Origin of the sequence: Psychrobacter sp. 4Dc, from assembly GCF_002836715.1 — a bacterium.
Classification (GTDB): Bacteria; Pseudomonadota; Gammaproteobacteria; order Pseudomonadales; family Moraxellaceae; genus Psychrobacter.
Genome location: NZ_PJAT01000084.1, coordinates 1 through 54464, shown reverse-complemented (window position 1 = coordinate 54464; position 54464 = coordinate 1). Strand labels below are relative to the sequence as shown.

48 protein-coding genes, 2 tRNA genes and 1 pseudogene are annotated in these 54464 nt (G+C 43.7%); 27 read left to right on the top strand and 24 right to left on the bottom strand.

The genetic code is table 11. The features are described from left to right. Positions 1-27 precede the first annotated feature (27 nt). The 3 genes from CXF61_RS05275 to CXF61_RS05265 all read right to left on the bottom strand — a co-directional run bounded on the left by CXF61_RS05275 (position 28) and on the right by CXF61_RS05265 (position 4205). Complete coding sequence (locus CXF61_RS05275) at positions 28-981, bottom strand: DMT family transporter (protein WP_227522988.1); 954 nt, start codon at positions 979-981, stop codon at positions 28-30. Positions 982-1204: 223 nt separating this feature from the next. Beyond that, positions 1205-2668, bottom strand: a complete 1464-nt coding sequence (locus CXF61_RS05270; RefSeq protein WP_165597430.1) for a sodium:solute symporter family protein — start codon at positions 2666-2668, stop codon at positions 1205-1207. 280 nt (positions 2669-2948) lie between these two features. Beyond that, complete coding sequence (locus CXF61_RS05265; RefSeq protein ID WP_193834191.1) at positions 2949-4205, bottom strand: M24 family metallopeptidase; 1257 nt, start codon at positions 4203-4205, stop codon at positions 2949-2951. A gap of 227 nt (positions 4206-4432) precedes the next feature. On the opposite strand from CXF61_RS05265, the gene CXF61_RS05260 reads away from it, so the two are divergent. After that, on the top strand, positions 4433-5413 hold the full coding sequence (locus tag CXF61_RS05260) for a GlxA family transcriptional regulator (RefSeq protein WP_101206352.1): 981 nt from the start codon (positions 4433-4435) through the stop codon (positions 5411-5413). 227 nt (positions 5414-5640) lie between these two features. Here the strand turns inward: CXF61_RS05260 and CXF61_RS05255 are convergent, their stop codons facing one another. The 3 genes from CXF61_RS05255 to CXF61_RS14155 form a co-directional block, all read right to left on the bottom strand. After that, positions 5641-6063, bottom strand: a complete 423-nt coding sequence (locus CXF61_RS05255; protein WP_227522987.1) for a DUF4172 domain-containing protein — start codon at positions 6061-6063, stop codon at positions 5641-5643. Positions 6064-6107: 44 nt separating this feature from the next. Then, positions 6108-7195 (bottom strand): IS3 family transposase gene (locus CXF61_RS05250; protein ID WP_193834189.1). Its coding sequence is split into 2 segments (ribosomal slippage): positions 6108-6943 and positions 6943-7195, totalling 1089 coding nucleotides; the frame shifts between segments, so codons are not numbered across the junction. Positions 7196-7247: 52 nt separating this feature from the next. Then, the gene (locus CXF61_RS14155) at positions 7248-7643 is read right to left on the bottom strand and encodes a pirin-like C-terminal cupin domain-containing protein (RefSeq protein WP_165597429.1); all 396 of its coding nucleotides are present in this window, start codon (positions 7641-7643) and stop codon (positions 7248-7250) included. Between CXF61_RS14155 and truC the strand changes: the two genes are divergently transcribed. Then, a complete protein-coding gene (gene truC, locus CXF61_RS05240) occupies positions 7533-8306 on the top strand; it encodes a tRNA pseudouridine(65) synthase TruC (protein WP_240990983.1) in 774 nt (257 codons plus the stop codon). The genes CXF61_RS14155 and truC overlap by 111 nt on opposite strands. Before the next feature lie 304 nt (positions 8307-8610). On the opposite strand, the gene CXF61_RS05235 is transcribed toward truC, so the two are convergent. Then, the gene (locus CXF61_RS05235; protein WP_101206349.1) at positions 8611-9483 is read right to left on the bottom strand and encodes an alpha/beta fold hydrolase; all 873 of its coding nucleotides are present in this window, start codon (positions 9481-9483) and stop codon (positions 8611-8613) included. Positions 9484-9490: 7 nt separating this feature from the next. Then, positions 9491-10282 carry a class II aldolase/adducin family protein gene (locus tag CXF61_RS05230; protein WP_227526610.1) on the bottom strand — a complete coding sequence of 264 codons (792 nt, stop codon included), beginning with the start codon at positions 10280-10282 and terminating at the stop codon, positions 9491-9493. An 85-nt stretch (positions 10283-10367) separates the two neighbouring features. Between CXF61_RS05230 and CXF61_RS05225 the strand changes: the two genes are divergently transcribed. The 12 genes and pseudogenes from CXF61_RS05225 to CXF61_RS05175 all read left to right on the top strand — a co-directional run bounded on the left by CXF61_RS05225 (position 10368) and on the right by CXF61_RS05175 (position 21602). Beyond that, positions 10368-10907, top strand: a complete 540-nt coding sequence (locus tag CXF61_RS05225) for a Crp/Fnr family transcriptional regulator (protein ID WP_193834188.1) — start codon at positions 10368-10370, stop codon at positions 10905-10907. A gap of 12 nt (positions 10908-10919) precedes the next feature. Next, positions 10920-11057 (top strand): annotated as a pseudogene (locus CXF61_RS05220) (helix-turn-helix domain-containing protein); the annotation flags it as partial. Between the two features lie 141 nt (positions 11058-11198). Further along, entirely contained in the window at positions 11199-12896 is a 1698-nt protein-coding gene (locus CXF61_RS05215; protein WP_165597426.1) for a phosphoethanolamine transferase, read from the top strand. Between the two features lie 75 nt (positions 12897-12971). Continuing rightward, positions 12972-13667: a response regulator transcription factor gene (locus tag CXF61_RS05210; RefSeq protein WP_165597425.1), complete on the top strand. Its 696-nt coding sequence runs from the start codon at positions 12972-12974 to the stop codon at positions 13665-13667. A gap of 127 nt (positions 13668-13794) precedes the next feature. Then, positions 13795-15141, top strand: a complete 1347-nt coding sequence (locus CXF61_RS05205) for a sensor histidine kinase (RefSeq protein WP_165597424.1) — start codon at positions 13795-13797, stop codon at positions 15139-15141. A 222-nt stretch (positions 15142-15363) separates the two neighbouring features. Continuing rightward, positions 15364-15828: a diacylglycerol kinase gene (locus CXF61_RS05200; RefSeq protein ID WP_413775327.1), complete on the top strand. Its 465-nt coding sequence runs from the start codon at positions 15364-15366 to the stop codon at positions 15826-15828. 118 nt (positions 15829-15946) lie between these two features. Beyond that, on the top strand, positions 15947-16771 hold the full coding sequence (locus tag CXF61_RS05195) for a PAP2 family lipid A phosphatase (RefSeq protein ID WP_165597422.1): 825 nt from the start codon (positions 15947-15949) through the stop codon (positions 16769-16771). Between the two features lie 259 nt (positions 16772-17030). Continuing rightward, a complete protein-coding gene (locus tag CXF61_RS14150) occupies positions 17031-17237 on the top strand; it encodes a hypothetical protein (protein WP_227522985.1) in 207 nt (68 codons plus the stop codon). 15 nt (positions 17238-17252) lie between these two features. Continuing rightward, on the top strand, positions 17253-17645 hold the full coding sequence (locus CXF61_RS14145; protein ID WP_319830346.1) for a YceI family protein: 393 nt from the start codon (positions 17253-17255) through the stop codon (positions 17643-17645). A gap of 102 nt (positions 17646-17747) precedes the next feature. Further along, positions 17748-19019, top strand: coding sequence for a cytochrome c (locus CXF61_RS05185; RefSeq protein WP_227526609.1), 1272 nt, complete (start codon positions 17748-17750; stop codon positions 19017-19019). Positions 19020-19223: 204 nt separating this feature from the next. Next, positions 19224-20825 (top strand): NAD(P)/FAD-dependent oxidoreductase, encoded by a 1602-nt coding sequence (locus CXF61_RS05180; RefSeq protein ID WP_165597421.1) that lies wholly within the window; start codon positions 19224-19226, stop codon positions 20823-20825. A gap of 87 nt (positions 20826-20912) precedes the next feature. Then, a complete protein-coding gene (locus tag CXF61_RS05175) occupies positions 20913-21602 on the top strand; it encodes a c-type cytochrome (RefSeq protein WP_165597420.1) in 690 nt (229 codons plus the stop codon). A 21-nt stretch (positions 21603-21623) separates the two neighbouring features. On the opposite strand, the gene CXF61_RS05170 is transcribed toward CXF61_RS05175, so the two are convergent. The 13 genes from CXF61_RS05170 to CXF61_RS05105 form a co-directional block, all read right to left on the bottom strand. Further along, a complete protein-coding gene (locus CXF61_RS05170) occupies positions 21624-22043 on the bottom strand; it encodes a PaaI family thioesterase (RefSeq protein WP_102093709.1) in 420 nt (139 codons plus the stop codon). A 142-nt stretch (positions 22044-22185) separates the two neighbouring features. Beyond that, the gene (locus CXF61_RS05165) at positions 22186-22728 is read right to left on the bottom strand and encodes a DUF3124 domain-containing protein (protein WP_165597419.1); all 543 of its coding nucleotides are present in this window, start codon (positions 22726-22728) and stop codon (positions 22186-22188) included. Between the two features lie 44 nt (positions 22729-22772). Beyond that, entirely contained in the window at positions 22773-23474 is a 702-nt protein-coding gene (locus CXF61_RS05160) for a potassium channel family protein (RefSeq protein WP_057761091.1), read from the bottom strand. Positions 23475-23541: 67 nt separating this feature from the next. Continuing rightward, positions 23542-25302, bottom strand: a complete 1761-nt coding sequence (locus CXF61_RS05155) for a TrkH family potassium uptake protein (RefSeq protein ID WP_165597418.1) — start codon at positions 25300-25302, stop codon at positions 23542-23544. A gap of 213 nt (positions 25303-25515) precedes the next feature. Beyond that, entirely contained in the window at positions 25516-26454 is a 939-nt protein-coding gene (locus tag CXF61_RS05150; protein WP_165597417.1) for a DMT family transporter, read from the bottom strand. Between the two features lie 78 nt (positions 26455-26532). After that, positions 26533-27687, bottom strand: a complete 1155-nt coding sequence (locus CXF61_RS05145; RefSeq protein ID WP_165597416.1) for a flavin monoamine oxidase family protein — start codon at positions 27685-27687, stop codon at positions 26533-26535. Between the two features lie 131 nt (positions 27688-27818). Continuing rightward, positions 27819-28241, bottom strand: a complete 423-nt coding sequence (locus CXF61_RS05140; RefSeq protein ID WP_165597415.1) for a tetratricopeptide repeat protein — start codon at positions 28239-28241, stop codon at positions 27819-27821. A 272-nt stretch (positions 28242-28513) separates the two neighbouring features. Beyond that, complete coding sequence (locus CXF61_RS05135) at positions 28514-29002, bottom strand: M48 metallopeptidase family protein (RefSeq protein WP_165597414.1); 489 nt, start codon at positions 29000-29002, stop codon at positions 28514-28516. A gap of 221 nt (positions 29003-29223) precedes the next feature. Then, positions 29224-31269 (bottom strand): choline BCCT transporter BetT, encoded by a 2046-nt coding sequence (gene betT / locus CXF61_RS05130; protein WP_165597413.1) that lies wholly within the window; start codon positions 31267-31269, stop codon positions 29224-29226. 292 nt (positions 31270-31561) lie between these two features. Further along, positions 31562-33262, bottom strand: coding sequence for a choline dehydrogenase (gene betA / locus CXF61_RS05125; protein ID WP_165597412.1), 1701 nt, complete (start codon positions 33260-33262; stop codon positions 31562-31564). A 118-nt stretch (positions 33263-33380) separates the two neighbouring features. Beyond that, the gene (gene betB, locus CXF61_RS05120) at positions 33381-34949 is read right to left on the bottom strand and encodes a betaine-aldehyde dehydrogenase (RefSeq protein WP_227526608.1); all 1569 of its coding nucleotides are present in this window, start codon (positions 34947-34949) and stop codon (positions 33381-33383) included. Between the two features lie 142 nt (positions 34950-35091). Next, entirely contained in the window at positions 35092-35658 is a 567-nt protein-coding gene (locus CXF61_RS05110; protein WP_227526607.1) for a TetR/AcrR family transcriptional regulator, read from the bottom strand. A 1-nt stretch (position 35659) separates the two neighbouring features. Beyond that, positions 35660-36004, bottom strand: a complete 345-nt coding sequence (locus CXF61_RS05105; protein WP_165597409.1) for a DMT family transporter — start codon at positions 36002-36004, stop codon at positions 35660-35662. Between the two features lie 506 nt (positions 36005-36510). Here CXF61_RS05105 and CXF61_RS05100 point away from each other — a divergent pair. The 3 genes from CXF61_RS05100 to CXF61_RS05090 all read left to right on the top strand — a co-directional run bounded on the left by CXF61_RS05100 (position 36511) and on the right by CXF61_RS05090 (position 38162). Further along, positions 36511-36586: transfer RNA gene (locus CXF61_RS05100), tRNA-Asn, on the top strand. A gap of 190 nt (positions 36587-36776) precedes the next feature. Next, a complete protein-coding gene (locus tag CXF61_RS05095; RefSeq protein WP_057761113.1) occupies positions 36777-37106 on the top strand; it encodes a hypothetical protein in 330 nt (109 codons plus the stop codon). Between the two features lie 324 nt (positions 37107-37430). Continuing rightward, positions 37431-38162: a hypothetical protein gene (locus CXF61_RS05090; protein WP_165597408.1), complete on the top strand. Its 732-nt coding sequence runs from the start codon at positions 37431-37433 to the stop codon at positions 38160-38162. A gap of 111 nt (positions 38163-38273) precedes the next feature. Here the strand turns inward: CXF61_RS05090 and CXF61_RS05085 are convergent. The 3 genes from CXF61_RS05085 to CXF61_RS05075 form a co-directional block, all read right to left on the bottom strand. Next, positions 38274-38364, bottom strand: a tRNA-Ser gene (locus CXF61_RS05085). 92 nt (positions 38365-38456) lie between these two features. Continuing rightward, a complete protein-coding gene (locus CXF61_RS05080; RefSeq protein WP_165597433.1) occupies positions 38457-39605 on the bottom strand; it encodes a type I glyceraldehyde-3-phosphate dehydrogenase in 1149 nt (382 codons plus the stop codon). Between the two features lie 159 nt (positions 39606-39764). Beyond that, positions 39765-41702, bottom strand: coding sequence for an AAA family ATPase (locus CXF61_RS05075; protein WP_165597407.1), 1938 nt, complete (start codon positions 41700-41702; stop codon positions 39765-39767). 507 nt (positions 41703-42209) lie between these two features. On the opposite strand from CXF61_RS05075, the gene CXF61_RS05070 reads away from it, so the two are divergent. The 10 genes from CXF61_RS05070 to CXF61_RS05025 all read left to right on the top strand — a co-directional run. Continuing rightward, positions 42210-43736 carry an acetaldehyde dehydrogenase ExaC gene (locus CXF61_RS05070; RefSeq protein ID WP_165597406.1) on the top strand — a complete coding sequence of 509 codons (1527 nt, stop codon included), beginning with the start codon at positions 42210-42212 and terminating at the stop codon, positions 43734-43736. A 237-nt stretch (positions 43737-43973) separates the two neighbouring features. After that, complete coding sequence (gene adhP, locus CXF61_RS05065; protein ID WP_193834187.1) at positions 43974-45002, top strand: alcohol dehydrogenase AdhP; 1029 nt, start codon at positions 43974-43976, stop codon at positions 45000-45002. 200 nt (positions 45003-45202) lie between these two features. After that, the gene (locus CXF61_RS05060) at positions 45203-45529 is read left to right on the top strand and encodes a DUF779 domain-containing protein (protein ID WP_165597405.1); all 327 of its coding nucleotides are present in this window, start codon (positions 45203-45205) and stop codon (positions 45527-45529) included. A gap of 190 nt (positions 45530-45719) precedes the next feature. Then, positions 45720-47348, top strand: coding sequence for a GMC family oxidoreductase (locus tag CXF61_RS05055; RefSeq protein WP_165597404.1), 1629 nt, complete (start codon positions 45720-45722; stop codon positions 47346-47348). 459 nt (positions 47349-47807) lie between these two features. Next, a complete protein-coding gene (locus tag CXF61_RS05050) occupies positions 47808-49448 on the top strand; it encodes an ABC transporter substrate-binding protein (RefSeq protein WP_165597403.1) in 1641 nt (546 codons plus the stop codon). Positions 49449-49643: 195 nt separating this feature from the next. Further along, the gene (locus tag CXF61_RS05045) at positions 49644-50660 is read left to right on the top strand and encodes an ABC transporter permease (protein WP_057761126.1); all 1017 of its coding nucleotides are present in this window, start codon (positions 49644-49646) and stop codon (positions 50658-50660) included. A 133-nt stretch (positions 50661-50793) separates the two neighbouring features. Further along, positions 50794-51708 carry an ABC transporter permease gene (locus tag CXF61_RS05040; protein WP_165597402.1) on the top strand — a complete coding sequence of 305 codons (915 nt, stop codon included), beginning with the start codon at positions 50794-50796 and terminating at the stop codon, positions 51706-51708. 1 nt (position 51709) lies between these two features. Further along, complete coding sequence (locus CXF61_RS05035) at positions 51710-52777, top strand: ABC transporter ATP-binding protein (RefSeq protein ID WP_264755666.1); 1068 nt, start codon at positions 51710-51712, stop codon at positions 52775-52777. After that, positions 52774-53745 carry a peptide ABC transporter ATP-binding protein gene (locus CXF61_RS05030; RefSeq protein WP_165597401.1) on the top strand — a complete coding sequence of 324 codons (972 nt, stop codon included), beginning with the start codon at positions 52774-52776 and terminating at the stop codon, positions 53743-53745. Before CXF61_RS05035 ends, CXF61_RS05030 begins: the two co-directional genes overlap by 4 nt. A 230-nt stretch (positions 53746-53975) precedes the next feature. Further along, positions 53976-54464, top strand: a 489-nt coding sequence (locus tag CXF61_RS05025; RefSeq protein WP_165597400.1) for an AAA family ATPase, incomplete at its 3' end; no start/stop codon positions are given.

Sequence of the window (54464 nt, the reverse complement as noted above, 5' to 3'; positions counted from 1 at the left end):
ATAAATAATAATGTCTATAAAACTAAATTACGATAATTTTTGTCTTCTAAACCATCTCGGCAGTTGTACATTGGTCGAATTTGTTAGCCCATTTAATAGAGCAACGAGCAAAATCAAAAAAACACCTATATATTGAACACCTGATAACATTTGATGCAGGAGCAACACTGCCAAAAATATTGCGGTCAAAGGTTCAAAGATAGTAAATACTGACGCGCGTGTGGCTGGTAGTTTTTCTAATGCTTTCATATATAATGCAAAAGGTGCAATCGTACCCACCAAAGATAAGCCCAGTACATATATCCAGCTAATAACGGGAAGCTGTATCAGCTTATAATAAGTTGTATACGTGGTAGGAATGAACAATAATACAATGCCACTGAACAAAATTGACGTAAAAAAGACAAGCGGTGCAGAGTGTTTATGATGCATGGCGCGTTTACCAAGCACACCATACAAAGAGTAACAAACGCCAGAGAGCAGCCCAACGGCAATACCCAACTTCCCTTCAGTAGTGCCACCCATCGTAGTCATACCAACGCCAATCACTGCTACAACTGCTAATAATGCAGCTTTATAAGTAATTCGCTCATCTAATAATAGGTGCGAGAATATCAAGCTAAAGACCGGCGCCGTATAGAGTAATGCGACTGCCGTGCCTGCACCCACATGAAGCACTGCAAATAAGTAGCAAACCGTCATACCCAGTACGCCAATTAGGGATTGTAGACCAAGCCCAAACCATTGACCGAGTGTTAGCCTACTTAATGGTTTCCAGATCTTAGGCAACATCGCTATAGCAATAATAGCTGCCGTTATGATACGCAATATCGTAATTTGCCAACTACTAAAACCTAATTGACTAAGATAAGTCGAAAATATACCAAGTGTGCCCCAACATATGGCCGCCATGACAATTTGTATGGTGCCAATCCATGGCTTGACATCAACCGCTATAGGTCTGATTTTCAATACTTCCACGACTAGTCACCTCTATTATTGAACATAAAATGTTCGTAATATCATTGAGTAAATATAAAACTGGTACAAAATAACTGAGTGTTAATCAGCATTAGCTTATCTATACAACTCATACTTGCCAGCCTTACTGAATACGTCAACCGCTGAATTTATGACTATCAGTCAATAAACTCAGCGGTTAACTTAGGCTCTGTTAAGTATTAATAAATATAAGTATCTATATCTAAGCGCTGACAGCTTCTTCTGATATGACTTTGACTCTATTAGGAACCAACACACTAACGACCAAGTAAGTGATGGCTGATGCAGCTGATCCGATAAGAGGTCCCTCTACCCAGCCGACAATACCTGATGTTAAGAGATAACTACTGCAAACAGCACCGACGATAATAGAGGCAATAGCAGCCATCGTTGAGCCTTTATAAAAGATAGTCACCAAAAGTACACCAGATAGAGCTGCCATTAAAGTACCGCTAGAGAATATGCCTAGATAGCTAAGCATCGCTTCAGGTAAGAAGAAAGTAGAAATGAAGGCGATAGCAGCCACAATAGCGACCCACAATCTATTCAGTTTCAATAGCTCAGCCTCAGTGCGAGGTTTATTGTCAAATACTGCCAAACGCAAATCATGTGAGGCAGCAGTTGATAAGGTATGCAAGATAGAGTTTGCCGTAGATTTCATAGCAAAAAGAATAAACAAAGTGATCACACTACCCACCACACTTGGAATAGCATTGGCTAAATACCAAGGCATTGCTTCATCGGGATTGATCAGACCTGGGTTTTTGATACGAACATATAAGCCAACGATAGGCACCAAGCTCAAAATACACCCTAGAATGGCCGTATAAAAGCCTGTTTTGGCAATACTGATATTAGATTTCATCGCCAAAAAACGTACTGACATATAGGGCAATGCAGTACTAAAGATAAGCGCATAGACAAATACTAGAAAAACAGAAGCTTTGGCATTACCATATGGGTTAGAATTTTCTGGATTGACAAGGTTTGGATCTATCGCATTCAGCTGCGTTATCATATCTGCTAACGGAATGTCAGTGAACACCTGAACCACTATATAAATGGCAGCAGTGGCCATCCCAATCACCATAAAAGTATCGGTCCAAGCAACGGCGAGCAATCCGCCTGCCATGGTATAAATAGTAATAATTACCAATAAAAGCGCAGAAGCCAGAAGAGGTGAAATACCGAGCCAGCTACTACCTAACATACCAAGCGCTCTAATCTGAGCCGTCAAAAATACGGTCAAAAATATAATCATGCCCAAAGACGTGACAATACGCAAAGTGCGAGCAGATATTGAATTTCGATCATTACAGTGCAAGTTAACGATAAATTCAGGAATGGTACTACTACCCATCTTCATGGCTCTATTACGCAAATAGACCGCAAAGAATAGTACGGCGACGACCATGGCTGGTGCAAAAAAGAAATTACCTAAAAGCTCAATCGTCCCGTATTGGTATGCGGCACCAGGTGAACCCATAAAGCCCCAACCACTAAACCCAGTCGCCACGACAGTACCTGCCATAACAAAAGGCCCTAATGAGCGACCGGCTACTAAAAAACCACTTTCCTCATCTGCTGACATGACTTTTGAAGCTTTACTAGCCAATACAATGAGAAGCGCAATTGCTGCTAACAATATCATCCAATTAATAAACATGTCGATTCCTCGTATCGTTTACTACATTACTTGTTATGACGCTCTACGAAGAAATAACTCACTGCCAGTAATAGCGTCAGTACATTAATGGTCAAAAACCAAAATAACGTCCAGCTGTTAAGAAACAGGTCCATAATGTTATTTCCTTAATAAGTAAAATGTGAAAATAATTGCATCGTGCGAGGCGCATCATCATCTATGTTGGCGGGCTTAAAATAAGAAAATTATTCATGGTAGCCCACTCAATATAGACAGTATTTATTGATGACACTCCCCTACATTAACGACCGATAATATTATGCTCCGGGCCGTACTTAAAGCCTGTGATATTATCAGCGCCCGTCTCATTGATGACTAAGATGTCATGCTCTCGATAACCGCCAGCACCCGGCATGCCCTCTGGAATCATAATCATCGGCTCCATAGAGATGACCATACCGGGCTCAAGCACTGTTTCAATATCTTCACGTAGCTCAAGTCCTGCCTCGCGTCCATAATAATGGCTAAGCACACCAAAAGAATGGCCATAACCAAAGCTGCGTTTTTCTAATAAGTCATATTTTGCATAAATTTTATTCAGCTCATGTGCGATATCGCAGCAGCGCACGCCAGGTTTGATAAGCTCAAGACCTGCTTCATGCACTTCACAATTTATCTGCCAGTAGCGTAGTGAATCTGCATCACATTTATCCAAGAACAATGTGCGTTCAAGCGCGGTGTAGTAGCCTGCTATCATAGAAAAACAGTTAAGACTCAATATATCACCCGATTGGACACGACGATTGGTCACTGGATTATGGGCACCATCCGTATTAATACCTGACTGAAACCATGTCCATGTATCCATAAGTTCCACTTGACCAAACTGCTCACCAATAGCTTTAACCATCGCTTGTGTAGATGCCAAAGCAACTTCGTATTCGGGCACTCCGTCATAGACAGCTTGTACCAATGCCGCCCCACCAATATCGCAAACCTGGGCACCTTTTTTTATTAGCGCTATTTCTTCAGAGGACTTAACCATTCTCATGGTCATACATGGTAGGCTAATATCTACAAACTCTACATTAGGTAATATAGCTTTAAGCTTAGCAAAGCGATCCATCGGTAAATGATCAAACTCAATACCAACGCGGCCGTGATTAGGAATTTGTTGAGCAATGGCTTTGAAATAGTTATCACGCTGCCAATCAGTGTAAACAATATTATTATCGCCCACAGTACGCCGCCAAGGCTGTCCACCATCGATATTGGCAGAGATTGACACGACTTCTTTTGAAGTAACGACTAGTCCATAAGGTCGCCCAAAAGAGCAATATATAAAGTCAGAGTAGTAATTGATGTTATGTATCGAGGTGAAAAGCGCCGCCACAATGCCATGATTATCTAAATACTCACGAAGTTTCTCATGACGATTTGCATATTCTTGATGACTAAAAGTCGGTTGCACTTTCTGGCCGTTTTTAATTTCGATTAGACTTGGGAGATGCAGATTATCTAATGAGCCATCTAAAGAGGTTAGGTTTAATGAATTCATCCATTTTCGAGAAAAATCTGTAGAAGATAACGTGCTAGTAAGGTCTTTTAGTGCTGACATGGAACGTCTCCAAGGTAGGTAATAATTAACTGAGAACACGTTCGATAATAGAGGTAAAATTAATAAGGTATTTTTTCATAAGCGACATTTTATGTTTATAATCGGACATATAGACAAACAACTTAACATTAGCCAGAACTTTAGGTATGTTCTGAAGGCGACAAAAAATGACTCAGATAACGGAAAAGATGATAGACAAGCCTAGGCGTATTGGGTTTCTACTGATTAATGGCTTTACCATGCTCGCGTTCAGCAATATCATTGAGCCACTTCGAATGGCGAATTATGTGAGCGAGCAACTCTTATACTCGTGGGTGGTGGCAGGGTTCGATGACAATAAAACCAGTAGTAGTAACGGTATTAAGTTAAGTCATACTGCACCACTCGACTACTTATTAACCTGCGACTTGGTATTTGTATGCGGAGGACACCAAACAGATTACTTGGAATCTAGTAAGCTCATTACCTTAATTCAGCGATTGGCAGTACGGGATATTGCACTTGGCGGTTTGTGTACAGGAGCGCTAGCATTGGCTGCTGCGGGCTTACTTGAGCAGCAAGCAGCCTCATTGCATTGGGAGAACATCAGCGTAGCCCAAGAAAGCTATCCAGGTGTTATTTTTAATGACCAAATATTTACAATAGCACCGCAGCTATATTCTTGTTCAGGTGGAGCTTGCGCATTGGATATGACTTTACATATCATCAATAAGCATCATGGTCATCATATCGTTTCCAAGATACAAGACATGTTTATTATCACCTCTATACGTGAGCCTACTTACGTACAGCATATGCCCAAGCCAAAAATACTGAGCAGTAGCTATACCAATGTAATAGATGCTATTGCATTGATGAAAACCAATCTTGAAGAGCCTTTAAGCGTTAAGGATATTGCCCATCATCTTGGATTATCAAGTAGACAATTACAGCGCATATTTAATAAAAATTTTAGTTGTTCACCGCAACAGTATTACGTGCGATTGCGCCTTGAACACGCCAAATATATTCTTAAACATACTACGCTGCCTATTAGCCAAATCGTACTAGCAAGCGGCTTTATCGATAACAGTGCATTCTCTAGCACCTTCAAAAAAAACTATGGCATGACGCCAAGCCATTACAGACAAGAGAATCAGCTGGTATAGCCTATTTAATCTTGACGCAGCAACTATAAGAATGGTCTCTCCAAAATTAAAAAAAGCCATAAAAGTCATTACTTTTATGGCTTTACTGCTCTGTTGTATATTTTGAAGCTTAAACCTAGCTTTGAGTTAAATAAGCGCTTTTAATTCAGTCAGCTTGCTTAACACTGTATCAGGTTCATATTTCACCAGCTGCTGCTCATTTTGTGCACCAGATAGCACACCTAAAACTAGCCCACATAAAGCCCACTATATCCATCTGGAAATAATGCTCGATGCCATCCGAGTAGATCATCTAATAATAACGGCTGTTGATAATGATAGGTAGCACTTAGCATCATCTCTACCACTGCATCGATCTCACGAGTATTGGTTGGCATACTGGCATTATTCAGCCCTAAATGCCGCGCAACTGAAGAACGAACCTGCTCATCATTTAGTGTCTCACCTTCTATCTCAGAAGTTTTGATAATCTCTAAGGTCACCGCATCTAATTGTGCCTCAACATTCAGATCGAACCCTAGTGTTAGCAGCTTTCCTAGTAAATGGCCTTGTAATATCCGTACACGACTAACAAGTGGCAATAGCTTTTTGTCCGACCATTGCCATTCAGTCCAGTTTAGATGTTCATGAATATAAGTAACATGCTTCATATGTTCGGTAACCCTCCCAAACCTAAGACACCTAACAAATAGAATTAAGCTGCTTGATTGAGTTTCTGTATGGGCGTAAAACCGCCATTGCCCATGTTTGGGCGCTCATGATTATAATGATATAACCAGTTTTCTGCTTGTGTGCGTACTTGCTCTAAGTTATCAAACAGCTCCTGATTTAACCAATCATATCTCATGGTTCTGTTAAAGCGTTCCACATAGGCATTTTGCTGTGGATTGCCAGGTTCAATATAGCTTAAGTTAATGCTTTGCTGCTCAGCCCAGTCTTTGAGCGCATTGCTGATGTACTCAGGACCGTTATCGCATCTTATTTGTACAGGTTTGCCTCGATATTCAATGAGCTGGTCTAATGTGCGTATGACCCTTTGTGCTGGTAGTGAGAAGTCAATCTCAACGGTGAGCGCTTCACGGTTGTAATCATCAATCACATTAAACAGTCTAAAGCTGCGACCGTCATTTAAGCCGTCGTGCATAAAGTCCATGCTCCAGCTTTGGTTTATCCTATCAGGTACTGCTAATGGTATTGGTTTAGCGCGTTTAATGCGACGCTTAGGCTTGATTCTAAGGTTGAGTTCAAGCTCACAGTAGATGCGATATACCCGCTTGTGGTTGTACGGCAGTCCCATGACATTACGCAGGCTTAAAAAGCATAAACCAAAGCCCCAGTTCTTATTCTCATCAGTCAGTTTGATGAGTAAGTCCGCGATCTGCTGGTTCTCATCCGTGGCCATTGACTTATGGTAATAGCAGGTCACGCTGATGTTAAAGATACGGCAAGCACGACGTATGCTAATACCATGCTCTTCAATGTAATGACAAGCCATTTTCCTGCGCCTTTGGGGCGCTACCACTTTTTTGTCATGGCATCCTGTAGGATATCGGATTTAAGACATTCATCAGCATACATCTTCTTAAGACGTGCATTTTCAATTTCAAGTTCTTTTAAGCGCGCAATCAAAGAGGCATCCATGCCGCCATACTTTGAGCGCCAGTTATAAAAGGTACTTTGGCTGATATTATGCTCACGGCAAAGCTCGGTGATAGGGACACCTTGTTCGGCTTGTTTTAGGATATTAACGATTTGGTTGTCGCTAAAGCGTGTCTTTTTCATAGGATTCTCCTGCTGATATATTTTAGCAGTTAATCTCTATTTCTAAGTGTTCTTATTTAGTGGGGGGATTACCGTTCCACCACATTAGTACTTGGTTATTCAGCGGTTCGCCGCCGATAAACATGATACGTGTGCCCTTTTTAGCAGCCAACTTAATACTTTTGTTATTAGCAATATCGCTATTATGAAAACGGAATAACTGGTCTTGCTGACAAACCTTGCCTTCGGACGCTACCTCTCCTTCTGAAACCAAGATACCGTACTCAAAGTCTGACTCTAAATTTATTATGCCACTACAGGTACAATAAAAAGGATATATAATTGACGCATCTAAAATATGAGCAATAAAAACATGGATATCGAAGGCAATACTGCTGATCAAATAGAAATTATCTATGAAGATGAGTATATAGTAGCGATTAATAAAGAAGCTGGTCTGTTGGTGCATCGCAGTTGGCTGGACAAAGGCGAGACACGCTTTGCCATGCAGCTCACCCGTGATGCGGTAGGCTGTCATGTATTTCCAGTGCATAGGTTAGACAAACCTACATCAGGTGTATTGTTATTTGCCAAGAGCTCAGCCGTTGCACGTAGCCTTACCGAAGCGTTTACTGAACGCAAAGTGACTAAGCAATATTTGGCCGTGGTGCGCGGCTTTATGTCTGAACAAGGTACTGTTGATTATGCGTTGAGCTTTAAGCCTGATGCCATTGCCGATAAATTTGCCAACTTAGATAAACCTGCTCAAGAAGCGGTCACCCACTGGCAGAGTTTGGCACAAATTGAGCTGCCATTTGCAGTATCAAAGAAGCATGCCACTAGCCGCTATAGTCTGGTGCGCTTAACGCCTGAAACTGGGCGCAAACATCAGCTACGTCGGCATATGAGACATGTATTCCATCACATCGTGGGTGATACCAGTCACGGCGATATACGTCATACACGGTTTTTTCGTACTCACTATGATTGCACGCGTATGTTGCTGCATGCACAGACTTTGGCACTCAGCCACCCCGTCACTGGTGAGCCACTAGTACTACAAGCAGGATTAGACGAGCAATGGATGCGTATCTTAGAAGAGTTCTCTTGGACAGATAGTGTTGAGGTTTAAGTCCCTAGTGGGGACTGGAAAAGACAACCTCTTATAATACGCTCCAAAACCTCAAGTTTTTCAAAATATCTTTTTTATCAAATCATCAGTATCTTGTAGCACCACGCATATAGACCACTCAATCATAATTAGCCATTTATTAGTGATCATCTTATCAAAAACCTTTTCCACAGCTATGTGACTACGCTCACGGATGTTAGTCTCATTTAAACTTACACATTTTTCTTGAAAGCTAAAAGATAACAAGAGAATAAAAAACGCAGAGCACCATTTGAAGCCCTGCGTTTGTTAGATTGAACTGTATTTACAGGATACTGTATCTAAATTGCAGATAGGCCGCTGTGATTGCCACTGCATCTTCTACCTGCGGATAATGGCCTAACATAGGCATATTGGTTATATCAGCGTTGGGTATCAGCTGGCGATAACGATCAATCATATGCTGACCTGAGATAGGATCTTTGGCACCTGCGATCAATTTCACTGGTACAGTACTGTTGATAATCGCGCCTACCCATCGCTCGCGGTACTGCTGACGCTGTGGCATATAGTTAATCAGCTTATGCATCACACCCAACCCATCATTGTGATTTAACAGCTGCCATAGCGTGTCTATCACCTCTACTGTGGGCGGCGTGTTTGGGCCAAATATCCGCTGTAGACTGCCTGCAAATTTCTGTTTATTAATCAGTTTTGATACCATAGGACCTAATGGTGATAGCAGTAGTTTCTGCACCAAGATAGGTTTGTGCGTCTCAGGGAATAGACCACCGTTTAAGAAGCATACGCTGGCAATGTGTCGCTCAGCGCTCCCTTCGACTTGTCTGGCTAGCAACTCCTGAGCTACCGTATCACCATAGTCATGCGCTAAGATATGATAATCACTGACGTCCAGTTTTTGCAAAACAACTTGATAAATATCAGCCTGTTCACTGATTAGATAGCGCGCGTTTTTGGGTTTGTCTGATAATCCAAACCCCAGCATATCGAGGGTAATAACATAATAATGCTCGGTTAGCGCATCCCACATGCCCTCCCAGTCCCAACTGGCACTAGGATAACCATGAATCAATAGCAATACGGGCGCACTTTTATCCCCTGCATACCGAGTGAAGATTTGGTGTCCATGAATTGATTCATATTGCCCCTGCCTTTGCCACTCATCAAGAGTTATCATTAGAGACTTACTCCTCAAATGATGGGTCAGTGCGGCGCAATTTTCTTAGTAACGCAGGCCATGCGATATCACCATTTGCACCTCGGGTCACTTGCTCTGATGCAGCTTGGATACCTGCCAAGATTTGTGCTGGTATCGGTGTCAATACACCGCCCCCGCTCTGCGCTTTGATCTGAATCTCACAAGCTCTTTGCATGATATACATGTACAAAAATGCATTGGCAACCGTATCGGCACAGGTGAGCAGACCATGGTTACGCAAAATCATAAAGTGAGCATCACCTAAATCAGCAACCAAGCGTACTTTTTCTTCAGGGTTTAATGCGACACCTTCGTAGTCGTGGTATGCCAAATTGGATAGCGGAAATAATGATTGTTGCGAGATAGGTAGTAGGCCTTTTTCTTGCGCTGAGACGGCCACGCCATCATTTGTGTGCAAATGAATGACGCAATGTGCATCGTCGCGAGCTTCTTGCACAGCACTGTGGATGATAAATCCAGCTGGATTGACTTCAAACTCTGATGGCGCTACTTTTTCGCCTGCTTTATTGACCTTGACCAGACTAGAGGCGGTAATCTCTTCGAATAACATCCCGTACGGATTGATTAAAAACTCATCCTCAGTACCTGGTACGCGCGCAGAGATATGAGTGAATACCAAATCATCCCAGCCATAAGAAGCAATCATTCGATAACAGGCGGCAAGATTTACGCGCATCTGCCACTCTTGTTCGCTCATGTTATGGTGTACACTCGAAGTTGAATCGGTTGATGTCGCGGTTTGCATAGTTGTTTGCATGGTGTATTCCTTTACTGTGTTAGATATCCTGAATGATTACTTTACACCATTTCATAAAACCAAATCTGTCAAAAACATTACACTTATGAATATCAATCATTATTTAAATAACGACCCATGGTTTAGTCAATTGCCAGCCATTGTGCAGCCGCTATTGGCAGGCGATGCGGTGTTAAAGGTATACCAAAAAGGCCAAATGATTCATGCCATCGGTGATAACGATGATGCGGCGCTACACTTTGTCGTGTCGGGTACGATTAGGGTCTGTAATGTGAGCGCTAGTGGCCATGCTATGACACTGGCGCATCTATCTAGTGGTGAGTGGTTTGGTGAGATATCTATCATAGATGACAATCCTCGCACCCATGATGCGTGGACGATTAACAAAGTAACGCTAATCTCTATCCCTAGAAATCTGGTGATTCAAACAGCGCAGTTGCATCCGATTTTATACAAGCACCTCGCACTTATAACCTGCGAGCGAATCCGCCGAGCATTTGAATGGATTGATGATGCTACCTCACTCAATACCTCAGCGCGATTGGCTAGCATGCTAATTGGGCTGATTGACACTTATGGTAAGCAAATAGGAGACGATATCAAAATAGATCTGCGCTTATCGTAAGAAGAGCTTGGCTTTATGCTTGGTACTACCAGACAAACCATCAATAAAATCATCCAATCGTGGCAAAAGCAGTACCTTATCGATATGCACTATGGTTTTATCACCATAAAGGACAAACCCCAATTGATGGCAATGATGAATCCTACCTGACTTAAATGTATAAAATCATCTCAGAAAACACCTCACCATCTAACTTATTCTAGTTAGCATCAATCGCCTTAACATCTTCTTAACAGACCACTTGCTATGGTAAGGAATGACGTTTCCTACCATCTGTTGAGAAGTATCTGTATGTCCATACCTCAAGCCATCAAGACCAATGTGCTCAAAATCAAAGCAAAAACCAGCTACCTTAGCAGGCTCTATGATCGTGAGATAAATCTCAGTTATCTTATTATTATCGTGGCTTTATATTTGGTAGCGACTGCAAATATTGCGTTCTTTGAGCAGGTGCTAAATGTCTATCCATTTAGCACAAACATGGGTTTTATACTCTCCATCACAGGTTTGTTATTTGGACTGATGTGGCTGGTATTACAGCTGCTTTGCTATCGCCCTATTGCCAAACCAGTGTTGATTGCGCTACTGATTACTGCCGCTATCTGCGGTTATTTTACCGATGCTTATGGGACGATATTTGACACCAACATGCTGATTAACAGTCTGGAGACCGATCAAGCAGAGGCGATGGGATTGTTTGCCCCCAGCATGGTCATTCGACTGCTGATATTAGGCGTGTTGCCAGCATTTATCATTAGCAAAATTCGTCTAAAACGCTTTACTTGGCAACGCAGTATTCTACAAAAAACAGCCACGTTGATATTGTCTATCGCATTGATCGCAGCGTGTCTTTTACCCTTTGGTGACCAGTACGCCAGCTTCTTTCGTCAGCATAAACAAGTCCGTTATTATGCTAACCCGATCACGCCTATTTACTCTACGATCAAACTTGGCGAAAACTATATCGATGAGCTACGCCGTCCTGATACTTTCACGCTACATGCGACAGATGCAAAGCGTGTGTCACCTGCTAATAGTGTGAGTGGCAATGCTAAACCAAAACTGATGGTGTTTGTGGTTGGGGAAACGGCTCGCGCTGATCACTTCGGTTTAAATGGCTATACACGCAACACCACACCGCTGCTCTCAAAACAATCAGACCTCTATAGTTTTCAGAATGCTGTCTCTTGCGGCACCTCTACGGCCTACTCCGTACCCTGCATGTTCAGCTATGCAAATCGAGCAGACTACGATATCGATACAGCCAAGTATAATGAAAACGTACTAGATACACTAAGTAAGCAAGGGGTTAATGTTATTTGGCGCGACAATAACTCCAGCTCTAAAGGCGTGGCTGATCGCGTTACTTTTGAAGACTACAAAACAGCTGATACCAATCCGAACTGTGATGTCGAATGCCGAGATATCGGTATGCTTGATGGGTTTGATGCACTGGTAAAGTCAGGCAGCTCACCGAAAGATACGCCTAAAGACACGCTTATTTTGTTACACCAAATGGGTAATCATGGACCCGCCTACTATCAGCGCTATCCGAAAGAATTTGAAGCGTATAACCCTGTCTGCATGACCAATGAGCTGTCCAAATGTGATGCTCAGTCTGTGATAAATGGCTACGATAATGCGATTCGTTATACCGATTATTTTTTGAGTAATGTGATTGATACGCTAAAGCCTTATGAGCAAGATTATGATGTAGTCATGGTATATATGAGCGATCATGGCGAGAGTTTGGGTGAAAATAATATTTACTTGCATGGTCTGCCCTATAAGTTTGCACCAGATACCCAAAAACACGTGCCCGCAGTCATTTGGTCACCAGACAGTAATAACATCGATGCGGACAGTCTCTCTAGTATGAGCAATCAGCCCGTGTCACACGATTTTATTACGCCGACGTTGCTTAGCTTTTTTGGCATCACGACTGACGAAGTCAAAGGCGCGCCAACCTTTTTTAAAGTAAATAACTAAATCTGTTTTTATATTGCTCGGTTCTTTTAGGCCATTACCATCTTTTAGGTAATCACTATTTTTTAGGTTAACATCATGTATAAGATACTCGTTATTGAAGACAACCCCGATATCGTGGCCAATATTTACGCGTTTTTTGAGCCAAAAGGGTTTGAGCTGGACAACGCACATAATGGCTACAGTGGGCTAACGCTCGCCGCAAGCAATCATTATGACGTGATATTGCTCGATGTGATGCTACCAGGTATGGATGGCACGCAGCTGTGCAAAAAACTCAGAGAAGAGTTACATGACAAGACTCCCGTATTAATGCTCACAGCTCGCGATACAATCTTGGATAAAGTCGCTGGTTTTGATAGCGGTGCTGATGATTATTTGGTCAAGCCGTTTTCGTTGGTCGAGTTGGAATGTCGTATCAAAGCGCTCATACGTCGCCATGAGGACGATCATTTTGCCCACAGTATTGCGGTCGGAGCGTTGTCCTTAAACAATAGTGAGCATACTATTATGCGTGAGGGACAATCACTGAAGCTTACCCCCACTGGCTTTAAAATATTGCACATCCTCATGAGTGCAGCGCCTAGAGTCGTCAGTAAAACTGAGATTGAAGAAAAAGTATGGGGACTAGATATACCGAGTAGTGATGCACTGCGCACCCATATGCATAGTGTGCGCGCACAGGTTGATAAGCCATTTGACACACCCATGATAGTCACAGTACCTGGCGTAGGTTACCAAGTTGTTGACCCTAACAAATCAGCAAGCGCGTAGTCGTGATTGCAGCATGAATTAAATAAACCTCATGTGACTTACTAACCGACTTACCATATCGTATTTATCGCTCTATTACATATAGCCCTGTTATATATCGCCTTTTTCTATTAAGTTGTCTCATGCCATGCTCAATATAGACTCGATAGCCAATAAGTTCAGACTGTCTTACTTCATATTCGCGTTATTACTGTGCGCAGCTTTTGTCAGTATTTTCTTGTACGCGGAGAGCCGAATAGAGCAAGATTTGGTCAAGGCTCGCCTATTGCAGCAGCTAGAGCTTAGTCAAGAAAAGTATGGTGACCAGCCTATCTATGTCGCTGAACCAGGTATCAAGATTTATCGCTATGATAAAGCACCTATTAGTTTACAAGCGATAGCCAATGACACGGTGCAAGAGACTTCTGTCACTGTTAATAAAGAATCTGGGGCAGGTCATGCCAACTTGCATCTTTTCGCCTACACCCAAGACGGTCAAACCTATATTTTGACTTACCTAGAAAACACCGAAATGGTGATGGAAAATTACCCAGTCTTGGCGATATTTGAGCACCTAGAAGACATATTTGCAGATACGCTAAAAGTAGCCGTGATTCTAAGCTTACTTATCGCCGCTATCTTTTCCCAATTGTCCTCTAAACAGATCATCAAGCCTTTATTAGATTTGAAACGAGCTGTCGAAACCGATCATAAAAACCTCACAGAATTGACGCACTTACCATCTGAGGTTGGGGTGTTGGCACGTGCTATTGATGAAAAAAACCATAAGCTAGAGCAATATCTCAAGCGCGAGCAACTGTTTACCGGTGACGTCAGTCATGAGCTGCGCACGCCATTGACCATTATCATGGGGGCCTCTGAGGTATTGGCCTCACATTTAGCAGCAGACAGCTACCTGAACGAATTTACCAATCGTATCAGTAATACAGCCCGTGAGACCTCCGAGATTATCACCACCTTGCTTTTACTTTCGCGCGCCCCTGAAAAACTCGATGCACCGCAAACATCCATTAATAGCATTGCCTTAGCCGAAGTGCAGCGATTGACCTATTTGCTGCGCTACAAGACCGTCACGTGCCAGATAATCGCTGAGCAAGAATACAGTGCCTATGTGCGCCCTGAGCTATTAAAAATGGCATTGGGCAATTTGATAAAAAATGCGTTTCAGTACACGGATGATGGCGAAATAACCATCACTATCGATGACGAAAAAATCATGGTGACTGATACTGGTCTTGGTATTCCTGAGGCGATGATGCCGCTGCTCTACGAGCGCTTTGAGCGCTTGACTCATGACTATCAAGACGGGGGTACAGGCACAGTCTTATCACCAGAGCATGATATCAATCACAAGGTTGAAGGCTCAGGTTTGGGGCTGAGTATCGTACAACGCATCATGTCTCATATGGGCTGGCAGCTGACCCATCAAGCCAATCATTCAGGCGGCAGCACTTTTAGTATTTATTATAAGTAGCCCATGCAATAACGCCAAAAAATCTCATCTAAAAAATACGCTCTGCCCTATTTAATGTTCATTACCACGTATCTCAGCCTCTTTATAGTCTCTTAACACTTTCTTAATCTCTCTCGTCTTATACTCAAGCGATATCGACTTTGCCTGACTGTTTGTTTGGTCATGCAAAATCGAGCACGTACCTTGATATTAGTAGACCATTAAGAATTCTATATGAATAAAATTACTCCTATTAATCTTGAAGACAAGCCAGCCAGTCACGGCCCTATCGAGCAGGCAGCGCATCACAGTGCGCTCACACCTGATAGCTTTGCAGAGAGCGCCAAAGGTAAAACGGGCTTTTACCGAATTATAAAAGCTACTGGTTACTCACTCGATGGCTTTAAGGCAGCTTATAAATTTGAGGCGGCTTTTCGACAAGTCGTGTGGCTCAACCTTGTACTGCTAGCTGCTGTCATCGTTATGCCTTTTGCGCTTGGTATAAAAATGATGCTGGTCGTCGCTTCTTTTTTGTCGTTGATTGTCGAGCTGCTAAATACAGGAATTGAAGCCTGTGTTGACCATACTTCAACCGCCAAACACCCGCTCGCAAAAATCGCAAAAGATGTCGGCTCTGCTGCACAGTTTTTGTCTTTATGTTTGTTACTGATCTTATGGGTAATGGCATTGTCTGTTCTATTTTATTAAAGCATGACAAGCACTCGCATATCAGCGCAAGGCATTGCTAGCACTATCTTAAGTAAACAATAAAACGAAAATCGTATTAGGATCTCTCAACATCTCACGTACGTTATTAGGTGTAGTCATGACTTCAAAAAAAAACGCAATGACTTGGGACTGGCTAAAACTACTGTGCGTCACCATCATGGCCACCTTGGTTTTTGAGCATGGCCAATTAGACGTACGTATCAGTGAGCTTTTTTATAACAATGGACACTGGCTACTCGAAAAAGGTGCGCAGCCTTATGCATTTATTTTTTATGATTTGCCCAAAGCATTATTGATTCTATTGGCTGTCTACCTCATAGCGGTTTTAATCATCAAGTACAGACAGTCAAGGCTTAATGCTACTGCCCTAAACTGCAATAAGCTAAATCGCAGTAAGCTCAGTCATAATAAGCTTGATCAATTTATGCTTTCTTTACCTATGCGCGAGATAAGCTACCTACTGATTATATTGGCGATTGTACCTGCTACCATTGCCATGCTCAAAGGTGTCACCCATGTTAGCTGCCCAAATGACTTGGTTATTTTTAATGGGGATTTGCCCTACCTCAATCTTTGGCAAAACATCGTAGCAACAACGCCTGCCAGATGCTTCCCAGCAGCTCACGCCAGCGCAGGGTTTTCTTTATATGGATTGGCTTTTTTACCGACACTAAGAAAATACCGCTATCAAATAGTCATATCAGTAACTATTTTGGGCTGGACAATGGGACTGTATAAGATGCTATTTGGCGATCACTTCTTTAGCCATACATTGGTCTCAATGCTGCTGTCATTAACCATAGCCTGTGCGCTCGCTGCTCTATTTTTCAAACAATCAATTAAAAATAAAGCACACAGCACCAACGATGATAAAGGACATACTGGTCTGAGCTTGTCTAACATTGAGCACTCTAACATTTAAATTCAGCACTTAGGTTCAGTACTTATGCATCAGTACTTAGCTTCAATAATTAGGTATCAATACTTATGCATTAATAGTTGGAATTGACGTTCGAATATAACAGAGCCGTTCGTCAACTCTTTACTAAAATAGCACTACTAAGTATTTGAAAAAACCCTGTATAAATAATTAACAATCACTGGCTTATTGTTAAGCAAACGCACGGATAGCGCTTGTGAATAAGCTCTTCTATATCAATAGCCTGCACAGGAATGTAGCTATGCGCTTGTTGTCTATTAGGCCAAAACCTTCGCATATCTATTCTTTTTTGACCATTCCATTGCTGCTTGTAGGCGCTACAAATAGCAGTCAAGCGGCCAACTACACTATTAATCCTGCCAGCACTCACATCCGATTTGCCATCGAACGCTTTAAAAGCTCGGCCACGACTGGTGGCTTTTATAATATCAAAGGTCATTTGCAATAAGATCCAAACCTAAGTATTGGCGATATCTCATTAATCATACCGATAAACTCTTTAAATACGGGCAACCCTTCTTTTAATAATAGTTTAACGGGGCCTGAATTTTTTGATATGCAGAGGTTTCCTTCAGCGCATTTTGAATCGACAAAATGGCATTTTAATCAAGATAAAAAAAGCCCTCAGGTCACTCGGGTAGATGGACAACTGACACTGCATGGCGAGACCCACCCAATTAGCCTAACCGCAACTAAGTTCGAATGTGACACAAATCCCAGTCTCAAAAAAGAAGTATGCGGCGGCAATTTTACCGCGACGCTTGATCGTACCAAATGGAATATAAACAAATTTGTCTGGTTTGGATTGACCAAAAACCTGAACTTAAATATTAAAGTCGAAGCCGCCAGGCAGTAGCGATTTTAATATTGCAACATTGTTTTTTGATAGTAACCAGTCGCGATTTGCAGAGTGCTCAAAAAGGGAATAGCAATGATTAATCAGCACCATAAGGACATTATGAAGCCACTTTCTGCAGTAATGCCAGCGCGGTCATTTTCTCTAGCCCTGACACTAACATTGGGGCTTAGCGCAACCTCTACGATAGCAATGGCAGATACGGTCAGTCTTCCAATAAACACTTTGCCCAGTCGAATAACCCTACCAAATGTCAGCCCTGCTAATAGTGCGCTTGCCAATCGCGGCGCTTACATAGCACGCAGCGCCGACTGTATGGCTTGCCACCGTGATGACTATAGTGGCGGCGTACCAATTGAGACGCCCATTGGCAATATCTACTCGACCAATATTACACCGTCAACGCGCTATGGCATCGGCAACTATACTGAATCTGACTTCAAAAAGGCTTTGCAAAAAGGTCGTGCACCCAATCATCAGATTTATCCTGCGATGCCTTACCCGTCCTATCATGGCATGACAGATGAGGATATCAGCGCCTTATTTGCGTACTTTCAGACCGTTGCTATCGTAGACAAACCACCTGAAAAAACCACGCGCCTACCTTTTCCATTGAATATCAGAAGCTTAATGCTGGCATGGAATGTCATCAATGTACCCTCTACTGAAAATCGCTCAGGACTGACAAACACTCAGCAGCGCGGTGAATATCTGGTCAATAATTTAGAGCATTGCGGCACTTGTCATACACCGCGCAACTTAACCCAAGGCCTCGATAAAGACCGCTATTTATCCGGCGCACCACTTGGTAAATGGTTTGCACCAAATATCACCCCTGACAACGATACGGGTATCGGCCTTTGGAGCGAAATGGATATCGTAAATTACCTGCGTACAGGAACGCTTGATAAACGTGCTTATGCGGGCGGGCCAATGGCAGAAGCCGTGGCGCACAGTACGCGTTATCTCACTGAAGAAGACCTGATCGCGATGGCTGACTATTTAAAAGTCGTTCCAGCCATTAAGACCGATGACTATCTAATACCTATCAATGTCTCTCGTCTACCGCAACCAGTCAGCGATTCTATTACTTATGACTTACTTGAGCAAAAAGACTATCTGGCGCATGCCAAAACCAATATTGCCAATAGTTCCAACAATAGCGGTCTGAACAGCAATTCGCCAAAAGATTTATATCTCATCCATTGCGCCAGTTGTCATGGGGTCGATGGTTACGCACAGCCCGATGCCCGCTATGCCTCCATCGTTGGTTTGAGTAGTATTCGCCGCGTAAAACCTGATGCACTCATTGGCGTCATTGCATTTGGGGCAAAAGGTGCATTTAACACAGCACCAAAAATGCCCGGCTTTTAAAAAGATTTAAGCCCTACACAAATCGCTAGTATCACTAACTATGTACGAGTCACATTTGGTGGTCTACCAGGCAGCGATGTCAGCGCGGCCGATGTCACGCGTGTGATAAAAGAAAAAAGCTAACCCTAAAACCAACTATAAAAATGCGCTCTAATCTTCGCTTTTTATAATAATGTAAAGACTCAGCACGATAAGGATAGTCCTATGAATGACCTGCTCCAATCTCCTACGCGTCGGCAACTGCTCTCCATGATAGGCAAGACCGCAGGCGCGACCGCGATGTATCAAGCGATGACCACGTTGGGGTTTGCATCCGAGTCGAGCTTTAAAGAAGAGATGAATCTCAAAGGCGCACCGGCTGGTGCCAGTATCGTGATTTTGGGTGCAGGATTGGCCGGGCTGACTGCAGCCTATGAGCTCCGTAAAGCGGGCTACAAAGTGACCGTGCTTGAGTACCAAAATCGTGGCGGCGGACGTAGCTGGACACTCAACAGCGGTGATAAATATACAGATCTGGGCGGTGCTGAGGTCACTTGCGACTTTAAAAAAGGCAAATACTTTCATGGTGGTCCATGGCGATTGCCTATCCATCACTACGCGGTCTTTCATTACTGCAAAAAGTTTGGCGTCGCATTGCAGCCATTTATCCAAACCAATGATCGCGCTTATCTACACCGTACCAATCACTTTAACGGCGCGCCGCAGCGCTTGGGTGAAGTGCAGAGTGATATTCGCGGTTATGTGTCAGAACTGCTGTCCAAAGCCGTCAATAAAGGCAGTCTCGACAGTAGCGTTGATAAAGAGGACAAAGAAAAACTACTCGAAGGGCTAAAAGGTTGGGGTGTTCTGGATAATAACTATCGCTATGTCAAAAGCCATGAGACGGGTAAGCATCGCGGCTATAGTGTGTATCCGGGTGGCGGCTTGATGCCAGATGCCAAACCGTCAACGCCGATATCGATGGATAAGCTACTAGACTCAGGCATGTGGTCAGACATTTATAGCAACTATACCGTGCATGTGCATCAACCAACGATGTTTCAGCCTGTCGGCGGTATGGGGAAAATCGGTGATGCATTCACGCGTGAGTGTCGCGAGATGATTATCTTCAACGCCAAAGTCACCAACATCAATCAAGACGAAACTGGGGTTACCGTTGACTATGTCGATAGCAATAGCCCTGACGGTGCAGCCAAAATAGTGCGCGCAGATTGGTGTATTTGCACTATCCCCTTGTCCATACTGACTCAAATTGACATCAACGTCTCCGCGCCAATGAAACAAGCGATGGCAGCCGTTCCTTATGATAGCTCTTACAAAGTGGGTTTGGAGTTCAAACGGCGGTTTTGGGAAGAGGATGAATGGATCTATGGCGGCATCACCTATACTGATCTGCCGATCACCCAAATCTCCTATCCGTCACAGGATATGTTTAGCTCAGGCTCAGGTGTGCTACTTGGTGCTTATGGATTTGGCGAGACTTCGTACAAATTTAACTCATTGACACCCAAAGAACGTATCAACGCGGCGCTCGCCTATGGCAAACAGATTCATCCACAATATACAAAGGAGTTCCGCGCTGGCACATCCGTCGCATGGCACCGTATCCCTTGGTCACTTGGCTGTTATGGTATCTGGAGCGAGTCCAGCCGTGAGCAGTACTATGAGACACTCTGCGAAATTGACCACCGTATCGTACTGGCAGGTGAGCACTGTTCGCACATTCCTGCGTGGCAAGAGGGCGCGATATTATCCGGTATGGATGCTGCCAAACGCTTACATCAAAAGGCTAAAAAGCTTGGATAGCCAGCTTTTGAGTAATGAGCTTTGAATAACAACTCTGCCGTTCAAGCAAGGATGATAACAATGAGACTAGGCACATTAGGAATAATTATGAACGTAGTGACAGCAAACTCAATCAAATTATCTAGCTCGCTCAGCTCGAGCAAGGCAATAATGATGCTCATGGTCGGCGGATCGATAGTGTTAACAACGTTGTCAGGCTGTAGTCAGAATAGAACACAAAACGCAGCCACCATCGCTAACCCGCAGACAGCACCAATGATATTCGACAACAGTTTTGATAATCAGGCCAGTCGCAATCAGGGCGCATGGGGCGGCGTATATATGTCCAAAGCAGAATTGGCTAAACCTACTACCAATATCGTCGATGTAGGCTCAATACTAAAAATGAACGATGATGCCAGCATGCAGAGATGGCTCACTAAATTTGAAGGCAGCATACAAGGTAAAACGGGGTTCTTTACGATCAATGGCAAAAAGCTCTACGATGACTCTTGTGCAGGTTGTCATATGCAAAAAGGTGAAGGCGCGCAAGGCACAGGCTACTATCCACCACTGGCAAATAATAGCAAGATGCAATCGAAGTACTATATTATTAGTGTCGTTATCAATGGCCTGCGCGGTATGCCATCGTTCCACCGTATGATGAATGACGAGCAAATAGCAGCTGTCACACAATACGTGCATAGCGATCTAAATAATTTCACAGATACAGTGACTACTGCTAATGTCGCGCAGCTACGCCATGAGTTTCCACCAGGATCAGACCCTAGTGAGTGAGTAAAATACACGACAAACTAGCTAACCTTCAATACGCTTAGGCGGCACCGAATACGTGCCAACCACATGAGCCACGATGTCATCAGAGCCTTCTGAATAAAGAGAGACTTCGCCCACTATCAACGTGCGTCCCACTTTCATCAAGGTACATTCGGCGATAATACGAGCACTTGCTGATGGCTTACGTAAAAAGTTGATGGTCAAACTCGTCGTCACCGTTAATGGGACGATACCAATTCTTCCAAGTATCGCCACATAGATGGCTACATCAGCGACAGCCATCATGACAGGTCCCGAAACTGTGCCGCCGGGACGCAGCTCATTTATACCGATCTCGTGCGATAAGGTCGCGCCATTTTCATTGACCGCCTCGACGACGCATTTGGTTTGGGGAAACTCCAATGCCATAAAGGCGCTGATTTCTTCTTTGGTTGCAGACATAACTCTTCCTTGAATTGAACTGTCCATGTTGATTCGTTTAATACATGTATACGATCATCGCTAGATAGCAAAATCGAAACTACTTCCGCCTATGCTACGGTGCTCTTTTAATACTCTGAACTACGTACCGACTATACATATATCAATGTATCACGGGCGTGCCTTCTGTACTAAAGGCAAATCCCTTATTGCTAAAGTTACCGATCATGACCGCTTCTATCACTGGTCTGACTGTCTCATCTACACCTTCGACTTCGATGATAAAGTTGGCACCAGAACCGCCTTTATCCTCTTCTTTTTCGACGATATAGTTAAGCGTCGCCATCGCTGGTAGCTCGATAGGCTTATCTAGATATGATTTGACCAATGCTCCATCTGTATCATAATAATCAATTTTATTGATATACAGTGACTTTTTTAGCGTGGTGTTACGTACACTCAGCGTCGCCGATAGCAGCACTTTGCGAGCGTCTCTATCGGTATAAATATCAGAATAAATCGGTACATAAAAGGTTTGCTTGTAACCAAACTGACTGTAATCCACGTCTGAGGTAATCGCCAACTCTTTAATCGGGTCTTTTTGATGCTCAGACAGAAGAACGTTCGGGTCTTGCGCGGACTGATCACAACCTGACAGTAGTGCCATTATAGCGATCAGTAGGACAGATATACTTCGCTTATTCATAATCATTTCCCTATACCTGCTGGTATCACTGCGATGGCAAGCTGCTATTTGATTTTCACACCCACACTACGTAAGAACTGATTGATATGTTTGTTGGCGCCATAAATCACCAGTACATCGCGCTCTTGCAATACTTGCTCAGGCGTCGCCAAACCTTGAATGCTAGGCTTGCTCTGCGTACGACCAAAACTGTCTTCATAATACTCATAGCGCAACGTACTAAGCAATCGGATATTGAACTTTTGCTCTAACTGTAAGTCGTCGACAGTCTTACCAATCAGCACATTTGGAATCTTAATCTCTACCATACTGAAGTTATCGCTCAATTCAAACGAATCGACAAAATAGCGTAGTGACAGACGCTTAGCCCAGCGATTGGCCGCTTCTTTCTCAGGGTGAATCAAATCATCTACACCGATGGCTTGTAGGACTTTTTCGTGTAGCGGATTGATACTACGGCTGATCAAACGTTTGGCTTTTAACGTCTTAAATAACGCCGTTGCCATGACATTGGCGCCTTGATCTTCGCCAATCGCTACAATGACAATATCGGTATCAACGATTGGTAATCCGCTAACCGTATACTCGTCCGTGGCATCCATACACAGCGTATGCGAAATCACTTCTTTATACGCTTCAACCCGTTGCATACTACTATCAATAGCAATTACTTCATGCCCTTGACTGGTCAATGCCGAGCCTAATGATGCACCGAAATTTCCTAGCCCTACGATGATGTACTTCATAACTTATACAACCTTTTTTAATATTTTTTGCTATTTATTAAGAACAACACAGTCTGTTTGCGACGGATTAGTTAATCGTAATCTCTTCCGTAGGATAGCGATAATTACGTTGACGCATATTTTTAAGCAGTGCGATAAATATCGTCAGCATACTGACGCGGCCAACGAACATAATGACCGAAACCACTATTTTACTAAAATCTGATAAGTCTGCTGTCAGGTTTAAACTTAGGCCCACCGTGCTATAAGCTGAGAAGCACTCAAACACTACTTTAATCAAATCAAGCTCTGGCTGATCATAACTGATGAGTGTCACGCCCGTACCGATGACCAGTAGCGACAGCCACATAATAGAAAATGCGCGGCGAACGGAAATCTCCGCAATCTCTCGTTTGAATATCTCTATCTTGGTCTGACCACGAGCTAGGCTTAATGTATTCAATAGCGCAATCGCAAAGGTACTGGTCTTGATACCCCCACCTGTAGAGTTTGGCGAAGCACCAATCCACATCAAAAATATCGTCAGCATCACCGTTGGAAACGTCAGCTCACCCATATCAATGACATTAAATCCTGCCGTACGCGGGGTAGCCGCCGTAAAAAACCCTGTTACCAGCTTCCCAAGAAAACTGGTATGGTCAGCGAGCACATTATTGTATTCAAAGATCATCACCCCAATCAGACCGACTAGCAATAGTGCGCCTGTGGTAATCAAAGTAATACGGCTATTAATATTAAGTAACCAAGGCTGATAAATATAGCGTTGGTCATGACGATTTATCAGCCGCTGAGCACGATAACGTAAATACCTAAGCACATTGACCACAATAGTAAAACCCATACCACCAAAAATAAATGTCATCGCCAGAATCAGCTGTAGCGAATAATTAAAACGTAGCGAATCATCGTACAAGCCAGCACTAAAGGTAGAGAACCCAGCATTACAAAAAGCAGAAATCGCATGAAAGACTGAAAAAAATAACTGCTCAGACCAATCCATATTGGGTATATCATAAATACTGACATAAATCAGCGCAGCCGCTACCGCCTCGACCGCAAATGTGACGTATAAGATAGACTTGAGTGTCGACACCACATCACCCATACCACGCATGTAAGACATCTCGCTGATGCTGGCTTGTGTCTCATAGCTGACACCACCCTTAAAAAAATAACTAAAATACGTCACAAAGGTCAAAATACCCAAACCGCCAATTTGTATCAGCCCCATAATAATGACTTGGCCAAAAGTCGTAAAATAGGTGGCAGTATCCACTACGATAAGCCCTGTCACACAAACCGCACTGGTCGCGGTAAAAAGCGCATCAACAAAAGACAGCGGCTGCGTCGTCGCATTGGGCATCATCAATAGCAAGGCGCCAACCAGCACCACGACTAAAAAGCTTAGAATAAAAAACTGCGCAGGGTGTAGAAAGGTACGATTGAGATTGAAATTATGATCGGAGAGTTCGCGGACGAAAGTGACAAACACCGCTATCTTTATTGCGACAAAGCCATCAACGGCAGCAGATAAGCCTGAACGTACTAAGTCCGTAAAATGCGCGGTCAATAAAATGATGATGGCAATGCTAGTCAGTGCGTCAAAGACGGCGACCTTATTAAGCGTTAATGGCTTTTTAGTATAGATGTAACGACCAGCGGTCACCATAAAACTAAGGAAGATGATGACCAAATAGAAAATATGAAATATTTGTTGGAGCCACGTCGGTAGTGTAAAACCACTATCCAACAAGGCAATCGCTACCCCGATGACACTAATGAGAATGGTAAAATTGTTCAGTAAGCGATAACGCGCGGCTGCATTCATAGCCTGAGTCCATGACAACGATAACCACGATACTTATACTCCTTTTTTGTCGTCTCTACAAAAAGTGATTTAAGTTAATCGTAACCAATTATTGAGTCATAGTAGCTATTGATAAGCTAGATACTGATAACCAGAGCGAGATAAGAAGTGCTCATTAGGAAGTAACGATTTTAATAACTCTATAGTTTGGCACTATTATCTAATGCGCAATTATTAAACTTCTTCTTTTACTTTTGCTATTTTTACACCGCCCCATGTCACCAATGCCACACCAATCGCAATTAAGGTAGCACCTAAAAATAAACCTTCTGGAGGACTCTCCCCTTGCAAAAAAATAGCGATGGGCACGCCCACAATGGCTCCTACTGCGCCTAGTAAGCTTAGCAACACGGGACCACCTGTCTTTTGCAATAGGAATAACAGTAAAAACTGTCCAGCGAATACGCATGCTTGTATAGCTATCATGCTTAGCGGCAACCAGTTCTCTAAAGATACAGCAATAGAGAAATCTGACATCATACTAAATAAGCCTAGCAGCAGCGCTGCCGCAATCAACATACCTGGAGCGAGTGCACCAGAAGACGCATTATCAGGCCAGCGTAATGTCCGATATATATTACCAATAGCGAGTAGCACTGGACCACAAAGCGCGACTAAAATCCAAAATACACTAGAATCTGGCGCAGAGAATTTATGCACGGCTAATGCTCCTGCCCCGATGAGTGCCGCGATGACCCCAAGCGCACGGACAATATAAAATTGCTCTATACGTAGTAACAGCGCACCAAGATAAGTTAGCAGTGGCGGCAATGAGAGGATTAAGGCGACGAAACCTGCGCCCACATGAGGAATGGCAGAAAATAACAGTAAGTTGGCGGCCGCGACACTGACCAGCGCCGCGACAAAGTAATACTCTAAGCTGCGCGCATTAAGAGGAGGAAGTTCTTTTCTGATGAGCGCTACCATCAGTAAGATAACAGCAGCGCCAGTAATCGACCAAAACAAAAACCCTAATGGGGTCAGACCGACATCGATAGCGTACTTTGCCACATTGGTCGAGATACCAGTGAGTGCCCCACCTGCCAGCAGACAAACAAAAGGCACCAACCAAGTAGTTTTGTGAATACTGGTTTGTTTGAGCGAGTCATTCATCGACTATCCTATTGGATGACGAAATTTCTTAATCATGTTAGATGGCCTTTAAAATAACTTATAACAGCACCCTAATAGCTACTGGGACAAAATGGTAGCAGGTAAGCTTCCTACAGCGACGGTTGCTGCATCAATTGCTCCAGCGATATAGCCAGGGAACTGCGCTGACCACTCACTACCACAACCTGTTAGACAGTCTTGCCACACGCCTGTTTTTGGCTTGGATGGCGGGGCTACTGCATGCTGACCGTTGTTGCTGGCATCAGCAGGCATCGCTGTTAATGGATCTTGTGCCCAGTCTTTGAGATATTCAGCTTTTGGAGTACTTGCCTGTGTACCAAATAGTCGCACTAACTGCGCACGGCAATGTTCTTTTAGCACCGTATCAGAAACGCTCTGACGTACTTGATCAGGAGCGCCAAAGAAGCCTAACAATGCCCCATCGCCCTCTAGTGTAGAGGCATCATGTATCTCAGTAAGCGGCCCTATCGCACTGCGCGCAGCACCCGAGAGACCAGCATCTCGCCAAAATGGTGATTCATAAACAGCGACATATTTGGCATGAGGCGCCATCCAAGTGGCTGTCTTGCGCCACTGTTCACTTAAATCTTGTGGTAGCGTTGGCTGAAATACTATCCGACCTTCTACCAATCGAGGCGGTAACGCAAGTAGCACATGCTGCGCTCGGAACGTCGTCACATGTCCGGTCACATGTCCAGAAGTATCTTCGCTCTGTACTTCAATATATTGAGATTTCTTACTTAATTGCTTTACCGTTTGACTGGTCAGGATGCAACTAGCATCTAGCCGAGCATATAGCGTATCAGTCAACGCGGCCATACCACCGACTAGCCGCATAGAAGGTGGTGCGCTTTTATAACCTTGCATACGCACAGGTGGCTGATTGGCAGCTCGCTCAACCATCATATCGCCTTCTTCGAACTGCGCAAAACGTGATAAATTTAACGACTCAATCAGACTACTTAACTGCGTTTGATAGTCAGGCCAAAACCATGACGGCCCTAAATCAAACGCGGCGCTTGATTCTGCTTGGTCGATATCAGTACTGTTATTAATAGCATACGCATCTGAATATTTAGCAACTACAATGCGACCACCCAAAGTATCACGCGCCTCTAGCAGTCTATACGCTATGCCCTTTTGCTCTAATAAAAAGGCAGCATATAACCCACTTAGCCCACCACCAACGATTACCACTGGTATGTCTTGCATATCGGATTACCCTATTTATAGTCGGTTCAATATAACTTGGATACAAAGAGGCCGAGTGAAAGTATTACAAGTAGTAAGCTAGACGAGACGGACACCGTCCCCAATTTATAGAGGATTGACTATAAACCAAACTACTCTGCCAATAGCTTCGTAAGCATCTCATCAATCTCAACCTTGAACTCTTTGTCTTCGATCTTATTGGCTGTGACTTTGGCATTTTGTAGACTTTGGATAGCGGCTTCTTTTTCGCCTGTCTCAAGCTGTAGCACCGCCATAGAAAAGGCAATCGATGACATATGATCTTTTGAGTTAATGGCAGTAGCTTTTGCCAGTGCTTTGTCATAAATAACCAATGCTGCGTCCAAATCTTCTGTGAAGTCAGCAAGCGTTTCCCATTGTTCTGGGTGGTCTTTATCGGTGTTCTCATTGTCAGTACAAATGGCTTTTAGCTCAACGTATAGCTCATCAAATTTTGCTTGATTGCCTCTACGATCGGCCTCCAGCAATTCCTCGGCTAAGGTATAAATGGCTTTATATATTTTAGTATTAATCATTGTTTACAACCTTTTATGGACTATATCGTGTGTGGTTAGGATTATAACGTAATTCTGGCGGCTCAGATGATTGCTACAAAGAAGAACACGATATTTATGTGGCTGTTATTAACATTACTATGAACCTTATCAAGGTTGCTATTCATACTATAGTCGATTCAATTTAAAAGTAGTACAAGACAACCGAGTGCAGAGGTATATTTGATACTTCAAGCGAGGTTAACGCCGTAATACTTTTATAGTGGAATGACTATATTAAGACTATATTAGGGTTACAACTCGCGCCAGTGCAGCCACAAGCGAGTATCCAGCTCAAATTGATGATACTCAGGCTCCATATGGCAGCATAATTGATAAAAAGCTTTGTTATGCTCATGCTCTTTGAAATGGGCAAGCTCGTGCACCACTATCATGCGTAAAAACTCTGGCGGCGCGTCCTTAAATAGACTGGCTACCGTGATGCTATTGTGCGATTTGAGCTTACTGCCTTGTACGCGCGATTGCGTCGTATGGATACCTAGGGCATGTTTTAAAACTTTCAATTTACTGCTATAGCTGACATTTGATAGCTGACCAATCTTACGCATGTATTGGGTTTTTATCTCATTTATATACTGATAGAGCGCTTTGTCGCTTTGGATTTGATGCTGATTCGGGTACTTTTTTTCCAGATACTCGCCCAACCTACCATCACTGATAAGCTGAGCAGCTTGAGTTTGAATCTGTTCTGAGTAATGCGCTATGTACTTTAATTTGGTCACAAATGTATCCTTTGCTAATACGTAGATGCGTATCAGTCGATCAATTTAATCTTAATGAATTTTACCTTATATTTGCGGCGCTTGTTTGCCACTTATTTGGGATATACCCTCAACTCAAACGATAGTTATTTATAAATAGTTATCCATAAAAAAACCCCATAAGCTGCGTGCAACTTATGGGGACATTTTTACTAATAGTTTTACTTAAAAAATGTGTCTGATTAACGCTCTAAATGCAGATACTGCAAATGGCGCTCGTACTGATTTAAGATATCAACCAATACCTGCTCTTTTGAGTAGCCAACCAAGTCATACTCTTGCGAGCCTTCGCTCAAGAACACTTCCGCACGGTAGTAGTATTCTGCATGCTTGGTAGATGTGCTCAATGTAAAGTTAGGACGATGAGCTTTAATCAGATTGACTTCATAAATAAAGTCATCTTCGTCACCATGACCGACACGCAGTTTTAGACCGTCTACCTGACCACTATCTTGGTCCATGCCTGCATCGATACCTTCACCGATACTAGCAAGGTTTTTGGTATCTAATGAGGTTTTAAGACCACCTGCTTTAAACTCTTTTTCGACCTCAGACATCGCTGGCATCACGACATTATGCAAGAATTTTTCAACCTGTGCATGGCCTGGAAAACTCACAATACGTTGCAAGCGCGCTTTCCAGCTCTTACCACTGTCCAACACATTTGCCGTGCCGATTGTACTGGCTTTACGCTTGTTACCTTCTTCTTTTAGCGACTTCCACATAGACATCATGTAGAGCACAAGAATGATAGAGAATGGCAAACCTGCAATGACAGAGACAGATTGCAATGAGGCAAAACCACCTGCAAACAACAATCCTAACGTAATAAGACCAGTGGCTGCTGCCCAAAACAGACGTAACCAAACAGGAGCATCGGTATCATTGGTCATACCTCTTGAGCTCAAGTTCGCTAATACTAAAGCGCCTGAGTCAGCAGAAGTCACAAAGAAAATAAGACCAATAACCACACCAGCAAATGACAATACTTCACTGTAAGGGAAGTATTCAAACAGCGCAAACATACCCATTGCCGCATCATTAACCGCGATTTCACCCAGCTCTGTTGCGCCATTAGCAACCAAGTCTATCGCTGAATTACCAAAGATAGAGAACCATGCAAAAATAAACCCAAGCGGAATAAACATCACGCCAAATACAAACTCGCGTAACGTACGGCCACGACTAATACGTGCAATAAATAGACCTACAAATGGTGCCCAAGCTACCCACCATGCCCAGAAGAATATCGTCCACCAAGATTTCCACTCGGCACCAGCAGCACCGTCATAAGCATAAACGTCAAAGGTTTTATAAATGATGGTTTGAAAATATTGACCAATATTTTGAGTAAAGGTATTTAATAGATACACCGTATTGCCCATTACCAATATGGCAAGCAACAAGAGTATTGACGACAGCATGTTGAATTCAGATAAACGACGAACGCCTTTTTCGACACCTGTCATCGCAGAGATAGCAGCAGCCGCGACAACACCTACGATGATGAGCGCCTGAACCGTTTTGCTAGATTCGATACCGAACACATGGGTCAAGCCAGCATTGGCCTGCAATACCCCAATACCTAAACTGGTTGCAATACCCATCAACGTACAGACGACACCGAAGGTATCAATACCATCGCCTAACCAACCTTTGATTAAACGTTCACCAAATATCGGTGTCAACGGCGAGCGTAGTGCCAGCGGCATATTTTTGCGATAAGCAAAGTAAGCCAGCGCCATACCGATCAGCGCATAAATACCCCAACCATGCAGACCCCAGTGCAAAAAGGTTTGCGCAAGTGCTTCACGCATGGCCTCAGCACTAGCAGGCTCTAGGCCTGTATGTGGAGTCAAATAATGCATCAAAGGCTCAGAGGCACCAAAGAACAACAGGTCAATACCAATACCCGCTGAGAACAGCATAGCCGCCCACGCTAAAAACGGAAATTGTGCTTTTTCGTGGTCTTGACCGAGCTTGATATCGCCGTATTTAGAAAAACCAACAAACAACGCAAAGATACTATAAGCGGCAACCACCAACATATAATACCAGCCAAACTTGTCTGATACCCAAGTCATGCTCGCGCTTAACAAGGCCTCACTATAATCTGGAAAAGCGATGGTCCAGATTATCAATAAAATAGAAATAATAGCTGAGCCCATAAACACGGTTTTGTTTAGGGTCAGAGGTTTCGTCACATCTTGTGATGGCGAACTGTACATAAAAGACCTCAATAGGTAAATTAAACAGGGTCCGATATTGCTTTGTCCGGCATCATCTAATAGTAGACTGATGATCTATAACCGTATAACGTGGAACCAACCGCATGACGGACAAAGCAGTACCAATAAATAAAAAGCTAATAAAATTATAAACAAATTCAACCTGAACGGTATTCATTATTCTAATACGTTAGCGCTGATAGAAAAGGCCTCTACTTGGAAAGGCCTTTTGGTTAAAATTTTCTCATATCGTTATTTATTCAGTATCCTGTATGCAGGCTTATATTGCAGCCTACACCGTCGAGAGATAATCGCGCATTGGCTCTGAGCGTAGTGGTGCACCATTAGCCACATAGTAATCTGCCGTTGAACGTGGCAACTGTACGCCTCTCATCTTGTCGACGATTTTTTCTGCCAACATGATAGTTGTAGCATTGAGATTACCACTAATAATGTTTGGCATGATAGACGCATCGACGACTCGCAAGCCATCAATACCATGTACCAGACCTTCGCCGTTTACTACCGAATCGTTATCTTCACCCATCGCACAGGTACAAGATGGATGATAAGCCGTCTCACTATGATTGCGTACGTATTCATCTAACTGGGCGTCGGTGACCAGATCATCGGTCGGTGCAATTGCGCGACCACGATAAGGATCAAGCGCTGGCTGATGCATGATCTCACGCGTGATACGCATCGCAGCACGGAACTCTTGCCAGTCTTGATCATGCGACATATAGTTAAACAAGATACTTGGATGTGCTTTCGGATCACGTGATTTTAGCTTGACGCGGCCACGGCTCGGTGAGCGCAGTGAGCCGACGTGTGCTTGGAAGCTGTGTGATTTCACAGCACTGCGGCCATCGTAGCGTACGGCTAGTGGCAAGAAATGATACTGAATATTTGGATGGGTAAACTTCTCATCCGTACGGATGAAACCGCCACCTTCGAATTGGTTAGACGCACCAAGACCTGTGCCATTGAACAACCATTCTGCACCAATCGCAGGCTTATTCCACCATTTATTGGCAGGCGCGATCGACACTGGCAGTTTGCATTCATACTGCATATATAGCTCTAAATGGTCTTGTAAATTGTTACCAACACCTGGCAGATCCAATATTTCAGTCACGCCAGCATCTTTTAGCCATTGACCAGGACCGATACCTGAACGCTGCAGTAGTTGCGGTGAGGCAATCGCACCAGATGAGACAATCACTTCGCGAGCGGCATGGAAGTTTTTGGTCTGGCCTTCGTGCTCGACTTTGACACCGACGGCGCGTTTGCCGTCAAATAAAATTACATCAGTCAATGCACCCGTCAAAATCGTAATATTGCTACGTGGTTTGGCACCATCAAGATAGCCGCGAGCCGTTGATGCACGGCGACCATTAGGCGTCACGAATCGATCCATCGGACCAAAACCTTCTTGCTGATAGCCGTTTAGATCTTCGGTACGTGGATAGCCCGCTTGTACGCCCGCTTCAATCATAGCTTGGAACAGTGGATTGACCCCTGGTTTTGAGGTAGTCATTTCAACAGGACCGCCCACGCCATGATAGTCATTTTCGCCAGCGTCACAGTTTTCTAGCTTTTTGAAGTACGGTAAGCAATCCGAATACGTCCAGTCTGACAGGCCTTTTATTTTAGACCAATCATCAAAATCTAGCGCATTACCACGGATGTAGCACATACCGTTAATCAATGATGAGCCACCTAGCCCTTTGCCGCGGCCACAGTCCATGACACGGTTATTCATGTATGGCTCAGGATCTGTCTTATAACCCCAGTTATAAGTCATCCCTTGTAGCGGCATAGCAAGCGCAGCTGGCATTTGGGTACGGAAGTCAAAACGATAATCTGGACGACCTGCTTCTAACAGCAGTACTTTAATACTGGCATCTTCGGTCAGACGCGTGGCCAGCACATTTCCTGCTGAGCCTGCTCCAACAATAATATAGTCATACTCAGGTGTGGTTGATGTCATAACATACTCCATAATATTGAAAAAACATAAATCGTTTAGGGTCAGTAAGGTGTCCTAAAAAGGCTAAATAAAAGCTAATAAGCAACCTTTCTGGCTTCATTTTTCTCAATAAGATTGATTAAAAGACAGATTCAAACGCACCCAACTCTACTTGGATAGATTTGGTCTGAGTATAGTGTTCGAGTGCTTCGATACCGTTTTCGCGGCCGATACCAGAATGCTTGTAACCACCTACTGGCATTTGTGCTGCCGACTCGCCCCATGTATTCAACCAGCAGATACCAGCTTCGATCTGAGCGATGACTCGATGTGCGCGTTTTAGGTCTGCAGTAACAACCCCAGCTGCCAAGCCATAATCGGTATCATTAGCGCGGCGAATAACTTCTTCTTCGGTCTCGTAAGTCAATATCGACATCACTGGGCCAAAGATTTCTTCGCGTACGATAGTCATATCATCCGTGCAATCAGTGAATACTGTCGGTGCGACAAATGCACCGTTTGCAAGCTCGTTTGTTGTAACGCGCTCGCCACCTGTTAGCAGACGTGCGCCGCCTTTTTTACCTTGCTCGATATAACCAAGCACGCGCTCCATGTGCGGGAAGCTCACCAGTGGACCCATATTGATGTTCTCATCCATAGGGTCGCCTAGCTTAATACGCTCAACACGAGTTAAGATCGCTTGCTCAAACTTAGCTTGTAGCGCTTTAGGGACGAATACGCGCGTACCGTTGGTACATACCTGACCAGTACTGTAGAAGTTGGCCATCATAGCGATGTCAGCAGCGGTATCGATATCTGCGTCATCAAATATGATCAATGGTGATTTGCCGCCAAGCTCTAAAGTTACGTCTTTTAGAGATGAGCTTGCTGCGCTCGACATGACTTTTTTGCCAGTCGGTACGCCACCCGTGAACGATACTTTTGCGATATCTGGGTGATCGGTTAGCGCCTGACCCACTTCATAGTTGCCTTGTACCACGTTAAACACACCGTCTGGCAATCCAGCTTCGGTCAATATTTCTGCCAGTTTTAAGGCAGTCAAAGGGGTGACTTCTGACGGCTTAAAAATCATCGCATTACCAGCAGCTAGTGCAGGTGCTGCTTTCCACATCGCGATCTGAATAGGATAATTCCATGCGCCGATACCGGCGACTACGCCAAGCGGCTCTTGACGAGTATAAACAAAGCTGCTATCACGCAGCGGAATTTGACGACCTTCAATCATCGGTGCAAGCCCTGCATAATACTCAACGACATCGGCACCAGTGACGATATCGACATACTTGGTCTCAGAGTAAGCTTTACCCGTGTCTTTGGTCTCAAGTAATGCCAGTACATCATTGCGTTCGCGTAGTATGGCTACTGCGTTTAGTAGAATGCGACTACGTTCAACTGGTGTCATCGCTGCCCAAACTTTTTGACCTTTTTGCGCCGCAATAACGGCTTCATTAATCTGCTCATCGGTCGTTTGCTGAATAGTGGCGAGCACTTCACCGGTCGCTGGATTAATATCTTCAAAAGTAGTCAGCGTTTCATCAACAGCCAGATAGCGACCGTTAATATAAGCGGTTTGTACTTGTTCTAAATCGATAATGTCTGTTAAGTTACTTAGATTTGGGTTCGGATTTGGGTTCGGATTTGGGTTCGGATTTGGGTTCGGATTTGGGTTTGTCTTTGGATCTGTCATGAGTTCTCCTGTCGACGACTGGCAAAAGCTTTATAAAAAGCGCTTATACCAAATAATTTCGTCATTGTTTAAGTTTTAAAAAATAAAATTTACGTGGTTCTTTCTTAAGGTTTTTTTTAATGAGTTATTTGAGAGCTATGTTTTAATCATTCTCAGGTTGCGTCATCTTTATCAAACGCGCGCGTAATGATTTTTTGTCCGATATATTAATTCCTGAAAAATCAGAAAGCCAAATACCATCAGCGACCAAACGCACCATACATAGCGTTTCAGTATTATCGGTTGCTTTATGCTTTTCCAATTGCTCATTCGACCACGCAGCCCACAACTCACGCAGCTCGCTATCACCCAGCATCAATACATACAAAGTGGCTTGATTATCAAACTCTTCCTGCCCTTTTTCGCCCAAGCTAATCGTGGCATCGATATAAGCGCGGGTGAAAGAACCATAACGCACAGGGTCGTCAGCCATTGCTGCGTTTACTTCTGCCTCAAACTTAGCCATTGCATCATTAAACACTTCTAGCACGAGTGCATTTTTGGTAGAAAAATGATGCATCACCCCACCCTTTGTCACCCCAACCGCATCAGCGACTGCCTGAAACGTCACTTTAGATAGCCCTTGCTCAAGCGTGATACGTGCTGCTTGATCTAACAACGCACGACGAATGACTTCTGGCTGTTTTTTACGCTTATAAGCATTTTCCATATCAATGCACCACAGAATTAGACAATAAGTTCATCACAACAACACCCCCGACAATCATCGCGATACCGACCACTGCTGCTGTATCAAGATTTTGCTTGAATAGCACCACACCAGCGAGTGAGGTTAGTACAATCCCAAGCCCGCCCCACAGTGCGTACGCAATGCCTAGCGGTATGGTCTTAAGGGTCTGCGCCAGCAAATAAAATGAGATGACATAAAGTAAACACATAATGAGCGTCGGTACCAGACGCGTGAACTGCTCTGACTTCATCAAAAAAGTAGTGCCAATCACTTCACAAATGATGGCAATGGCTAAGTAACCATAAGCAATCGTAGTAGGACTCATCTTTAGAACACCCGCTTTTGTTCAACGCATGCTATGAAAAAACATAGCAAAGAAACCACATGGTCGGTATTTTATAGAACACTACTGCCAATGTGAAGGGCTATCTTGCAACTTTATTGTGTCAAACGGTATCGCACGACCTTAATATTCGAAAATATAGAGCATTAAATCCAGTTTTACTTTGCCGAATTGATATCTGGTTCTATATTTTTATTGTTTGTCCTACGTGCCATATAAAAATTTTCTGAAAATATTTTTTATTTCTAAAGTACATTTTATTTTTAAAGCACATTTACCGTCATTTTCTATTGAGTTCTGCCTTGAAATAGCCTATCTGATAAAGGATTGGCGTTAATTTTCAATAATTGCGATAATATTTATAATTAAACGCATAATAAGGTTGACAGCCTGTAGTGACTTGGCTAAAATGTGCCCCACATAACGCAAACAAGCTAATTAACTGCTTTAATATAAAGCATCAATAACTTGCTGTTATGACCAGCTATTCTCCAATAGCTCAGTTGGTAGAGCAACGGACTGTTAATCCGTGTGTCCCTGGTTCGAGCCCAGGTTGGAGAGCCATATACTAAAAACCTTCATCATAATTTGATGGAGGTTTTTTTATTGCTGTGTCTTTTATATTTACTTCTAATAATATTAGCACGGCTATGGTGTTCTTTTAGACATTTTTGTTGTATGGTAAGATTAGTTTTGATTGGGTTCGTTTTTGTTTGAGTGCTTCGCTCTTACTCACTAAAAGTAATGGTTTATTATGATACCTGTACGTATAAAAAATAAGTTTTCTGATCATCCGCAAAAAATCATGCGCCCGATTAGTATTCGTTTGTCTGAAGAAATGATTGGCCTATTAGAAACGACGTCATCAGACTTGGGCTTTAAGCGCATTCAAGGGCTTATTCGTCTTTATATTCGTCAGGGCTTGGATCGTGACCATCAGGATTATACGCTTGCCCATGATGAAGTATTCATCGAAACGCTACGTAAACGCGGCGTTAGCCAGCATATTATTGATGAAGCGATTGTAGTGACGCATAACAACAACATCACTCATCCGCTATCTGAGTTGCAAGACAACGATTAAACAATTAATAATATCGTTGCTAATGAATAGTAACGCTGCTAGATAATACTAAAATAAAAAAGACCAAGTTTGCTAACGCGAGCTTGGTCTTTTTTTGTGGCTGTTATAAAAGTCTAAGCATTACTGATATTTTTCTAACTCTCCTCTTGTTATGCCCTTCTTACATTTAATCTACAGTAAGTATGTTTTTAAGTACTCTGCGATATTTGCGGTTTTAGTTAGCCATAACTAAACACAACAGATGTTTAAACAAGGTATATTAAACATATAGTCGCGACTATTTATAAGGTTTCAACATAATAAAGATCTGCAAGGAGGGGTACGATGACGGGCTTACATCAGCGTTTCAACAAAACTTTGTTTTCAACCATGACGGTAGCAATGCTAGTGATTGCGACTGGCTGCTCATCGCCGCAGACTGATCCAAGTAAAACAACGATACCGACAGATTCTGACCAATGGCAAAAAAAGTTAGGGCAAACTTTTGAGCAGTTGTCTGAGGCCGATCAACAAGTACTCAGCCGATATATGCTGCGTATGAAATTGAGCGACGCTTATGAATCAGGAGCCATGCCGCGTACCACTATCAAGCAAGCGCTAATACAACAGCGTGAATATGAACGTCTGCATCCAAACAACCCAACAGGTAAGAAAAGCCCAATCGTCAAAGGTCAGGCGGCGAACGCTACTGCACAGATGTATCCTGTCGCCCTGCTCCCTGTGAAAACCAGTGATAGCGATAGCTTAAATCAAGTCAAAATGCAGTTTATGCTATCCAACCATGGCAAAGGCGCGATAAAAAGTTTTAAGGGGATGCTAACTATGAAGGATGCCAACCTGACAAAGGGCAAAAACTTTAATGTGCCTTTGACAACCTTTGATCCACCTATCGCACCAGAGCAGTCTGGCAAGATCATTATTGAAAGCAGCATTGAGGATATCAATGTCATGCGTGCTATTAAAAATGCTAGTGGCATCACTATCGAGATTAATAAAGGCATGCTTATCTTAGTAGACGATCAGACAATCGAATTTGAAAACTCATTGGTGAAGTAGTTGTATAACCTACTATTGAGGATTTTATAGAAGTAGAAGGTATTGTTTAATACTTTTATCAATACCATAAAAAAAAGCCCCAATCATTGCTGATTGGGGCTTTTTCGAATTTGGCGGAGACGGAGAGATTCGAACTCTCGAAGGGCTATTAACCCTTGTCGGTTTTCAAGACCGGTGCATTCAACCGCTCTGCCACGTCTCCATTGGTGCATCATTATATAGATATCATTTTATAATGCAAGCCCCTAATCTAAAAAAATTCAATTAATTTGCAAATACCTTTGAATCACTGGTTTATCGCTTGCTTGAGGCCAGATGTAAGCACATATCGAGCAACCTATTGGCATAGCCCCATTCGTTGTCATACCATGCAAAAACCTTATATTGACCGCCTACTTGCATAAGCTGTTGCCCATCAATGATAAGCGACTCAGTCTGATGGATGAAGTCACTAGATACCAATGGCTCATCGGTATAAGCCATGATGTCATGCAAATGTGCCTGACTGGCAGATTTAAGTACCTCTCGTACTGTCTCGACATCGACATCTGGCGTATCAAATACAAAGGTGACATCAATCGCAGCCACATCGATAGTGGGCACCCGTATCGAATGACCATTTATTTTGCCGACCATGGCTGGTAGCACCCGTTCTGTCGCAGCGATACTACTGGATGTCGTTGGGATAATATTATAGCCAGAAGCGCGCGCCCGTCTTGGGTCTCGATGTGCTTGATCTAGTACCGTCTGATCAGCGGTAACTGCATGAATCTCTGTCATCATGGCGGACTGCACACCAAACGCTTTATCTAGCGTATCAATCAACGGCACCAATGCTTGCGTGGTACAAGAAACACTAGAAATAATCGGTAGCTCAAGCGTGAGCGCATCGGTATTCACGCCCATCACGATACAGGCATCCACATCGTCAAATGGCGCGGCACCGATAATTACTTGCTGCGCGCCAGCATCGATATGTAGCGTCGCTTGCTCATACGAGCGAAAATGCCCAGTACACTCTAAAACCACATCGACACCCAGCGCCTGCCAAGGTAAATTTTTAGGATCAGGCTCTGATAGCATATTGATGCAGTAAGTCAGATTGTTTTTGGTCAGACAGAGCTCAGTCTTGCTCATATCACCTGACTCACTCTCTACAATCTCAGCATTGACCCCTAATCGACTGAGGCGGCCATGTGTGCTGTCAAACTTGAGTAAATGCAGCAAGATATCCGCTGGTGCTAAGTCATTAATTGCCACCACATGAATCGCACGACCTAACACTTCAAAGCGCTCTAACAAAGCACGAAGTACATTGCGCCCTATACGACCAAAACCATTGATAGCGACTCTCAATGGCTGTGAGTGCTCACCAGTGGTACGATACGTCGCCGCTATCGGGTCAGAGGTCAATTGATAAGTAGCGCTCGAAAAATCAGGCATAACATCGGACATAAAGGGTATCGCTATAAATGGGGGTAAAAACTGAGCGTTATCACGTTGAGTGCGCTAATGATTGCTGAATACTAAAAAATAGTAAAATTAAAGCCTATAAAAATAAAGGTAACAAAGTTATAGGCAATAAAATTATAGGCAGCAAAACTATGGGGTGATAAAAATCAATGCGAGGCGAATGGTATTGTAGTCAATGCTTTGCTTGAGATGATCATATATCGGACGCAGCTTGATGCTACCGTCATCATTGAAGTCATTTGGATTATTGGCGACTTTAATGGCGACATAGGCATTACCTACGGCTGTCATCACCTCATCATCTGGACGCAGATGATCGCAGGCAAGACTCGGATCTTGTGATTTTAGCTCACCGATATGGCGCATGATGGTCGATTGTGACAATTGACGTGCTTCTGAAATCTCCGCAATGGTCAAACTCTCCTCCAATAACACTCTGGTCGCAAGTAGAGTACTGTCTGATTTGTCAGAGACCTGATTGCCTAACTTCTGTTTTTTATCGATTTTCGCTTGCTGTTGTTCGCGGCGCTTCTTTTGTAGCGTGGCGTAAGCATCGATTACCGACTTGCTTAATGTCCCACCTGACTTTAAGACGAATTTTTCATGTGCCTGCTGCATACTTTCTTCATCTAGCATCGCATAATTAGCATCCGCTTCTTCAGACAGTACCAAAAACCGCTTATCTGCGCCGCGAGCCAATGGATCGAGTTGCAAGCTCATGTCGTTCATACCAAGCAGCTGTAGGCCAGATAGCGACTTGAGGCGTGATAATGCCACATAGCCTTGTCCCAACTCAAAAGTACGCGACAAATCGATTTCAGCTGCATCGAGGGTCATGCCCTGGGATTTATGGATGGTAATCGCCCATGCTAGACAGAGTGGCACTTGTAAATAACTTGCCAGCACATCACCCGTTTCATCTTCGATAATCCACTCTTCAGGCTCAGCGATGACTTCTCGTCCTGAATTAAGCCGCACGACAGGCATTTTCTGGGTCGTTGGTTTCTTCGACTTTGGTTTTTCTTTGTCTTTTTTAGCAGCGGACTTCTTACCTTTTGTCGTTTTTTCGCCAGCAGCCTCTTCATCAACGTCATCGCTGCTATCGTCTTCGATTAACGCGTCACTACTGTCTTTATCCTCTATCTTGACAGCAGCAAACCCAATCAACTCGCCCATCGTTCCGTTAGAGACACCAAGCTCAGCATTGTTTTTGATAAACATTACCTTGGCGCCGACTTTTAGAATCAGCTCGTCTTGGGTACGCACGGTCTTTTTTAGCGTCTCAACCAGCTTACTATCGCCTGTCGCCGTCGCCTCAAAACGCATCATCTCGCCATCTAGAGACGCCAGTTCTTTGTCATTGATTTTATTGACGTTGAGATTGTGGGTATACAGACGCGTACGCTTGATATCGACGCTTTGGTCATAAGTCGCTTCTAAAGCGGCAATCGCCTCAAAGGTCACTTCCTGACGACGAATTTGATTGAGAATATCATCTAGATCAAGCCCGCCATTCGCCGCGTCACTGACTTGTCTATGCTGCTCTGACAGATAGCAAATATGGAACTTGGCATCGAGCCACGCCTCAGACATAAAGGCAAATTTTTCACGATTGCTCTCGCCCTTGCTACCGATGGGCGGCAGCTGAAAAAAGTCCCCTGCGACAACGACTTGTATACCACCAAAGGCTTTGTTATTTTTGCGGACATGCTTGAGGACTTGGCTGACCAAATTGAGCTGCTTGGCATGTAGCATCGATATCTCGTCAATAACCAACACAGCCGTGTCTTTTAGTCTGTCTGCTAAGAACTGCTTGCGTGATAAATTTGTCAAATCTCGATCAGACAGCTCATCCTTGATACCAATACCCGACCAACTATGAATCGTTGTGCCGTTCATGTGTGTGGCAGCAATACCGGTACTGGCAGTCACCGCAACAGGCACACGGCGAGCGCGTAGATAATCAATATATTGATTGAGCGTATAGGTCTTACCTGAGCCTGCTGAGCCCGTTAAAAAGACATTTTGACCTGTTTTTAAGATATCGAGAGCAGAAGATTGACGCATAGATTCAAACCAGCCAGTAATGTGAAAAAAGAGAATAATAAAACCATCATCATAATGGAAAAAAACGCAACATTTGCCTAAAATCACCTAAAATTTGCGGGCTGTGCAACCTTGAGGTATCGACAATAAAATAAACAATTGTCAATAGAATATAGATAAAAAATGCTTTATTTTTTATAAATGCAAAAAATCAATAGCTTATCTTTTAATTTTATCCGTAAAGTATCTGCTTTGATCATAAATACCAAGCCTATGCATTCTAGGCTTTACAGCAATAAAATCATGGCCATTAAAGCAAACTTCCTGTTATGTGTTAACTCATCAGTCATTATAAAATTTTAGTATGATTATCAGCAGAAGCCGAGTAGTATGAAACGTGTACAGAGAGCAATTGATGTTAATCAATCACAACATCAACTGATATTGTTTTGCGATAACAGATATTAGGATAGATAAAATTGCGCTTGTATTATCCGATAAAACAAACAACACAACAAGGAGTGTTTCATGCTGTATGCAAATCCCAATACGGAAGGTAGCCCTGTTCAGTTCCGCGAAAAATACGATAACTTTATTAATGGTGAGTGGACCGCTCCTATCGATGGAGAGTATTTTGATAACACAAGCCCCATCGATGGTAAAACTATTTGCCAAGTAGCCCGCTCAAAAGAAGCCGATATCGAAAAAGCCCTAGACGCGGCGCATGCTGCCAAAGACGCATGGGGCAAGACCAGTGTTACTGAACGTGCCAACTTGTTACTCAAAATTGCTGACAGCATGGAAGCCAACCTAGAAGCGATTGCGATTGCCGAATGTTACGAAAACGGCAAACCTGTTCGTGAGACACTCGCAGCCGACATCCCTCTAGCCATTGATCACTTCCGTTATTTTGCCAGCGCCATTCGCGCACAAGAAGGCGGTATCAGTCAGATTGACGAAGACACTGTGGCTTATCATTTTCATGAGCCACTTGGTGTCGTCGGTCAAATCATTCCTTGGAACTTTCCTATCCTAATGGCCGTATGGAAGCTAGCACCTGCCCTTGCTGCTGGTAACTGTGTCGTTCTAAAGCCAGCCGAACAAACGCCAGTTTCTATTCTGTTCATGTTAGAGACCATCGGTATCGCTGACATTTTGCCAAAGGGCGTGCTAAACGTCGTCAATGGCTTTGGTGTCGAAGCGGGTAAACCACTTGCCTCAAACCCTCGTATCAATAAAGTTGCCTTCACTGGTGAGACTACCACTGGCCGCCTCATTATGCAGTACGCGAGCGAAAACATCATTCCAGTGACGTTAGAGCTTGGTGGCAAAAGCCCTAACATCTTCTTTGCCGATGTTATGGATGAGGACGATGACTTCTTGGACAAAGCTGTCGAAGGTCTAGTGATGTTTGCACTGAACCAAGGTGAAATCTGCACCTGTCCATCGCGGGCACTCGTTCATGAGAGCATCTATGATGAGTTCATCAAACGCTGTATCGCCCGCGTTGAAGCCATCAAGATGGGTAACCCATTAGATACCGACACCATGATTGGCGCGCAAGCCAGCTCAGATCAATTAGAGAAAATTCTATCTTATCTTGATATCGGTAAAAAAGAAGGCGCAAAAGTGCTCGTCGGCGGCGAACAAGCCAAGCACGATGGCGACTTGACAGACGGTTACTACGTCAAACCAACTATCTTTGAGGGCACCAACGATATGCGCGTGTTCCAAGAAGAGATCTTTGGACCTGTCCTTGCCGTGACTACTTTTAAAGACGATGACGAAGCCATGCAGATTGCCAATGACACCTTGTATGGTTTAGGCGCTGGCGTATGGACACGTAGCGTACACAAGGCATATCGCTTCGGCCGTGGTATCCAAGCAGGCCGCGTATGGACCAACTGCTATCATATTTATCCATCACATTCGGCGTTCGGTGGTTACAAACAATCTGGTATCGGACGTGAAAACCATTTAATGATGCTCGACCACTATCAGCAAACCAAAAACATGCTGGTGTCGTACAGCCCTAAAAAAATGGGCTTCTTCTAAACCATCATTGCTAATCATGGAGCGGGTTATCACAAGTGTTACATAGCCCGCTCGCTACAACGATCTAAATAAAAAAACTGAGACGAATTTTTATATCCTCTAATGCGCTTAGGCGCACAGCAGGAAAAATTTGTAGCAGTCTTGCGTTCAAAATAAGGTGTTTGCATATTTTGAATGCAATATCGCAACAACTTTTTATATCAACATTTATCAATCACCCATAAAAGAGAGCTTATTATGACTAACAAAATGAAAGCCGCTGTATTACATGAGTTCGGTCAAGAATTAAAAATCGAAGAAGTCGACATTCCAACCGCAGGTGCTGGGCAAATAGTTGTCAAAATGCACGCCTCAGGCGTCTGTCATACTGATTTACATGCAGTTGAGGGGGACTGGCCTGTTAAGCCAAGCCCGCCATTTATCCCAGGTCATGAAGGTGTTGGCGTGATCACGGCGGTCGGTGACGGCGTAACTCATGTCAAAGCAGGTGATCGCGTTGGTGTGCCATGGCTATACTCTGCTTGTGGTCACTGTACGCATTGCTTGGGTGGCTGGGAAACCTTATGTAAAAAGCAAGAAAACTCTGGTTACTCAGTGAACGGTAGCTTTGCAGAATACGTCCTTGCAGATGCCAACTATGTTGGCATTATTCCTGAGAGTGTCGACTCCATTGAGATTGCCCCTGTTTTATGTGCGGGCGTCACGGTATATAAAGGTCTTAAAATGACCGACACCAAGCCAGGCGACTGGGTTGTTATTTCAGGTATCGGCGGCCTTGGTCACATGGCTGTACAATATGCCATTGCCATGGGGCTCAATGTTGCTGCTGTTGATATTGATGACGAAAAACTTGAATTCGCCAAAAAGCTGGGGGCAACAGTGACGGTAAATGCCAAAAATACAGACCCAGGCGAGTTGCTACAAGAAGAAATCGGTGGCGCTCATGGCGTGTTAGTCACTGCAGTATCATCAAAAGCTTTTGATCAAGCCTTAAGCATGTTACGTCGCGGTGGTACTTTAGTATGTAACGGACTCCCCACTGGCGACTTCCCGGTGTCAATCTTTGATACTGTACTCAATGGTATCACCATACGCGGCTCTATCGTTGGCACACGTCTTGACTTACAAGAGTCGCTAGATATGGCAGCGGCTGGCAAAGTCAAAGCGACCGTCAAAGCTGAGCCGTTAGAGAACATCAATGATATTTTTGAGCGGATGCGTAATGGCAAAATCGAAGGTCGTATCGTCATCGACTATAATCAATAACGGATAGTAAAATGACAGTGTTATAAGCTTATTACGTAGTTATTCCAACTGTCAATTATCAGCCGAAGGTCGTATCTTTTTAGTCATATGCCAGTTGTGATGTGTCTGAAGATGATGCGACCTTTTTGATTTGACTGTGGCATACTGATACTAGAGAGCAATTATATAAACCATGGATGGGCCATAAGAAGGAGTATGATATGAAACTGGCAGCAACAGAGTCGTGTAAGGCGTTGATTGAGCTACTAAAGTCCAAGCATGGAAAGCTGATGTTTCATCAATCAGGTGGCTGCTGCGATGGTAGCTCGCCCATGTGCTATCCATTAGGAGAGTTTAAGGTAGGCGGTCAGGATGTGCTGGTTGGTGAGCTTGTTGACTGTCCATTTTATATGGGACGCGCACAATACAATCTATGGCAGCATACCGATTTGACCATTGATGTCGTCAATGGTCGCGGTGCGAGTTTTTCGTTAGAAATCCCTGAAGGCAAACGCTTTATCGTACGCTCAGAAATCTGTACGATATAAGGACGTTTGACGCAAAACTAGGTAGCATTAATCTTACCTAATGTACCGAATATAACAGTCTTAGCTTGTCCTATGATATTGGGGAAAACAGATACCGCAGAGTCATTTTTATTTTATTATTTTAGCAAAATAATAGTTACTGTAAAGCGTAAACTATTTTGATGAGCATGGATGCTATAAGGAATATAAAATGGAATTTGACACAACATTTGACTATGTCATCGTCGGTGGTGGATCAGCAGGTTGCGTGCTTGCCAGCCGTCTCACTGAAAACCCAGATATCAGTGTCTGCTTATTAGAGTACGGCGGTGATGGCAAAGATCTAGCAGTACGTGTGCCTGCTGGACTTATTCTGATGGTTCCTGGCAAACCGCTCAAACTGAACAACTGGTGCTTTCACACCACCCCGCAAGAGCACCTTAATAACCGTAAAGGTTTTCAGCCACGTGGACAATGTCTGGGCGGCTCATCAGCTATCAATGCCATGATCTATACGCGTGGTAGTAAGCTAGATTATGAACGTTGGGTAGAGCAAGGCTGTACTGGCTGGGGATTTGACGATGTACTTCCCTACTTTATCAAAGCTGAAAATAACGTTCGTGGTAGCGATGACCTACATGGCGATAGCGGGCCGCTGCATGTTAGCGACCTACTCAGTCCACGAGACATCTCAAAAGCATTCGTAGAAGCTGCGATTGCCAATGGCCTAGATCATAACACCGACTTTAATAGCGAAAAGCAAGACGGTACAGGATTGTATCAAGTCACTCATTTCCATGGTGAAAAACAAGGCCAACGCTGCTCTGCCGCGGCCGCCTATCTACATCCTGTCCAAAACCGCTCCAACCTAACTGTCATCACTCATGCGCAGGCTAACCGCGTCATTATCGAAGACAATCAAGCGACAGGCGTCGTCTACGAAAAAGACGGTGTCGAACATACTGTCACGGCGCGTCATGAAGTCCTACTATCAGGTGGCGCATTTGGTTCGCCCAAAGTCCTGATGCTCTCAGGTATTGGCCCTGCAGAGCATTTGCAGTCTCATGGTATCGATGTGGTAGTAGATGCACCTGAAGTCGGTGGTAATTTGCAGGATCACTTAGACGTCGTCTTTGATTACGAGGTCAATACTACTGACGTCATCGGTATTGGCATGGCATCGATTTCGACATTGACCAAAAGCATTCGGCAGTGGAGAAAAGACGGTACAGGGCTGCTGTCTACCAACTATGCAGAAGCAGGTGCGTTCTTTAGCGTCGGTGATGACCCAAAGGAGTGGCCAAATACACAGCTGCACTTTGTCATCTCGCGCGTGATAGAGCACGGTCGCGATCTCAGACGCGGATTTGCTGTCTCTTGTCACAGTTGCTACTTACGGCCTGAAAGTCGAGGCACTGTACGACTGGACTCAGCCGACCCCTCCGATGCTGTCTTGATCGATCCAAACTATCTGTCGCATCCAAAAGATGTAGAGTATATGGTTGCCGGTGCCGAGCGTACTCGCGCCATCATGCAAGAGTCTGCACTCGCTAAGTACATTACTGAAGACTACCCTGCCCCTTACCTCGAAAAAGACGGCATGCTCGGCTATATCAGAAATAAGTCAGATACCATCTATCACCCAGTAGGCACTTGCCGCATGGGCTCAGATGACAGCTCTGTGGTTGATTTGGAATTAAAGGTACGAGGTGTGAGCGGATTGCGAGTCATCGATGCATCAGTGATGCCAACGCTTATTAGCGCCAATACCAATGCGCCAACTATTATGATTGCCGAAAAAATGGCCGATCTCATTAAGGCGAATCATGGCCCTATTTGATGCTGTATTGGGCAAACTGCTTATAGCTGATTGCTTTAAAGAGACATAACTTTATCATTTCTAATTGTTTACAATTAGTAAAATTGTAACTGGCTAGCAATTTAAAGGTATGTCTCTTTGCTATTGAAAATTAACAAACATAAAGCCATAGAATTTAGTATTTAATATCTTATTGATGCTAAATACGGCAAAACCGTGCACTTTTTATCAAAATTAGTCTATTTATAGCTTGCATTACCACAGATTAAGAGAGTATATTCGAACGACTTGTTTATATTTTTAGTTTCCATCTATATAATTTAAAGTTATAACAACCTTTAATATGTTTTATTTTGTATATATGAAACATTTTATAGATAGATGCTTTAGAGGTCACTAAACGCTTTCTCATCGTATTCATAATCGAGTACGAACATATGGATACATGAGTACCTACCTACCATTACATAGGATGTAATAATGCAAAAATCACTCTTCAAACTTACGATGTTGGCGACGTTTGTCTTAGGTATCAGCGCCTGTAGTGGAGACAACAAAACCACCGACGATTCTGCTGCTAGCTCAGATGCCAAAGCCGCTAAAACATTGCTCTATTGCTCAGAAGGTAGCCCTGCTGGATTCGATCCAGCGCAATATACTTCAGGTACAGATTTTGATGCGAGTGCCTTCCCTATTTATAATGGCTTGGTAGAATTCAAAAGAGCAGAGACTGAGATTCAGCCAGGACTTGCTGAGAGTTGGGATATTAGCGAAGACGGCAAGACTTATACCTTTAATCTACGCAAAGGGGTTAAATTCGGTACAACTGATTACTTTACTCCAACTCGCGATTTCAACGCGGATGACATTATCTTTACGCTAGAACGTATCACTGACCCAGACTTTGAATTTAACAAAGCTTATCCTGCTGAATTCCCATATTCAGTCGGCATGGGACTACCTGATATTATCTCTAGTATCGAAAAGGTTGACGACTATACGGTGAAAATCACCCTTAGCGAAACCAATGCGCCGTTTCTACAGAACCTAGCGATGCCTTTTGCTTATATTGGTTCTGCTGAGTACGCAGATCAATTGCTAGCCTCTGGCAATGCTGCTGATATCAATACTAAGCCAGTCGGTACTGGACCTTTCGTCTTTACCTCATATCAAAAAGACGCGCAAATTCGTTATACCAAAAACCCAGATTATTGGAACAAAGACGACATCTATATCGACAACCTAGTGTTTGTCATCACTAAAGACTCAGCAGTCCGTGCCCAAAAAGTGCAAGCTGGCGAATGTCATGTGTCCGCTTATCCAAAACCTGCCGAAATCGAATCTGTTAAAAAATCAGGTAAAGCCACCGTTCTGGATCAGCCTGGCTTCAACGTCGGCTATGTCGGTTATAACGTAGAAAAACCTCAACTGAGCGATCTTAAAGTGCGTCAAGCATTAGATATGGCGATCAACAAAGACGCTATTATCAATGCGGTTTATCAGAGCGAAGGCCTCAAGGCAACCAACCCAATGCCGCCAACGCAGTGGGGCTATGATGAGTCACTTAAAGATGCGCCTTACGACGTCGAAAAGGCAAAAGCACTGATCAAAGAAGCTGGCGCGGATAATCTTTCTATCAATCTGTGGTATATGCCAGTTCAGCGTCCGTACAACCCAAATGCCAAGCTAATGGCTGAAATGCTACAAGCCGATTGGGCGAAGATTGGCGTCGATACCAAACTTGTGACTTATGAGTGGGGCGAGTACCTAAAACGCGCTGCTAAAGGCGAGCCTGATGTCATTCTAGCAGGTTGGACTGGCGATAATGGTGATCCAGACAACTGGCTTGGTTCGTTATTATCTTGTGACGCGGTCGGTGGTAACAACTACTCGCGCTGGTGTAACAAAGACTTCGATAATTTGGTGACCAATGCCCGTCAGATTAACAATCAAGATGAGCGTGTCAGTGAATATGAGCAAGCTCAGCAGATATTCAAAGAGCAGCTTCCTTGGACAACAATGGCACACTCGGTAGTGACCGTATTCACCGCACCAAACGTTGTCGATTATAAAATCAGCCCACTTGGCTCAATACGCTTCGATGGTGTAAAAGTTGAATAACCTTGACTGATTAATTCCGTTACGACGTAAGCAATTTATTCATTTTATTCATTCATATAAGTGCGGCTGGGTCAGATACTCTGCTCCAGCCGAATTTATATAAATGATATGAACAATATGAATTAAGCGCTTTGTCACGGATCTCTTCATCATCGCTAATACTCTAATCATTGAACCATAACTATTGAGCAGCCCATGCTACTTTATATTCTGCGTCGTATTGCCATTTTAATACCCGTCTATCTTGGCCTAACGCTATCCACTTTTACTCTGATTCGTCTCGTACCTGGAGATGCGGTAGAGATTATGATGGGCGAGCGTATGGTCGATCCCGAGCTACATGCTCGTGCCCTAGAAAGGCTAGGATTAGACAAACCGCTCGTTGCCCAGTATTGGGATTATTTGACTGGCATCCTAACGGGTGATTTCGGTCAGTCCTTTCGTACTCGTACGCCCGTACTACAAGACTTTTTTGCCCATTTTGTTCCTACTCTAGAATTGGCGTTATGCGCTATTGTTATCGCTAGTGTCATTGGTGTTAGCTTAGGCATCTTTGCTGCCTTGCGCCGTGGTACATGGATTGATTACACCCTAATGTCAGGCGCGTTGGCAGGCTACTCTATGCCTATCTATTTATTAGGTCCCATCCTGACTGGTATCTTCGCTCATTATTTAGGTCTCCTGCCCGTCGCTGGGGTGATATCTGTCGCACAGTTTTTAGATGTGCAACCACTGTATGGGTCATGGTTACTCGGCTCACTAAGCTCAGGAGAGCCTGGCGCGTTTTGGAACGTGGTCAAACACTTTATCTTACCCTCTATCGCCTTATCGACCATTCCGTTAGCGATGATTGCGCGGATGACACGCTCTGCGATGCTAGAGGTATTGGATGAGGACTATGTGCGTACAGCGCGAGCCAAAGGCTTATCTCCACGCCGAGTGATACTGGTCCACGTAATGCGTAACGCCTTGATTACTGTGGTTACGGTCGTCGGCCTACAGATGGCGACATTGCTTGCAGGTGCCATTATTACCGAGACCATCTTTAGTTGGCCAGGCGTTGGTAATTGGCTACTCGATGGGTTTTTCACTCGTGATTATCCTATTGTACAAAATGGTATTTTATTGGTCGCCACCGCTCTGATTTTGGTTAGTTTATTTATTGATATTTTGTATGGTCTGATCAATCCACGTATTCGCCATACTTCTTAATTTAACATTAATAAATACTCACATTATAAATAGTGATGATTAGCGCTCAAGTGAAGTTTTAGCAATGCTTAGTACTTTTTTATGAATAAGATTCTAAAAAATGTCACTGCGCTAGCCACTATAGGAAATGCTCATGAAGCCTTCTGTTCTCCCCTCTGATGTCAATCTGATGGCAGCCATACCGCCGTCATCTTGGCAGCTATTTTTATCGACGTTCTGCCGAAACAAAGGCGCCGTGATTGGTTTTATTGTACTGGCATTGATGGTTCTTGTTGCCATACTCGCGCCTGCTATTGCGCCTCATGATCCTTACGAGCTGTTCACTGGTCAAGAGCAATTGCCGCCTGCCTTTTTAGATGGCGGCAATGCGATGTTTTGGCTAGGCACTGATGATGCTGGTCGAGATACGCTGTCCCGGGTGATGTATGGCGCGCGTTACTCATTGTTTATCGGTCTGAGCGCCACGACTCTTGCGATGTTGGTTGGTATTTCACTTGGGCTAAGTGCTGCGTTTTGGCCAAAGGTCTGGGGCAAGGCCGTCATGTTGGTCAATGACATCTTAATGTCCTATCCGAGCTTGCTACTGGCCATCATCATTGCCGCTATCTTAGGGCCATCTATGACTAATACTATTATTACCATCGCTTTGGTCTGTACGCCGCCTTTTATTCGGTTAACTCGTGCGACTGCGATGGTAGAGCTACAGCGAGAATACTTCATTGCTTCACAAGTGATGGGTGCTGGCGTGCTCAGATTGTTGTTTATCACCATTTTGCCCAACTGTATGGCACCGCTTATCGTACAGGCAACGATGATTTTCTCGTCTGCTATTTTAGAAGCAGGTGCGATTGGTTTCCTAGGCTTTGGCGTACAGCCACCTGATGCCGAATGGGGCGCGATGCTAGGTACGGCGCGTCAATATATTCAAAGTAATGTTTGGCTAGCAATCTGGCCGGGTGTCGCTATTTTCTTGGCTGCACTATCGATTAACCTGACTGGTGATGGCTTACGCGATGCGCTAGATCCTAAATTAAAGCAGGTGACCTAAGATGACTGAACCATTAATTAATACGCCTATCACTCATACGTCTATGAATGGTGCATCAACAAAAGACTCTCCGTTATTGCTAGATATCGAAAACCTGTCGGTTACTTTTGGACAAGGGGTGCGTGCCTTTCGCGCAGTCGACGATGTGTCTTTAAAGATAACCCAAGGTGAAGTCATCGCTGTCGTCGGCGAATCTGGCTCAGGTAAATCGGTCACTATGATGGCGCTGATGGGTCTATTACCACCTTCTGCGACCGTTCGCGCACAGCGAGTGGTCTTTGATAATAAAGACATGCTCAGTATGTCAGCCAAAGAGAGACGCGGCATCATTGGTAAAGACATCTCTATGATTTTTCAAAATGCGATGTCTTGCCTAAATCCAAGCTTTACGGTTGAGATGCAGCTAGGTGAAGTGCTACGCAAGCATCTTGGTTTACGAGGCGCAGCAGTACAAACACGCATCTTAGAACTGCTAGAGTTGGTCGAAATGCCCGATGCCAAAAACCGTCTCAAAGTCTATCCGCATCAGCTATCAGGCGGTATGAGTCAGCGGGTTATGATTGCGATGGCCATTGCTTGTGAGCCAAAACTGCTTATCGCAGATGAGCCAACCACCGCACTCGATGTCACGGTACAAGCACAGATCATGGATTTGCTGAGCAGATTACAACGCGAAAAACAAATGGCAATGGTATTAATTACCCACGATTTGGGCCTTGTCGCGCAAAACTCGCGCGATGTCGCGGTCATGTATGCTGGACAAGTGGTTGAAACCAGTACCGTGCCAGAGATTTTTCAAAAGCCTGCACATCCTTATACTGAAGCATTGCTACAAGCCATCCCTGAATTAGCCATCGGTCAAGATAGGCTAAACAGTTTACCAGGGGTCGTTCCAAGTCAATACGATCGCCCAAGCGGTTGCCTACTGTCTCCGCGTTGCCCGTATAAAGAGTCCGCTTGTGAAGTACCACCGCCTATTTTAGATACACCTACTGGCAAGGTACGTTGTATTGATTCTAATATTACCTCTCACCCCTCTCACGCTGCTACTCTGGAGTCACAAATATGAGTAATAAAGTGGTCCTAAAAGCAGACAATCTACACAAGCATTACCCCGTATCACAAGGTCTGGGCAAAGCAAAGGCTTACGTGAAAGCGCTCAATGGCGTCTCATTCGAGCTTGAAGCTGGCAAGACATTGGCCGTCGTTGGCGAATCAGGCTGCGGAAAATCCACCCTTGCCCGCCAGTTGACGCTGATTGAAGCGCCCACACATGGCGAGCTATTTATCAATGATGAAGGCACCACCGGCTATAGTAGAAAAGCGCTAAAAGAGTTGCGTACTGAAATTCAAATGGTCTTTCAAAACCCTTATGGCAGCTTAAATCCGCGTCATACCATTGGCTATCAATTGACAGAACCATTGGATATCCATACCAAACTGTCTAAAGAGGAAAAGCGTGAAAAAATCAACGAGATGATGAGACATGTCGGTCTACGACCCGAACACGCTGGTCGTTATCCGCATATGTTTTCGGGTGGACAGCGCCAACGTATTGCCCTCGCCCGCGCGATGATGCTCAACCCTAAAATCGTCGTCGCTGATGAACCGACTTCCGCACTCGATGTATCAATCCAAGCGCAGGTTCTAAACCTATTTATGGATTTGCAGGATGAGTATCGCACCGCTTACGTCTTTATCTCGCACAATCTATCCGTCGTACGCCACGTCGCTGATGATGTAATGGTGATGTATCTAGGTCAAGCTGTTGAGCACGGCTCCAAAGAAGCGATTTATAATGCACCAAAACATCCCTATACCATCGCGTTATTGGCTGCTGCCCCAACGGTAAATGGCCACAAAAATGATTTGACCCTACAAGGTGAGCTACCAAGTCCGCTCAATCCACCAAGTGGATGTGCGCTACATAAACGCTGCCCCTATGCCAAGCAGCAATGCAGCGAGGTAGAGCCACAACTGCGCGAATGGGACGGTCGATTGGTTGCTTGTTTACGTTTAGAAGAGATATATGGTTAAGGTGATTAAGGTTAAGATGGTTAACAACTAATCAATATTTACCACACCGCGACATTTAGGGAATTGGCTACAACCAAAAAAGGTCTGACCTTGATCCAGGCCTTTTTTTGCCACGCATTACAGATATTTAGCTTTATCTCAAATTAAGCATGTTAAATCGAAACATCATACCAATTAATTATTGATATGATATATTACAAAATATAATTTTATTCTATTGAGACAACAGAATGTTACAGTCAATTAGGCTTAGAAATTTACGGAGTTTTGCAGACGATGACCATTCACCCTATGTAGATTTAAAGCCTTTAACTGTCTTAATAGGGAAAAATAGTAGTGGTAAAAGCTCTTTTTTACGTAGCTTACCTTTATTAAGACAATCCGTAGAATCAAATACTACTGGACCTATATTATGGTATAGCTCTTATGTAGATTTTGGTGCTTTCTCAGAAGCAAAGAAGTTTGACAGCAAAAAGAATATTATTTATTTTGATTTTAAGTTTGATCTTAAAATTCCAGATTATTTGAGCCATACATATCCATTTGATTGGCCAAGAACTAGAAAAATAAGTTCTGAATACATACTTATAACGGTAAAGGTTGGAGTAACTGAAACTAATAAAAAGACAGTGGCAAAAGAGTTAATTTTAAATATACATGATAGTGAATACAAATTTATTTTTAAAGAAAACCAAAAATGCGACTTATTTATAGATGAT

Bases quoted from the DNA above. Each gene is read 5' to 3' on its own strand.
- CXF61_RS05185 (WP_227526609.1), top strand. From the start codon at position 17,748: ATGAAGCCACTTTCTGCAGTAATGCCAGCGCGGTCATTTTCTCTAGCC.
- CXF61_RS05090 (WP_165597408.1), top strand. From the start codon at position 37,431: ATGACGGGCTTACATCAGCGTTTCAACAAAACTTTGTTTTCAACCATG.
- CXF61_RS05110 (WP_227526607.1), bottom strand. From the start codon at position 35,658: ATGGAAAATGCTTATAAGCGTAAAAAACAGCCAGAAGTCATTCGTCGT.
- CXF61_RS05030 (WP_165597401.1), top strand. From the start codon at position 52,774: ATGAGTAATAAAGTGGTCCTAAAAGCAGACAATCTACACAAGCATTAC.
- CXF61_RS05150 (WP_165597417.1), bottom strand. From the start codon at position 26,454: ATGAATGACTCGCTCAAACAAACCAGTATTCACAAAACTACTTGGTTG.
- betA (WP_165597412.1), bottom strand. From the start codon at position 33,262: ATGACATCAACCACACCTGAGTATGACTATATTATTGTTGGAGCAGGC.
- CXF61_RS14150 (WP_227522985.1), top strand. From the start codon at position 17,031: ATGCGCTTGTTGTCTATTAGGCCAAAACCTTCGCATATCTATTCTTTT.
- CXF61_RS05155 (WP_165597418.1), bottom strand. From the start codon at position 25,302: ATGAATGCAGCCGCGCGTTATCGCTTACTGAACAATTTTACCATTCTC.
- truC (WP_240990983.1), top strand. From the start codon at position 7,533: ATGAGCAATAAAAACATGGATATCGAAGGCAATACTGCTGATCAAATA.
- CXF61_RS05255 (WP_227522987.1), bottom strand. From the start codon at position 6,063: ATGAAGCATGTTACTTATATTCATGAACATCTAAACTGGACTGAATGG.
- CXF61_RS05050 (WP_165597403.1), top strand. From the start codon at position 47,808: ATGCAAAAATCACTCTTCAAACTTACGATGTTGGCGACGTTTGTCTTA.
- CXF61_RS05035 (WP_264755666.1), top strand. From the start codon at position 51,710: ATGACTGAACCATTAATTAATACGCCTATCACTCATACGTCTATGAAT.
- CXF61_RS05105 (WP_165597409.1), bottom strand. From the start codon at position 36,004: ATGAGTCCTACTACGATTGCTTATGGTTACTTAGCCATTGCCATCATT.
- CXF61_RS05095 (WP_057761113.1), top strand. From the start codon at position 36,777: ATGATACCTGTACGTATAAAAAATAAGTTTTCTGATCATCCGCAAAAA.
- CXF61_RS05075 (WP_165597407.1), bottom strand. From the start codon at position 41,702: ATGCGTCAATCTTCTGCTCTCGATATCTTAAAAACAGGTCAAAATGTC.
- CXF61_RS05230 (WP_227526610.1), bottom strand. From the start codon at position 10,282: ATGCAAACAACTATGCAAACCGCGACATCAACCGATTCAACTTCGAGT.
- adhP (WP_193834187.1), top strand. From the start codon at position 43,974: ATGACTAACAAAATGAAAGCCGCTGTATTACATGAGTTCGGTCAAGAA.
- CXF61_RS05265 (WP_193834191.1), bottom strand. From the start codon at position 4,205: ATGAATTCATTAAACCTAACCTCTTTAGATGGCTCATTAGATAATCTG.
- CXF61_RS05235 (WP_101206349.1), bottom strand. From the start codon at position 9,483: ATGATAACTCTTGATGAGTGGCAAAGGCAGGGGCAATATGAATCAATT.
- CXF61_RS05170 (WP_102093709.1), bottom strand. From the start codon at position 22,043: ATGTCTGCAACCAAAGAAGAAATCAGCGCCTTTATGGCATTGGAGTTT.
- CXF61_RS05270 (WP_165597430.1), bottom strand. From the start codon at position 2,668: ATGTTTATTAATTGGATGATATTGTTAGCAGCAATTGCGCTTCTCATT.
- CXF61_RS05225 (WP_193834188.1), top strand. From the start codon at position 10,368: ATGAATATCAATCATTATTTAAATAACGACCCATGGTTTAGTCAATTG.
- CXF61_RS05195 (WP_165597422.1), top strand. From the start codon at position 15,947: ATGACTTCAAAAAAAAACGCAATGACTTGGGACTGGCTAAAACTACTG.
- CXF61_RS05260 (WP_101206352.1), top strand. From the start codon at position 4,433: ATGACTCAGATAACGGAAAAGATGATAGACAAGCCTAGGCGTATTGGG.
- betT (WP_165597413.1), bottom strand. From the start codon at position 31,269: ATGTACAGTTCGCCATCACAAGATGTGACGAAACCTCTGACCCTAAAC.
- betB (WP_227526608.1), bottom strand. From the start codon at position 34,949: ATGACAGATCCAAAGACAAACCCAAATCCGAACCCAAATCCGAACCCA.
- CXF61_RS14155 (WP_165597429.1), bottom strand. From the start codon at position 7,643: ATGCACCAACAGACCAGCTTCTTTATTAATCGCTACTATATACTCATC.
- CXF61_RS05175 (WP_165597420.1), top strand. From the start codon at position 20,913: ATGAACGTAGTGACAGCAAACTCAATCAAATTATCTAGCTCGCTCAGC.
- CXF61_RS05055 (WP_165597404.1), top strand. From the start codon at position 45,720: ATGGAATTTGACACAACATTTGACTATGTCATCGTCGGTGGTGGATCA.
- CXF61_RS05045 (WP_057761126.1), top strand. From the start codon at position 49,644: ATGCTACTTTATATTCTGCGTCGTATTGCCATTTTAATACCCGTCTAT.
- CXF61_RS05205 (WP_165597424.1), top strand. From the start codon at position 13,795: ATGCTCAATATAGACTCGATAGCCAATAAGTTCAGACTGTCTTACTTC.
- CXF61_RS05145 (WP_165597416.1), bottom strand. From the start codon at position 27,687: ATGCAAGACATACCAGTGGTAATCGTTGGTGGTGGGCTAAGTGGGTTA.
- CXF61_RS05080 (WP_165597433.1), bottom strand. From the start codon at position 39,605: ATGCCTGATTTTTCGAGCGCTACTTATCAATTGACCTCTGACCCGATA.
- CXF61_RS05180 (WP_165597421.1), top strand. From the start codon at position 19,224: ATGAATGACCTGCTCCAATCTCCTACGCGTCGGCAACTGCTCTCCATG.
- CXF61_RS05165 (WP_165597419.1), bottom strand. From the start codon at position 22,728: ATGAATAAGCGAAGTATATCTGTCCTACTGATCGCTATAATGGCACTA.
- CXF61_RS05040 (WP_165597402.1), top strand. From the start codon at position 50,794: ATGAAGCCTTCTGTTCTCCCCTCTGATGTCAATCTGATGGCAGCCATA.
- CXF61_RS05070 (WP_165597406.1), top strand. From the start codon at position 42,210: ATGCTGTATGCAAATCCCAATACGGAAGGTAGCCCTGTTCAGTTCCGC.
- CXF61_RS05060 (WP_165597405.1), top strand. From the start codon at position 45,203: ATGAAACTGGCAGCAACAGAGTCGTGTAAGGCGTTGATTGAGCTACTA.
- CXF61_RS05215 (WP_165597426.1), top strand. From the start codon at position 11,199: ATGTCCATACCTCAAGCCATCAAGACCAATGTGCTCAAAATCAAAGCA.
- CXF61_RS05140 (WP_165597415.1), bottom strand. From the start codon at position 28,241: ATGATTAATACTAAAATATATAAAGCCATTTATACCTTAGCCGAGGAA.
- CXF61_RS05210 (WP_165597425.1), top strand. From the start codon at position 12,972: ATGTATAAGATACTCGTTATTGAAGACAACCCCGATATCGTGGCCAAT.
- CXF61_RS05160 (WP_057761091.1), bottom strand. From the start codon at position 23,474: ATGAAGTACATCATCGTAGGGCTAGGAAATTTCGGTGCATCATTAGGC.